This window comes from Streptomyces sp. NPDC002328, from assembly GCF_042890065.1.
Classification (GTDB): domain Bacteria; phylum Actinomycetota; class Actinomycetes; order Streptomycetales; family Streptomycetaceae; genus Streptomyces.
In genome coordinates, this window is the sequence record NZ_JBIARQ010000035.1 from 1 (window position 1) to 48,529 (window position 48,529).

Below are 48,529 nucleotides of genomic sequence, written 5' to 3' on the forward strand. Positions count from 1 at the left end.
CTGGAACGGCTGGCACCACCACGTCACCCTCGTCTCCGCCGCCCACGCCTTCTGCACCCTGCAACGACTGGCACGAGACCCAAAAGACACGGCGCGGGACCGAGCCTCTACCAAGTAATCCGCGAACTACAGACACTCCTCGCCGTCTGGACCGGCGCCTGCCCCACCTGCCACCGCAACATACCCACACCACTACGAACCTGACCAAGCCCTACTAGCACTCGGAACAGCGTGGGGCGGGCGGGCATCTCAGACCTTCCTGGGTGAAGGCAGGGGAGCGTGCATCCGGACTACGTGAGCTGGGTCACCACGCAACTATGCTCGCTACTCTGTGGCGTTGGCAAGCCTCACTCTGCAACCTGCATAGTTCGGGCTGCAGTCTGTTCGCCTCTCGCGTGCCGTGGCACACTTCAGCGAACGACCGCTGCCGGCCGAAGGGGAGAGGGAACCGGCGTGAGTGAACCGAAGTCCGCCCCGACCGTGCTGGCCATTGTCTTGGGCCGGCGCCTGGCCGCCCTGCGTGAGGCGGCCGGCTTCACTGCTGCGCAGGCCGCCAAGCCCCTGCGGATCGCGCCCACGACGGTCACCAGGATGGAGAAGGCCGAGACTTCCCTGAAGTACGCCACCGTCAAGACGCTTCTCGAGATCTACGACGTCTCCCAGGCCGAGATCCAGGAATTCCTCGCCCTCCTTGACCAAGCAAGTACGCCCGGCTGGTGGCAGAGTTTCCGCGATGTACTCCCGGGCTGGTTCGGAGTGCACGTATCGCTGGAGGGGGCCGCGACCAGCCTCCGCGGTTACGAGCCTGGAGTCATCCATGGCCTGCTGCAAACACCCGGATACGCCCGCGCCGTCATGGAGCGAGGACTCCCTCGCATGGCGCCTGATGTTCTTGAACGCAGTGTCGACCTGCGCATCAAGCGCCAGGACATCCTCACGCGCGAGAAACCGGAGCCACCCCAGCTGTGGGTTGTAACGGACGAGACGAGCCTACGGCGCCCCGTCGGAGATGCGGCCGTCATGCGCGAGCAGATCGAGCACCTCTTGGATGTGACCGACCTCCCGAACGTCACACTGCAGGTGTGCCCCTTCGCAGCAGGGCTCCATCCAGGCGCCTTCGGGCCTTTCACCATTTTCCGATTCGAGATCCCCGAACTTCCCGACATCGTCTGCACCGACAGCCTGAGCCGCGCCGGATACAGCGAGGAAAAGGAAGAAGTCGCCCTGTTCCGTGAAGCGCTGGGCGAGATGAGTGTGTACGCATTCTCAAAGCAAGAAACCAAGAAATTCCTTGGTGATATTCGCAAGGAGCTGTACCTATGAGTCACGTCCTCCGCGCCGCCACAGAGCTTGGAGCGGCAGAGTGGGTGAAGCCCTGGAGCGGTAGCAACGCCGGAAACTGCGTGGAGGCGAAGCCCCTCGACGATGGCCGCGTGGCGCTGCGCCAGTCGACCGACCCTGATGGACCCGCGCTGATCTACAAGCAGGGCGAGATCGCGGCCTTCATCCTCGGCGCCAAGGCCGGGGAAGCCGACTTCCTCCTCACCTGAGGCCGGGCGACGCCCGCCCGCCAGATCGAGGAACGCCGGCTGGTGCTGCGCGAGGGCCTCGACCTGGTGCTCACCCCCGAGGGCCGCGAGGTCGCCGCCCGGCTGGCCCAGGCCCGCGAGGAGTCCCTCGCGGAACTGCTCGGCGACTGGTGGGGCCCGGACCGCCCCACCGACCTGACCCACCTGGTGCGCGAGCTCAACGGCGAACTCTGCGGCTCGAACCGCGCCAGGCCGGCGTCGGTGATGGCGTACACCTTGCGGCCGCCCTCGGTGGTGTGGGTGACCAGGCCCTCGGCCTGGAAGCGTTCCTCCAGGAGGCGGATCACCTCGTAGCCGTGGCGCGGGGCCTCGTCCAGGAGCTGCAGCAGGTAGAGGCGGAGGCGGCCGTGGGCGAAGACGGGAGGCATGTCAGAGCACCTTCTTGTTGGTCGTGCTGTCGGCCGGGCCGGCGGAGGGGGACGGGGTGGGGGGCGGGGACGCGTCGTCCGGGCCGGACTGGAATTGTGCCCCGGGCCGGCGGGCGGCCCGTCGGCCGGAGGGGTGTCTTCCGCGGCCCAGGGGCCGTCCTCCTCGGCGGCCGGGCGGCGCAGCAGGGCGATCGAGCCGGAGACCGTGGTCGCCTTCAGCCGTCCGTTGCTCCGACGGGGACTCTGTACATCTTCGCGAAGCTACCTCTGCAGCCTGCAATGCGAGTGCCCGTCCGCGACGGACACGGGATCATGGGTGCATGAACGACCAGGACACCCCGGGTGCAGAAGACGGCGAAGAGAACCTCGATCGAGAAGCGGAGCCATGGCAGGGCGCCGGTGCCAGCATCGACCTGTCCGGTCTCATGAAGTCCGCCCGGCAGACCGCGGCCTGGCTCAACTCCATCGACAAGCAGGTCGAGCCGTTCCGCCGCCAGCTCCGCATGTTCGAGTCCACCCGTCGCTCGATCGTGGGCACCATGGGACCGGTCAACGTGGCCTCTCAGGCTGCCCTGGATGCCCAGCGCCAGTACCAGGCGATCGCGGCGCCCGTCCTAGCCCTCCAAAGCGATCTCGGCGACATCTACGACTGGCACAGCCGGATCAACGATGTCGTGCGCAGCGTGTCGCTCCCGCGCACACTGCTGGACCAACTTGCCGCGGCAGCTGCCCTGTTCCTGCCCGCGAACCTCAGCGGCCTCGCCACCGAGGACCTTTACACGATCCTGGACCTGGGCGAGGAGGACGGCCTGTCTCTCGCGTGGGCGCCCGGGACCGAGATCGTCAAAGCCCTGCTCCCGCTCGGCACCCGCGAGGAGCGCTACGCACTCCTGGCCGAACGCCGCGACGACGTGCTCGACGACATCGACGCCAGCCTCCAGATCGTCACCCACCCCGAGCTCACCGACATGGTCACCATCCTGAGCGTTGCCACCCGCACCGCGCGGGCCGGCTTCAGCGAGGGCGCCCAGGCCCTGGCGGGCAACGTGCTCGAGACCGCGATGAAGAGGCATGGCAAAGCCTGGATCCGACGGTCCTTCCCCCAGGCCACCTACACAAAGGGCGGTAATCACGGCATCATCGGCAGCGCCCTGGACGATGCGGACGACTGGGGCGACCTCACGCTCCTGCAGTTCAAGCACTACCTGGTGCTGGCGGGCATGAGGAGCGCCTTCGGGCCCGGCGCCACCCAGGACACCTTCAACCGCCATCTCGGAGCGCACGAGGCCTCGCCCGACACCTACCGTCCGGAGTTCGTGCTGCCGGCGATCCTCCTCGCTCACGCCCTGCTGCGTGCCCTGAGCCAGGACCTCGAGCGCCCCGACGACGAGGACGACGTGTAGCCGCCGCTCTACCGGCCCACCCGAAGCCGCTCAGGCCGCCTCGGAGTCGATCTCGTCCCGTGCCTGAGCCACCAGACCCCACAGCTTCAACGGAGAGATGAGATCAGCGTCTGCGGTCTCCGTCGCCCCGCCGTAGCGCATGTGGCCGGCGTCGAGAAAAGGAGGAATGCCCATCTCGTTGAGCAGCCGGTACAGCACCGCCTGCTCAACGTCGTAGGCGTCCGAGCCCAACTCGAAGTACTGCGTCCGGATCACCAACCAGCCGTCACGCCGGTGATCGGCAAGCCGTGTGGTCCCCATGTTGGTGTCCCCACCTTCACCGCACCCCAGCGCGGGTGATGCAGGAGGTACACGAGCGCGGGCAGGGCGTGGTTGGTGCCGAAGGGACGGCACCGGCGGCACCCTCCCGCGCCTTGAAGTGCCTTCGTGACCACGGTGTCGCAGGTGATGCACTGCATGCGCCACACGGCCTGCATCCGCCCCGGGTACGGCTCCAAAGGCTTGAAGCCCAGAACGGTCAGCCGCGCCACGGCCTCGTGAGGCTCGACGAGCGGACTCCCCGAACACTGACGGCACACCCCGCGCCCGTGCTTCGCCAGGTGGTGCACCGGGAAGACGACCCGTCCGCATGCGAGATGCCGGCTCTCCCACGGTGCGAGCGTCCCCGGGCACGGCTCCAACGGCTCCAGCCCGACCGCCCGCATCTCCGCCTCGGCCTGGAGCGAGAAGTTGGCCCGGCGGGTCGCCGCCGCCACGACCTTCGAACACGCCAGACACCCGCCGCCCTTGCGCACGGTGGTGAAACGGGGCTTGACCGTGCTGTCGCAGCGCAGGCACTGACACAGCCAGGGAACCTGACTGCCCGGGTACGGCTCCAGCGGCCGCTAAGTGAGCAGACCGCATGAACTCCTCGGCCTCCTCGTCGCTGACGCGGACGGAGCCATTGCACGCCGAGCAGCACACTGCCCCCGCCCGCACCTCAGCGAGCCGCGGATAGCCGGGCTCCGCGCCCTTCTTCTTCACCGCCGCCTGCACCGTGCCGAAGTGCGGTGACACCTCGTGCCCGCGCGCGAGACACCGGCAGCGCCATGGGCTCCGATCGCTCGGGAAGGCCTCCAGCGGCTCCAGCCCGGCCGTCCGCATCACCCCGGCCGCGTAGTCCGCATCGATGCGGCGCTCGGCCGCCGCAGCCTCACGCCCGCAGTACAGGCACCCCCCACCGCCCTTGACCGTGCCGTGTGTCGGCCGGACCTCACGCTCACACCGCTTGCACCGGCACCGCCACGGTGTGCCACGTCCCGGGTACGGCTCCAGCGGCTCAAGGCCGGCCGCCCGCATCAACTCGGATGCGACTTCGGGGCCAACACGACGCGGCAAGACGACTCCCTCGGGCTGGGCAAGGTCAACCGCCTTAGAACTCCTAACAGAGTGCCTTCAGCCGTCGCCAGCAGATGATGCTGCAGGCCAGGCTGAGGAAGGCTTCGTCGATGTCGTCGCGTATCTCCCAGCGGATTCGTAGTCGGCGGAACCAGTGCAGCAGTGCGAAGCTCTGCTCGACGACCCACCGGTGGACGCCCAGCCCCGATCCGTGGTCGGTGCCTCGGCGGGCGATGACCGGGGTGATGCCGACGGCGCGGACCTGCTTGCGGTACTTGTCGTGGTGGTAGCCGCGGTCGGCGTAGAGGCGGTCGGGGCGTCGGCGGGGACGCCCGCGCCGGACGCGGCGGTCGACGGAGGCGCGCGGCTGACCTGGTGGGCCGCGGCGACCCTGATCGAGCTGGCCGGCACCTGGGCGGCCCATCCACTGCCCGGCCGCAGACTGGACTCCCGCGAGGTCGCCTTCGCCGGCGGCCACCTGCTGGAACGCGGCAGACTCTTCATGATCATCGCGTTCGGTGAGACGATCATGACCGCTCGATCGGAGGGGTCGGTGCCACACCGCCACATGTACGCGGCCTCTTCGCATTCCGCGCGGTGAGCGGTGCCGAACGGACGCAACGGGGTTGGCTCCGGGGCGTGACGACCATCCGCCGTTCCTCACGCCCCTGACGGCCCACGCCCGCGCGAACTCGTCTGCCCGGCCGGGCAGAATGAACCGAACAACGACGGGTTCGTGCGCAGGGTGGTCCGGGAATCTGCGAACCTGCGCGCTTCGGCGTGGGACGTCCTTCTCCACCCGTCGCAGGGCGACGTCCGGGGACGGCGGTACGACGACCGCCGTGCCCTACTCGTCGATCTGCTTGAGGCGTACAACGTCAAGCCGCCGATCCAACTGGTCCCGATGACCGACGACCCGGCAGTGGCCATGACCTGGTACCAACAGCTCCCGGAGCAAGGCATCGGGCATCGTGGCGAAGCAAGCCACCTCCGTTTACAGGACAACAGGCCGGGTCTGGAAGAAGATCAGGCATGCCGAGACCGTGGAGGCCGACATCGTCGGCTACACCGGGTCGGCCGCGCGGCCGCGGGCACTCGCGGTCCGGCTCCCCGACGGGCGTGTGGCGCTCACCCAGTCCGTGAAGGTGCCGCTCGCGGCTCAGGTCGCGGTACATCTCACGGCGAGCGGCCCGCCGCGCGGCACGCGCACCCGGGCGGGGGAGCCCTACACCACTGCCGCTCCCGGTCTGGTGGTTGAGGTTTTGGCCGGGACGACCCGGCACGCCGTGGTGACGGTGACCCGGCTCCGCAGTACGTGAACCGAGGTCCCCGGTCAGTCATCCTCGAGTCGGCATCCGTCTACTCACTGCCCGAAGGCTGACGGCGGATCGGGGTCACCACTGGGTGGTGGCCGGCACCTACGTGGATGTCGGCCACCATCGCGTTAGGCGACCAAGGACAGCCAGTTCGTCGCCGGGGGCCAGCGGTGCGGCTTCATGCTCTGCCGGACGCCGAGCAGGTCCGCGCAGCGCCCCTCGACGGTGTCCAGGGCCTCGGTGGGCGTCAGATCGTCCAGGTGCAGGACCCGCACGCAGGCGAAGACGGCCCTCTTGGCCGGATAGCGGTCGTGCCGGTTGAGGCGCCCGGTCAGACCGTCGAGGCGGCTTGCCTGACCGAGCCAGCGCAGCCGTCCGGCGATGTCGGTGACCAGGTAGATCCCGGTGAGGGCCTCCAGATCCTGTCAAGTCTTGGTGTTCAGGTTGAGGGCTTCGTGGTCGGCGGGCTCTGGAGTGGTCAACCCGCCGGGTCGCTTGGGAGGGTGAAGGTCCTGCTTTTCCTTCAGGTTTAGAGGAAAGCTGAGCCGGGCTCCCGGAGAACCGGGAGCCCGGCTCAGCGTCATTCCGCCCGAGGGCGTACCACTGCACCGGGCCCACGCCACCACGCACCTCGCAGTGCCGAGGGACATGGCTCATCCACGGCAGGTCCTCCCACTCACCCCAGCTCACCTCTCGCCCTCGGTGTTCCCGCGGCAGATGGACTGCAGCGGGTCGGCAGGTGCCACTGTTCGCCGAAACGACTGGCCCCGGTCTTGGCCGCGCCTGGGAGGGGCTCGGTCGGGGCCCAGGCGCACCTCTCGTACGGCTACTGGTGCTGAACCCACCACACGATGCCCGCCACGAGTGCTGAGCCCAGTGCCCAGCACGCGCCGCGGACCAGGCTGAAGAGCGCGGCACGGCCCAGTTTGCGGGCGATGGGCATGGTCATTTTCACGTGTTCCTCTCCTCCGTGGTCGCCGGCCGGTGGGGCCGGATATGGATGACCGTGCCGCGTGGGGGTGGTGGCTGTCCGAAAGGGCGGGCACGGCGGGAGAACTGCCTCTACGCTCCTGGTCATCGGCGTGCCCGCCGGCCCCGACGCGGGCAGCGGAGGGCGGCGGGCACAGGGGAAAGGTGGCGCGGGTGGGGGAGTCGTCCAAGGGCCGTGAGCTGTACGACGCGCTGCGGGCCCTGGAGGACAAGGCCCGAGCCGGGTACGGCAGGAAGACCGGGCACGCGTATTCGCGTCGCGCTCTCGCCAAGACGGTCGACGGCCGGGACTCGTCGCTCGACCGGCGCCTGGCCGTGTGGATGCACGCCGACCCGGCGAAGGCGAAGCCCCCGAAGCCGAGCAGCAGCGAGAAGTTGATCGCCGTCGTCCGGCAGTTGAGTGAGTGGGCGGATGAGCAGTTTGACGAGGGCTGGTGGCGCACGCTCCTGGATCAAGCCCAGCCTCCCCGCTCGCCCCTCCCGTCCGCGAGGGCGCGAGAGCGGGGGGACGAGAGCTACTCCGCGTGGATTGAGGACCACATCCTGTCAGCGCAGTTGGTGGACAGGGAGGACGAGCTCCAGGAAATGGCCGAGTTCTGTTCCGGGCCGGATCGCCCCGGCGTGTCCGCGTACCGGTGGTGGCAGGCGCCTCCCTGGGCGGGCAAGTCCGCCTTGGTCGCTGACTTCGCGCTCCGGCACCGGCCGGACACCGTGGAGGTCGTGTCCTGTTTCATCACCGATCGCCTGGGCCGCAACGATCAGTCGGTATTCCTCGAGACGGTGATGCGGCAACTGGCTCTGATCGCCCAGCGGGAGGTCGGAGAAGCGGGAAGCCGTCCCGAGGATTTGCCCGGACTGTGCCGGGCCGCGGCAGAGGCGTGCCAGGACCGGGGACGGCGCCTGGTGCTGATCGTGGACGGCCTGGACGAGGACCAGGGCGCCGCTTTCGGCGGGCCGAGCATTGCCGCCCTGCTGCCGAGGGTCCCGCCGGCCGGGATGCGGGTGGTGGTCACGAGCCGACCCGCTCCGTCCGTTCCGGACGACGTTCCAGACGACCACCCTCTCCGGGCCCTGGACGCCATCCGCACGCTCGCCCCGTGGTCTGACGCCACGGGCCTCAGCGTCCTGGCACGGATAGAGCTGCGGCGGCTGCTCGACGACGAAGCGGTCGGGGTCCCGCTGCTCGGATTGCTGGTTACGGCCCGCGGCGGTCTGACGTCCGCCGACCTGGCCCGTCTCGTCGGGGTACGGCCGTACCGGGTGGACCGGCTCCTGCGGGGGATTACCGGCCGCAGTTTCGTACCGGGAAGCCACGGCCAGGTCCTGCTGCCCGATTCTCACACCACGTCCACGCACTGGGCCATGAGGAGCTTCGTCAGGAAGCCCTGCGCGCCTTGGGCGATGTGACAGGGTTCGAGAGGCAGTTGCACGAGTGGGCGGATAGCTATCGCGATCAGGAGTGGCCCTCGGGCACCCCGTCCTACCTGCTCTACGACTACCCGCGCATGCTGCACAGCGCCGGCGATCTGAAGCGACTGACCGACATTGCCCTCGACCCGCATCGTCAACGGGCCCTGATGGAGCGCGCCTCGCTGGACACCGCGTTCACCCATATCGAGCTGACCGCCCAGCTGGTGCGCCGCCAATGCCCCGATGACTTGGTGGAGTTGACGGCGCTCGCGGCATCCTCGTCCGTCCTCGCCGAGCGGGCCAGAGCTCTGCCGGCCGAAGTCCCGTTGACGTTCGCCCGGCTGGGACATGCTCCGCGTGCCGTGGATCTTGCCCTCGTCGCCCCGTTTCCGGCGGAGAAAGCTGTCCGTCTGGCGAGGGTGGCCCGTGTGCTGGTCGGCGTCGGCGACCGGCTCGCCGCCGGGGCGGCGACCGAGGCCGCCCGATGGGCTGATCAGGCTCGTCGGGAAAGCGCTCCGCCGAGCGGGGACGAGCAGGAGGCGGAGGAGGCCACCGGGGAGGCGGCCGTCGCGCTGATGGCCGTCGGCGACCTGCGCCGGGGCCGCGAACTCCTCGGCTGGCTTGGGGCGTCGGCGGATGCCGGCGACGAGGCGGGGGCCACCGTGGTGGCCCGGGCCGCCTTCGCCGCCCGTTCCCACGAGCCGGCGCTGGCCGAGGAGTTGCTCGACCAGGCCGAACAGTATGCCGAGGAACTGGCCGCCGCCTCTCCGGCCGATCCGAGCGCGCCGGTCGCAGCCTGGGCTGCCGTCGCCGCGGCCACCGAGGGCCCGCGGGTCGACCGGATGTACGAGCGGATCAGTCAGTACGCCCGAGCGTTCCCGTCCCGGCTCACCGCCTGCTTCGTCCACGCCTCCGCGGCCTCGGCCCTGGCGACCGTCCGTCCGGAACAGGCGAACACGCTGGCGGACCAGGCGGCGGAACGCCTGGAGGCCGCGCTGGGCGATCCCGAAGGTCTGCCGGACGACGACGGCGGCGACCTGACCATGCTCCTCAGCCCCATGCTGTCCACCGTCGTACGCGCCCTGGTGGACACCGGCTCGGTGGACCGCGCCCGCGGCCTCGTCGCGTGCGTACCGGAAGAAAGGCACACCGGTCTGATGGGTATCGACACGCTCGCCCGGGCCCGGGCCGTACTCGCCGATGACGTCGACGAACCGGACCAGGAGCCGTCGGCACAGACGCTGGCGCGGCAGGCCTACCGCCTCGCGGACCGCGACGAGCGGGACGCAGCGAGCCAACGGCTGTCCCAGGCTCTGGAGGAACTCGGCTCTCCCCAAGGACAAGGCCCTCGGCGCCTCTTGCCGAGGGAGACCTGGCTCATCTCGTTGTGCTCGGCACTGTCGGCCATCGGCCAGCCCGGGGACGTCGCGCAGTTGGCCCGAAGTCTGCCGGACCCGGTCGAGCAGGCGCAGGCGCTCGCTGCGGCGGCCGTCTCGGCGTCGCGGGCCGGGCATCTCGAGGACGCCCGGCGCCTGGCGTCCGAGGCCGCCGACCGAACCCGGACGCTGGAAGGCGCCGGCAACTTCTCCTTCTTCGACGGCGCTCCGGGCCGCGAGGTGGCCGACGCGAAGGGCGCCGCCGCTCAGGCCCTCGCCCACGTCGGCGACCGTGAGCGTGCCCTGGCGCTGGCCGAGGAGACGGGCCCGGCGGATCACGACAGACGACATCGCGCGCTCGTGGCCATCGCGGCCGGCCTGCGGTCCTATGACCCGGCCACCGCCGTGGACCTCATCGACCGCCAACGAGAACGTCTCCTCACCGCGGACCCTCACCGCGGTTGGAGCGGACGTATCGCCGACCTCAGTGAGCTCCTCGCCGCCATCGCCGACGCCGACGCGGAATGCGCTGACCGCCTTCACCAGGCCGTCGAACATGTGGCGCAACAGCTCAAGGAGTCGGATACCTGGCTGGATCCGGAGGACCTCCTCACGGTGCTCCTCCTGCACGCCCGAGAAGAACGCGACGACGCCCGCAGCACGCTGACGTCGTGGGAGCAGAAGTCGTCCGGCAGCGCCCTGTGGGGGCTGCCGACCGGGGCCATCGCCATCGCCCACGCGGCACTCGGCAACCTTGACGCTGCACGCCTGCGCGCACGCAGCCACAACGTCCCGTACGACCGTGCCGAGGCATTCGTGGCCGTGGCCGCCTACCTCGCCAGGACGCCAGCGGGCCTTCGCACCGTCTCGGCCTCCACCAGCACCGCCTTCACCGAGACGTTTCGGACGTTTGCTCTGACGCACATTCCGCCCGACGCGACAGAAACGGCGCGCGAGGCCCGACAGTTCACGGCCAGTGCCCTCGCGGGCGACGGCTGGCACTGCACCTTGGACGTCCTGGCTCGCATCGAGCCGGCAGCTGTGGAACGTGTGCGGGACATCGTCTTCACTCACCGCCATCTTCCACTGCAGACCGGCTGAACCACGCCCGAGGTACACCGCTATGCCACCCCAGAGGCAGCATGGACGCGAGGGCACCGCACCCCGCGCTCGACCCTGCTATCGCCTGGCCCACGCTCGGCATGTGGGTTCGATGGGAAGGCGAGCGTCTCGACCTCGTGTCGCTGGCACCCGCACGCGGCACCACAGCGGATCAAGTCCTGCTGCCGTGCTCTCCGGAACTCCTGATACAGCTCGGGAGGGAGTGTCTAATCAACGGCTCTGACCCGTAGTCGGTGGTGACGCCGGGTAGCCATTCACGGTCATGATCTTGTGATGGATGTCAACTCCCTTATCAGCACGGTGTTTTCCGGGCTGTCGGTGCTCGTCGTCGAGGACGTGGAGGGCTGTGGTGACGCAGTGGTGGTCACGGCCCGCACGCGGGATGTGGCGGTGCCGTGTCCGGTGTGCCGGACGCCGACGGCGAAGGTGCACGGGTATCACCGCCGGACGGTGACGGACGTGCCGGTCGACGGCCGCCCGGTCGTCGTCCGCCTGCGGGCACGGCGACTGGTCTGTCCGGTCGTGGGCTGCCGGAGGCAGACCTTCCGCGAGCAGATTCCCGGACTGCTGGAACGCCATCAGCGCCGCACGGTGCGCCTTGCCTGGCAGATATCCCAGGTGGCGCGGGAGTTATGCGGTCGGGCGGCCGCACGCCTCGCCGGCCTACTGGCCGTGCCCGTCTCCCGCAGCACCGCACTGCGCCATCTGCGACGCCTGCCGCTGCCACAGCAGGCGGTCCCACGGGTGATCGGCGTGGATGATTTCGCCCTGCGCCGCCGCCACCGTTACGCCACGATCATCACAGATGCCGAAACCGCCCGACGCGTCGCGGTCCTGCCCGACCGCGAAAGAGCCACTCTGGAGTCCTGGCTGCGCGAACATCCTGGTGCCGAGATCGTGTGCCGCGACGGCTCGGCCACCTACGCCGAGGCCATCCGCCGCGCCCTGCCCGACGCGGTGCAGGTCAGCGACCGATGGCACCTCTGGCGCAACCTCTGCGACAAAGTCCGGCTCGAGGTCCGCGCGCACACCGGATGCTGGGCCACCATCAATCCGACCCGCCCTGGTGGAGTACGCGAGCAGACCACCCGCGAACGCTGGAACAAGATCCACGACCTCCTCGGCCAGGGCGTCGGCCTGCTCGACTGCTCCCGCCGCCTCGGAGTGGCCCTGAATACCGTCAAACGCTACGCCCGCATGCCCAAGCCCCAGGCCCTGCGCATCGCCCCCAATAGTCAAGACCTGTGGATTCGGTATGGTTCAGCGGTAGCGCGGCAGTCCGCCGAGGTCTGGGAGCTCGTCCTCGAAGTCGCAGGCGGCAACGGCGTCGAGGCCGCGGTTCCAGAGTGCTTTGAGGACACGTGACACTGCTTCGACGAGGGCCGGGGCGGGGTCGTCGGCTTCCGCTTCGATCGTGAACGGCCACCCGATGAAGTCTTCGGCCAGCCCGTCGTCCGGATTGTCTCGGATCTCGAAGACCATACGGCCTGATCGGACCGTGTAGTGATCGTCGGCAGGGGCTCCGAGGGTTGTCCCGACGAGCGCGGTCACGGACTCGCGATGGCCGCCTCGCACAAAGATCTGGCAGTCTCCGTAGTCCTTCGTCGTGTTCACGCGGCCTGCTCCTGTCGTTCGACCAGGATGCCGTTCTCGAACGTGGCGCCCGCGCGGACCAGGGCGACGAGGTGGGCTCCGGTGACCGCGCGCCAGCGGGCCTGGGCGGACTCGACAAGCTTGAACACCATAGCGAGGGCTGCGGCCGGGCTGCCGGCACCGCGGGTGACCTTGGTGCGGAGCTTGACGGTGGAGAACGTCGACTCGATCGGGTTCGTGGTCCGCAGGTGGATCCAGTGCTCGGCCGGGAAGTCGTAGAACGCCAGCAGCTCGTCGCAATCCTCGGTGATCTTCGCGACGGCCTTGGGGAACTTGGCACCGTAGGTCTTCGCGAACGCCTCGATCGCCTTCTCGGCGTGCGCGCGGTCCTCGGCGTTGTAGATCTCCTGCATCGCCTTCGTCGCGCCCGGCTGTGCGGACTTCGGCAGGGCGTTCGTCACATTCCGAGCCTTGTGGACCCAGCACCGCTGATGACGGGAGGCCGGGAACACCTCCGCCAGTGCCTTCCACAGGCCCATCGCGCCGTCGCCGACGACCAGCTCGGGATCGCGCATGCCCCGGCGGCGGCAGTCGCGCAGCAGGTCGGCCCACGACTCGGTGGACTCCCGCAGCCCCTCGGCCAGCGCGATCAGCTCCTTGGTGCCGTCCAGGCGCACACCCATCAGCACCAGGACGCACGAGTGCGCCTGCCCGAGCCGGACCTTGGGGTGCACCCCGTCGGCCCACACGTACACGTAGTCGGCCTCGGTGAGGTCGCGCTGCTGGAAGGCGGCGTGGTCGTCGCTCCACTGCTTCGTCAGCCGGGTCACGGTGGCCGGCGACAGCCCGGCCGAGCTGCCGAGGAACTGCTCCAGCGCGGGCACGAAGTCCCCCGAGGACAGGCCGTGCAGGTAGAGCAGTGGCAGCACTTCGCTGACCTTGGGCGACTTGCGGCACCACGGCGGCATGATCTTCGAGGAGAACCGCATCCGCTCGCCGGTGGCCGCGTCGACCCGCTTGTCGTTCACGCGCGGGGCCGTGACCTCGACGGGTCCTGCGGCGGTGGTCACGGTGCGGGGCCGATGGTGGCCGTTGCGGACCACCAGGCGTCGCCCGGCCGGGTCCGTCTCGGCCGCCAACTCGGCTATGTACTGGTTGACTTCGGCCTCCAGCGCGGCGGCGAGCATCCGCCGGGCACCCTCGCGGACGATCTCGTCGATCAGGGAGCCGGACTCGGTCGATCCGTCGGCATTCATTACGCTGAGCACGGGCGTGCCTTCCCGACCCGCGCTGCGAACGCGGGCCTACTCGGTGACCATCAGGATCATTCGGGAAGGTACGCCCTCCGCGTCCCATCCCGGGGCTGATCCACAAGTCCTGAGCATTGCCCCTTTCCAGGCCTTGTCCGCGTTCGGAGTGCTGAGCATCGGCCCTCCCGGGCTCAATAGGGTCAGGCAGTGCAGTACACGCAGTACTGCTTCGCCCTCTGTTTTCTCGTGTCCGAGGCGGGAGGCATGAGGCAGGGTCGTTTCAAAGTCCTGTTTGCGGGTGATCGTGCAGGTCAGGCGATGCCGAGTAGGTTGAGCGGCCTGTTGAAGGGGGCGTGGCCGCCGAGGTCCGGGCTCTGGGCCTGAGCTGGGGGTGCTTCATGTCGAGCTGCGGCTGACGGCGAGCGGTCCCCGCGTGATCGAGGTCAACGGCTGGCCGGCGGGTCGCCCGAGACGCTCGCTGACGGCTGGCGAGGGGGAGCAGCCAGCCGGGATGTTCGGACTGGCTGCTCTCAGCTCGGGAGTTTCCCGCTCGGTTCGGTCGTGCTTCATCTGTCCTGCACGATGAAGCAGGCCCGTTCGTAGAGCTCGTCGAACGTGATGACTTCGACGTCCTGGATGGATCGCCTGTACTGCTCGAAGGAAGTCATCTTCTCGGGGTTCGCCGCGCCGCCGTCGGTGAACTCGTTGAGGCTTCCGATCACGAGCACCTGTCGCGGGCGGACGGTGGAGACCTCGATGCCGGTCGGGGCACCGTCGTCCCGGAACTGCCTATGCAGTTGACCGCTGACCAGTTGTTGGGCCTTGTAGGCGGTCTTCTGTACCTGCGCCACGGCGCCGACGACTTCCTTGGAGACCTGATAGACGTCCGGCGCCCGGTACGGTGCGCTGGCCAGCAGGGATGTCAGATGGGTCTTGATCTCGCAGAACAGCAGGCTGCTGATGAAGCCCTTGGAACGCATGACGGCGTCACTGCGCTTTCCTGCCCCCGCGAAGATGTTCGCGCCGGTCGTGATGCGCTCCAGCTTGCCGTCGTCGTAGGGGCCACAGGCGACGAAGGTGAGGCCGTATCCGAAGATCCAGGAATTCTTTTCGAAGAAGCCCTGCCAGACCGCTTCCGGCCCGGCCACCTGAGCGCGCTCCTGCTGGAAGAACTCCGGGTCGTTCAACAACCGGTCGAACCTTTGGAGTTGGGCTTTGCGGTTGCTGATCAGTCGGATGTCCTCTTCCGTGAGGGCGCCGCCGACGGCGGCTCTGACGGCTTCGAGGAGTGTTGTGCGGTTCTGGTCGGCCAGGAGGCGAGCCAACTCTGCTTCGTCGCCGACGACCAGCCGCAGGCTGCTGTCAGGGATGTCCAGCCCGACGCAGCTTTCGAGGAAGCGGATGACCTTCCAGAAGCTCTCGTGGACATCACTCGCATCGACGAGTGCCTTGACGATCTGAGGGGCCTCGGTGCCGGGTATCGCTTCCGTGGCTGCCGTCTTTGCAGCCTTGCTCTTGTCCTTCTTCCAGAGCTTGATCCTGGGTGAAAGGACACCGTCCTTGTTGATGAGGGTCACGTTGCACAACGTGGCCACCCGCTGCCGGTCGTCCAGAAGGAAATCGGTGATCAGGCGGCTTCCGCGAGTGTCGTAGAAGTAGGGGAGCCCTTGGTCGTGGTCGCGAATCTCAAGATCTGAGAAGTCCTGCGCCGTGACATCGAACTCTGTGGTCGGAAGGCCGATGCGGAAGCCCCGCAGGACGGGGAGATCAGGCTCGGAGGTCTGGCTCCTCCAGTCCGGTGAGACGGCCGGCAGCGGGCCCAGGTCGCCTTCGACGACGAGGGACTGGACGTCTGCGCGTTGGAGACGGGTGAGTACGGCTTCCAGCCGTTGCCAGACTGCGTTGATGACGGTCTCCGTGAATGCCGGCAGGAGGACGGAAGGCACGGTGAGGACTGCCTCGTATGTGGCGTCCGTCCATCCGTCACCGGGCATGGGGTGGTAGATGCCGCCGTCACGGCGTAGCGTCAGGACAGTCGGGCGGAGCAGGTCGCGGGCGATTTTCTCGCCGTCGCGATCGAGGAGGCTGTAGGTCTGTCCGAGGACGAGGTCGAGTTTGCCGGGGTCGTCGTCATCGAGCGGCACGGAGACCAGCGGGCCGGTAGACGGTGCGGGGGCTGGAGCGTAGACCGGCCGTTCCGATATGAACTTGAATGGGCGGAGCGTCCAGCCGTCCGGCCCGAGGAGACGGTTCAGCTTCGCGGCCCGTTGGAATGCGTGGTCAGCGTCAGGCTGCACCTCGGGATGCACGAACCGCGCCAAGAAGGCGAGAAGAACCTCGTCAGGGCCGTCGTGGAGTTGGAAGTGGGGGTTTTCGAAGATCCAGTTGTCTTCCCAGTCGTCGTTGGTTACCCGGTGCTTGATGATGTCTTCTCGTGCTGTTGTGTACCGAGAGTCCGTCGATGCCAGCCTGTCGAGGTCGTACAGGGATTCGATGAAGTCGATCTCCTCGAGCCGTCCCCACCAGGGGCCACCCTCACCGGTCAGGTAGTCGACGATGTCGCGTCGCGTGAGAGTCGTGATTCTCTGCGTGCTATTGCTGTGTGATGCCGGCGTGGCGGACTGCGTCATGGCCCCAGGATGAACGCACTCCGCCTCACGTGGTGGGTGATTGAACATCAAATGTCTCTGACCGCAGTGGCAACATCGCGGATGCTGCGGCCGCGTGCAGTGTTACCGCCTGGCCGCGGCAAGGGATCTGTTTGGCCTGGCCCGGGATTTCGTGGCTCTGCTGGCTACCTCGCGGAAGAACCGTGCCGCGATCGTGGGGGCGTATTGCACGGTGCGGTGGGAAACGGTGCGGGTCCGTGCCGACTGCGTTCGGCACGGACCCGCCGGACTATGGCCCCTCAGGAAGGGGCGCGCACACCGCAGTGGGGCCGCCTGGAGCGGCCTGCTCGTGCGGCTGCGCTGCCTCACCCGCACCGACCACGCCCAAGCCCCAGCCCGCACGGGTTGACCGTCACAGCCCGCACGGTGCACACCTGGCTCTGCCCCTGCCGACTACCTCATCCGTGCATTTGAGGCGGCATGTCGGTACTCGTCGATGACTCCGCCGAGGCGGTCTCTGCGGCGTATGTCCAGGCGGGTGATGTGTCCGGGGTTGAGCGGTTCGGGGACGGCGCGCAGGGGTGCCGCCTGGTTCAACTCGTCGTGCAGTACCGGCGAGAGGTCGAGGAAGTGCTGCACCGGCACAGCCCTCTCACCCTGGCGTTCGCGGCCAAACTCGCCTCGCTCCCCGACATGGTCAGGGCCTACGAGCAGATCAAGGTGCAGAACGTACACCGCTACCGGGAGGAACTCACGCGACTGCCCGACGAGTTCCGGGGGAGCCACCGACTTGACCCGCTCGACAGGACGTCGAGCGGGTCGACGGATCGGTGGACCAAGGGCCTGGTGCCGCCGGTTTCCGGCGACGGCATGGCTCACCAGGTCGTGGCAGCTGAGCGGACCACGGACCACGTGTCGCCATCGCGGGCGTAGTCCATGGTCATCTGCAGCGGCCAGTTCGCGCGGGTGCCGTACACCGTCGCATCGGTGATGAAGCGGCCGGAGACGTGGGCTGTGCTGCCCTCGACCTCGACAGTCATGCTCTTCTCCTCGATCCGGTGGTAGAGGAACTGGCGGGCACGCATCTGCGAGAGCCACTCGTCCTTGGGCTGCACGTAACCGGTGACGTGAGTGAGGGTGCAGCCGTCGGCGAGCAGGCTGTCGAGGGCGTCGGTGTCGCCGTCGAGCATTGCCTGCAGGTAGGCGCGAAAGGCCGTGCTGACTTCGTCGTGGGCGCTCTGGGCGGGGGGCGGTTGCACGGTGACTCCCGTTGTTCGGCAGGTCGGTCGGGATCCGTCGGGACGTCGGCCGGATCTTGTTGCTTCGTGTCTCCTGTCGTCAGCAGGCAGACTCAGTGCGTAGGGCCGACAGGCCCGTCAGCAGCCATAAGGCTTTCCGGGACGTCGAGCCGGGCTCGGCGTGATGGACGACGAGGGTCTGGTCTGCGTCGCCCTGCAATCCCATGGCTTCGAAGGAAAGGGTGAGTTCACCCACCACCGGGTGCCGCAGCCGCTGGACGCCGTGGCCCCTGCGACGCACGTCGTGCCGGGCCCACAGTCGTCGGAAGTCGTTGCTCTTCTCCGCCAACTCGCCGATCAGGGCAACGAGTTCCGTGTCCTCGGGATGCGTACACGCGTCCACACGCAGCACGCTGACGACGTCCAGCATCTTGGCTTCCAGGTCGGCGAAACGGTCACGTGCCGCAGGGGAGAGGAAGAACAGCCGGGCCAGGTTGCGCTCCCTGGGCGGGAGCCGGGACCAGTCACCGAACACGGTGATGGCGAGCCTGTTCCAGCCCAGGACGTCCAGGCGTCGGCCGAAGACGTACGCGGGGACCCCGTCGAACGCGTCCAGCAGTAGCTGGATGCCTGGCCGCAGCCTCTGCGTGTGGGGCATGGCGTGGCGATTCGCGTGCAGTTCCGGCCGGGCAAGGCGGAACAGATGGGCGTGCTCGTCTCCACTCAGGCGCAGGGCGCGGGCGACGGCGTCCAGCACCTCGGCCGACATGGTGGTCCCGTGGCCCTGTTCCAGGCGGGTGTAGTACGCGAAGGACACCCCTGCCAGCTGCGCGAGCTCCTCGCGGCGCAGCCCCGGCACCCGGCGTCGTGTGGACGACGGCAACCCCACGTCCTCGGGTCTGAGCCGGGCACGCCGGGATCGGAGGAATTCCCGCAGTTCGGCGCGCCGGTCCAGTCCGGACTCCGAACTGCTTCCTGCCGGTGGACGTGACGGCGGCTGCGCGCTTCTGGGCGTGATGTGAGAAGGCATGAGGGTCCCTGTGGGGGCCGGGTTCCGGGCTGTCAGAAATTCGTGGGCATGCGCGTGACGTACGGCTTTCCCAGGGAGCGGATCTCGTCGTCGGTGAGGACGATGCCGACGGCCATGGCAGCGTCGGTGAGATGGCCGACTCGGGTCGCACCGACAACGGGTGCGGTGACGATCGGATTCTTCAGCACCCAGGCGAGGGCGACCTGTGCCATGGGCACGCCGCGGCTTGTCGCGATGGCCTCGACCGCGTCGACGATGGCTTCGTCGCTGTCGAAGAACAGCGGCCGGCCCCAGGGGTCGGTGTCCGGGTTGGCTCGGGCGCGCGCCGTGTCGCGCTGCTGCCAGGGCCTGGTGACCATGCCCTTGGCGAGGGGGCTCCACGGGATGCTGCCCACGCCCTGGTCGGCGAGCGAGCCGAACATCTCCCGCTCCTCCTCACGGTGGACCAGGTTGTACTGGTCCTGCATGGACACGAACCGGATCCAGCCGCCAACGTCCGCGGCGTGCTGCATCTTGGCGGACTGCCACGCCCACATCGACGAGGCATCCGATGTAGCGGGTTTTGCCCGCCTTGACGACGTCGTGCAGCGCTTCCATCGTCTCCTCGACCGGAGTCGCGGGATCGAAGCGATGGATCTGGTACAGGTCGACGTAGTCGGTGCCCAGGCGCCGCAGCGAGGCGTCGATCTGCTCCATGATCCCTTTGCGGGACAGGCCGGAACCGCCCGGCCCGCCGTGCATGCGTGAGAAAACCTTGGTCGCCAGAACGATGTCGTCGCGCCGCGTGTACTTGGCGATGGCTCGGCCGACGATCTCCTCGGATGTGCCGTTGCCGTAAGCGTTCGCGGTGTCCCAGAACGTGATGCCGAGTCCGACTGCCTGCTGGAACAATGGGTGGGCGGCATCCTCGTCGAGCGTCCACGGGGTCTGTGGCCGGGGAGCGCCGAAGCTCATGCACTCGAGGGCGATACGGCTGACCTCGAGACCTGAAGTGCCCAGGCGGGTGCAGTCCATGTGGGGGCTCCCTCCGTCACGCGCTCTCGATGGTCTGGCTGTCGGGCGAGAGTCTCGGGGCGTGCTCGGACTCGATGGCGGCCAGGTCGAGCAGGGTCAGCGCGTCGTGTTCGGGTGTGCCGGCCTCGGCGTAGTACACGACCATGCACTGGCCCGGGGTGCCCTGCAGTTGCATGGTCTGGTAGCCCAAGGTCAGGTCGCCGACCTCGGGATGGTGGAAGGTCTTGCGCCCATAGGAGTGGCCCTTGACGTCGTAGCGCTCCCACATGCGCGCGAACTCGGGGCTCTTGAGCAGGAGTTCGCCGACCAGTTGCGTCAGGTCGGGTGCGTCCGGCTCCATGCCGGCCAGGGCGCGCAGTCCGTTGACACAGGTGCGGACCTGGCCCGACCAGTCGTCGAACAGGCCTCGGGCGGCGGGGTGCAGGAAGACGTAGCGGGCGATGTTGCGCTGCTTGGCCGGCCAGTCGTCCAGGCCGGGAAGCAGTCGAAGTCCGCCCGGGGTGTGGGCCAGCACGTCGCCGGTGCGGCTGAACACGTGCGCGGGGTAGGGGCGCAGGCTTTCCAGCAGCAGCTTGACACCGGGCCGCACGGTGCGGTTGGGCGCGGATGGCGGTTCGGGTGTCGAGCGGGCGGCGAGGGTTGCGAGAGCGCGCAGGTGATCGCGTTCGTCCTCTTCCATCTTCAGCGCGCGGGCGAGAGAGTCGATCACGGACGGGCTGGGCCGGGTCTCCGTGCCGCGCTCCAGCCGGGCGTAGTAGTCGATGCTGATGCCGGCGAGCGTGGCCAGCTCCTCCCGGCGCAGTCCGGGGGTGCGGCGCCGCCCACCGCCGGCCGGCAGGCCGACCTCTTCGGGCGTCAGGCGGGTACGGCAGGCGCGCAGGAAGCGCCCCATCTCCGTACCTCGGGTGTCGCCGCTGTGCTGCTCACGATCCATGTGTTCAAAGTGTGGGGATGCCGCGATCTGGGCGGAAGGCGTGTGGGGTGCCCTGCCACAGCACCGAACGCGGCTCCAGGGCTTAGCCCGGCCTGCCACATCTCGCCGTCGGCCCGCACTCTTGATGAGCGTGGAAGAGGGCCTTGCCCGCGCGGCCGACAGTGTGGTCCCCGCTCTGAGGTGTCCGGCGCTTCCCTTCGTTCCATCCGTCACAGAAACCGAGCCATTCCCATGTCAGCAAGTCACATTCCCGCCGGTGCGCCGGCGCCCGATCCGCAGCGCTGGAAGGCGCTGACGGTCATCGCGATAGCCCAGCTGATGGTCGTGCTGGACGCGACGGTCGTGAACATCGCGCTGCCGCACGCCCAGGCGGACCTGAACATCTCCGACGGCAACAGGCAGTGGGTGATCACCGCCTACAGCCTCGCCTTCGGCGGTCTGCTGCTGTTGGGCGGACGGATCGGCGACCTGTGGGGCCGCAAGCGCGCCTTCGTGGTGGGCCTGGTCGGCTTCGCCCTGGCCTCCGCGCTCGGCGGCGCCGCCGTCAACCTCGGCATGCTGCTCGCCTCCCGCGCCCTGCAGGGCGTGTTCGGCGCCCTGCTCGCCCCCGCCGCTCTGTCCCTGCTCACCGTGGCGTTCACCGAGGCCAAGGAGCGCGCCAAAGCGTTCGGAATCTTCGGCGCCATCGCGGCGGCAGGCGGTGCGGTCGGCCTGCTCCTGGGCGGTGTGCTCACTGAGTACATCAACTGGCGCTGGTGCATGTACGTCAACATCGTCTTCGCCGTCGTGGCCGCGGCCGGTGCCGTCGTCTACATCAGCGACCGGGGGGACCAGCGCAACCGCGACCGGCTCGACGTCGTGGGCACCCTGCTGGCCACCGTCGGACTCGTCGCCCTGGTCTACGGCTTCGCCCGGGCGGAGCAGGACGGCTGGGGCTCCGGCCTCACCATCGGCATGTTCGTAGCCGCGGTCGTGCTGCTCGCCGCGTTCGCCCTGGTCGAGACCCGGGTCAAGGCACCCCTCCTGCCGCTTCGCGTGATCACGGACCGCAACCGTGGTGGCGCCTACCTCTCCATCGGTCTGGCCATGATCGGCATGTTCGGTCAGTTCCTGTTCCTGACCTACTTCCTGCAGCTGAACAAGGGCTACTCGCCGGTCCTGTGCGGCGTAGCGTTCCTGCCGCTGGTCGTCTGCCTGGTCATCGGGTCCACTCAGATCGGCACCCGCCTGGTCAACCGCGTCCCGGCCCGTTTCCTGATGGGTCCCGGCTTCCTGCTGGCCGCCATCGGCATGCTGCTGCTGACCCAGCTGGAGGTGGACAGTTCCTTCGCCACCCACGTCCTGCCCTCCGAGATCCTGATCGGTCTGGGCATGGGTACGGCCTCGATGCCCGGTATGAGCCTGGCCACCTCCCGCGTCCGGCCGCAGGACGCGGGTGTCGCCTCCGCCATGGTCAACGTCTCGCAGCAGGTCGGCGGCTCCATCGGCACCGCACTGCTGAACACCATCGCCGCCAGCGCCACCACCAGCTGGATCGCCGCACGCGAGTTCTCCGGTTCCGTCCCCGAGGCCGCCGCACAGCAGGCCGCCGTCCACGGCTATGCCGTGGCCTTCGGCTGGGCCACTGCGATCATGGCGCTGGCCGCGCTGATCGCCTTCGTCCTCGTCAACGGCGGGGGCCGCAGCAGGGCCGACTCCTCCGGTGAGGCCGCGCAGCAGGCCGAGGTTCCGGTCGTCGCGCACTGACGGCCGAAGGAGGCAGGGCCGTCCCGCCACGGACCCGGGACGGCCTCCCACCCAGCCACCTTCTTTTCCGCACGATTGCACTCCGACCCCCAAGGGAGAACGCACGATGGAGTACCGACGACTTGGCCACACGGGCACGGTCGTGTCGAACCTCGCGCTCGGCACGATGACCTTCGGGGACGAGACCCCGGAGGACGAGGCGTTCGCCCAGCTGGACGCATTCCTGGAAGCGGGCGGAAACCTCGTGGACACCGCCGATCTTTACAACCGCGGCGTGACCGAGGAGATCATCGGCCGGTGGCTGGCCAGCCGTCCGAGCGAAGTCACCGACCGGGTGGTGCTCGCCACCAAAGGCCGATTCCCGTTCACCGACGACGTCAACGACATCGGCCTGTCCCGGCGCCATCTCTCCCGGGCGCTGGACGCCTCGCTCCGCCGCCTGGGCGTGGACAGCGTCGACCTGTACCAGGTGCACGCCTGGGACCCGCTGACCCCGATCGAGGAAACCCTGTCCTTCTTCGACTCCGCCGTCCGGGCGGGCAAGATCCGCTATGCGGGTCTGTCGAACTTCACCGGCTGGCAGCTCCAGCTCGCGGTCTCCACCGCTCGCGCGAACGGCTGGCCGGTCCCGGTGACCCTGCAGGAGCAGTACAACCTCGCTGTCCGCGAGGTCGAGTGGGAGGTCCTGCCGGCCGCTGCGCACAACGGACTCGGCGTGCTGCCCTGGTCACCCCTGGCCAGCGGCTTCCTTACAGGGAAGTACGCCCGCGGCGCCCAGCCCGAGCCCGACACCCGGGCCGGATCGGCCAACCCCCTCTACCAGTACACCTCGGCGAACTACGCCAACGCGGACCGGACCTGGGCCGCGGCCGACGCGGTCGTCCAGGTCGCCAAGGAGACCGGTGCCTCGCCCGCCCAGGTGGCGCTCAGCTGGGTCGCCGACCGTGCCGGTGTCACCTCGGTCATCCTCGGCGCCCGTGACATGAAGCAGCTCACCGACAACCTCGGCGCGGCCGACCTGCATCTGGACACGGACGCCACGGCCCTCCTCGACAAGGCGAGCGACCCGAGCCCGACGCCCTACCCTTACGGTCCGTTCGGCCTCGCCCAGAGCGCTCGGACCGTCAACGGCGGTGCCCAGCTGGGCTGACGCCAACCCGGGGGCAGGCCGAAGCGGCCCCCCACAGCAGCTTGCTGCCTCGGCGGGCTGTCCGGGCGCTCACCTCGCCCGGACAGCCCGCCGAGGCCCCGCTCACTGGCAGCAGTCGCCCACCGAACCGTACGGAGCGGCAACCGTGCACCACCACGTCACGCGGCACCTGGACAGCGTCTCCAGGCCGACAGCCCCCGGCGAACCCGAAGGAAAAGGCAGCCGGTTCACCTTCGAAGCGATCGGCACCGGCTGGCAGATCGACACCGACGAGCCGTTGAGCGGGAGTGCGCGGCGCCGGATCCTGGACCGCATCCGGCGGTTCGACGACACGTACTCGCGCTTCCGTCCCGACTCGTTGGTGGCCGCGATCGCGGCCGCTCCGGCCGGAGGCCGGTTCGAATTCCCGGCGGACTCACTCGTCCTGTTCGACCTCTACGACCGCCTGGTCGCCGTGACCGGCGGTGCCGTCGACCCGCTCGTCGGCCGTGATCTCGAACTCCTCGGATACGACGCCTCGTACACCCTCACACCCGCCCCGAAAACGGTCCTGGCTGAGGAGCGCGCCCGGGGCCGGGCGACCTGGGCGGCGGACATCATGCGGGACGGCAGGGAGCTCCTCACCCGACGGCCGGTCGTGATCGACGTGGGAGCGGTCGGCAAGGGCTACCTGGTGGACATCGTCTCCGCGCTCCTCTGGGAGGACGGCATCGCCCGGTTCGTCATCGACGCGAGCGGTGATCTGCGACATGCCGGGGAAAGCACCATTCAGGTCGGCCTTGAGCATCCGTTCGATCCCCAACTCGTGATCGGCGTGGCGAACCTCCGGGGCCGCGCGCTGTGCGCGTCCGGCGTCAGTGCCCGCGCCTGGGGCGACGGGCTGCACCACCTGCTCGACGGCCGCACCGGTCGCCCGACGCGCAAGGTCGTCGCCACATGGGTCGTCGCCGACGAAGCCGCTCTCGCCGACGGGCTGGCGACAGCGCTGTTCTTCACCGACGCGCATCTGCTCGCGCAGACCTTCGACTTCGGCTACGTGCGCATGTACGCCAGCGGCCACGCGGAGATCTCGCAGAACTTCGACGGCGAGCTGTTCAGTTGAGCAGCGCCACTGGAATTCGTACCGAAGACCCAAGACAAGAAGACCACTCCGAGGAGCAACATGACGGCCCTGAGTAAGAAGATCACGGCCGCCGTCGGGATCTCCCTGACGGCGGCCGTCACGGGATGCGCCTCGACGGAGGCGGACAGCGCGAATTCACCGTCCGCGTCGTCGTCCGCGTCGAACAGCGGGGCGGAGCGCGGTGCCTCGACCTACGCGGACGGCGAGTTCGAGGCCGAGGGCTGGTACGGGAACCTTCCCTCCAGCATCGGGGTGACCGTCACCCTCGCAGACGACAGGATCACCGCCGTCAAGGTCACGCCGCATGCGACGGACGAGACCTCGCTCGCCCTACAGAAACGCTTCGCCGCCGCGGTCCCACGACTCGTCGTGGGCAAGGACATCGACAGCGTGCGCCTGGACCGCGTAGCCGGGAACAGCGGTACCCCGAAGGGCTTCAACGAAGCCCTGGCACGGATCAAGGCCGAAGCTTCCGGCTGACCGCCGGCCGCAGGCCGTGCGGCAGGTCCCGGCACAGACAGCCGGGGACGCGTCCGTCCCCGGGACACCACAAGGAAAGGACTGCGCAGAGTCGTGGTCATCGTCTTCGTCCTCGTCAGCGGCGCCGTCCTGGCGGCGTTCGGCGCGCTTCACTGGTACGCCTGGCGCCGCCTCGTACGGGATACCACCCACAAGGGCTCGGTCCTCCGGCGAGCCGGCAGCGTCGTCTTCGTGGCCGGGCCAGTGCTGTCGATGGTGGCCATGACGGCGGAGGGCGAAGAAGGTGTCCCCTTCCTCCTGCAGCGGATCCTCGCCTGGCCCGGGTACCTGTGGCTGGCGCTGTTCCTGTACCTGCTGCTCGCGCTGCTGGTGGGTGAGGCCGCCCGGCCTGTGATGCGGCGCTGGATCGCGCGCCGGAACACTGGTGCGGAGGCGCGGCAGCGCGTCGGGCCGACGGCGCGGTCCAATGAAGTGCAAGCCGCTGACTCCGGCGCCGAGGAACTCGTTGCGGCCGGCGAGCCGCTGCCCGCGACAACGCCTCGCGGCGATCTCGATGCCGCACGAGGCGCCATCGGACCCGTCGTCACGGTGCTGGACCCTTCGAACGCACCCGAGCCCACGCCGTCGACCGGCACCGACCCCACAGGCGGCCCGTCACGTCGCCTCTTCGTGTCCCGCGTCGTGGGCGGAGCCGCAGCGGCGATCGCCGTCGGAACCGTGGGACACGGCACGTACGGTGTGCTGCGTGGGCCGGAAGTGAGGCGCCTGACCGTTCCGCTGGCCAAACTGCCCCGCAGCGCGCACGGTTTCCGCATCGCCGTCGTCAGCGACATCCACGTCGGTCCCATCCTGGGCCGCGGCTTCTCCCAGCGGGTCGTCGACACCATCAACGCGACCCAGCCCGACCTGATCGCGGTCGTCGGCGACCTGGTGGACGGCAGCGTCGAGAACCTCACCCCGGCCGTCGAACCACTCGCCCAGCTCCGGGCACGGCATGGCACGTACTTCGTCACGGGCAACCACGAGTACATCTCCGGCGCCGAGCCGTGGATCGAGAAGGTACGGGAGCTGGGGCTGCGCCCGCTGGAGAACGCCCGTACGGAACTGCCAGGCTTCGACCTGGCGGGCGTCAACGACGTCCGGGGCGAGGAGGAGGGCCAGGGCCCCGACTTCGGCAAGGCGCTCGGCGACCGCGACCGTTCCCGCGCCGCCGTCCTCCTCGCCCACCAGCCCGTCGTCATCGACGACGCCGTCCGCCACGGCGTCGACCTCCAGCTCTCCGGCCACACCCACGGTGGTCAGCTCTGGCCCGGCAGCCTCCTCGCGGAGTTGGCCAACCCCACCGTCGCCGGACTCGAACGCTACGGCGACACCCAGCTGTACGTGAGCCGCGGCGCCGGCGCCTGGGGCCCACCGGTGCGCGTGGGCGCGCCGTCCGACATCACCGTCGTCGAACTCGCCTCGACGCAGGCGTAGTTGTGTGGGCCGAGGCGTCACCGGAGTGCGTATTGCGGCAAGCCGGTGGCTCCCTGGATCCCACGACTGCGTCGAACCGCGATACGGCCGCCCGTTCGTCGACAGTGAGCCGGACCCTGTCCACCCCGGGGCGGCACGACATGGTGGCCCAGGGCACGCGGGCGTTCAGGCCAGGTTCGCGACCATCCTCGGCAGGTCGAAGGTGGTCCGGATACCGGGCGGAGCCGCGCACACCACGGGCACGGTGTTGACGGCGATGTGGGCCGTGTAGCCGGGTGAGAAGGCGGCGTAGTTCTCGGTGGCGACGCGGATGTCGATGTCGAGCGGGGCGTCACCCTCGACGACGACGTGCCAGCCGGTGTCGCGCACCTCCCAGGCAGGTTCGAGGTCCCTGGTCACGTACCAGGTGGGCCGGATCACCATGAACGGCCTGCCGTCCCGCAGCCCGGTGACCTCGAACCGCCACGCGGCGACCGTGCCCGCCTCGATCGCGCCCGGGCCGATCTTCGCCGGCTTCGCCGCGACGGCCACCGACGCCGTCGCGGTGATGGCGTCGAGGGGCGTCTCGAGTCCGTCGGCGAGCTGGCGCAGTGAGGAGCCGAAGCCCTCCTGCAGACGGGCGGTCAGGTGCGTGAGGTCCATCGCCGCAGGATCGCCGCCGAACATCTGGGAGAACAGTTCCGGCGAGTCGCGCGTAGACATGTCGGCGAACTCCTCGATCGTCAGGCGATCGAGCCGACGTTGGAGGGCGGTCACTGCGAGAGGGAGGACTTCGGTGATCCATCCCGGGCTCGACCCTGTGGCGTAGAACGATGTCCGGCCGAGCTCGCACGCCGCCTCGATCCGCCGCCGTACGCCAGGCGTCAGGTCGGACGCGGTCAGGACCGTGACGATGTTGGCACCCGACGCCAGGAGCCGGCACAACTCGTCGATCCTGATGCCTTCAGGCGCCGGCATGTAGAGCACACAGTCCGGTTCGGCGGCGAGGATGCTCTCGATGTCCCCGGTGGCGCGGACGCCGGTCGGTCCGGTGCCGCACAGGTCACCGGCATCGCGTCCGACCTTCGCGTCGGAGTGCACATGCACGCCGACCAGGTCGTACTGCGGGTGCTCGATGACGCATCGAAGAGCTCGCGTCCCGATGTTGCCGGTTGCCCATTGCGCGACTCGGTAACGACTGCTGGGTTCCGCTGATCGGTCGGAGCGGCCGCCAGGGTTCGCGGACCGTGCTTCCTCGGGGGACTGCTGATCAGACACTTCTCTCCCTCTTGTTGGTGAGTCGTGCGGTGGCGGGCATGAGCCCGGAGGCTTTCCGACGTGCTGTCCGACGGGGCGAGGCCGGGCCACGGGCGGCTGTGTCCGCCACGCCCGTGGGCGGGCCTCGACGAGGTGGATACGGCCCTCGTCAGCCGAGTTCGGCCAGCCGTCGCGCCGCCGGCGCGGCGCGCTCCTCGATCCAGCGGGCGGCTCCGGCGAGCGGTACGGAGGCGATGACGGTCTCGACGCCGAGCCGGGCGTAGCCGCTCATCGCCTCGGCGAAGCGGTCGAAGTCGCCATCGCGGAGGGCGTCACCGGAGTACATGGCCGTCTTGCGGATCCGCCCGTAGTCCCGCCCCAGGTCGTCGCAGTGGCGGCGCAGCACATCAAGCTTGTGCACGACCTCGTCGCGGGTGGGAGCTGTGAGGTTGCAGGCGTCGGCGTACTGGGCCACCAGCCTCAGGGTCTTCTTCTCGCCGCTACCGCCGATCATGATCTCCGGGTGCGGGGCGCTCACCGGCGGTGGCACGCACACCGTCTCGGCCAGCTGGTAGTGCCCGCCCTCGAACGGCCGTTGTCCTGCGGGTCCCACATCTGGCAGACAGATCCGCAGGGTCTCCTCCAGCCGTTCGAAACGCTCGGCCGTCGGCGGGAACGGCACGCCAAGGCCGAGGTGTTCCCGTTCCTACCAGGCAGCGCCGATGCCGAGGGTGGCGCGGCCACCGGAAAGCTGGTCGAGCGTGGTGACGATCTTGACCAGCAGACCGGGGTGACGGTAGGTCACCCCGGTCACCAGCGCACCGAGTCGCACGGTGGAGGTGTGTGCGGCGAGGTCGCCGAGTGTGGTGTAGCACTCGAGCATGGCGCTCTCGGCTCCGCCCATCACCTCCATCTGGAAGTAGTGGTCCATCACCGACAGCCGGCCCAGCCCCGCCGCCTCGGCGGCGGCCCCGACGGCGGCCAGTTCCGGCCCCGGCCCACCCTGCCTCTTCAGGTCACCGGCGGGATCGTCGAATCCCACATGTTGATGCCCAGTCGCATGTCGGCCGCCTCGCCGCAGGTCCAGGTCCGTGGCTCGCGCGTCAGTCCTGGCTGAGGGTCCCGCGGGTGTCGCCCGCGGTTCGCCGGACGGTGGTGGCGGTCAGTTCCCTCACCTTGGCGGCCGGCACAGGGACGACCGGGGTTTCGAGGAACCAGTGCCACTTCTCCTCGTCGCTCAGATCCTCCGGCTGCGCCGGCAGGTACGGCTGGACGTAGACGGGAGTGCCCGGCTCGCTGCGCCAGCTGTCGGCGAGGGTGCCGGTGTCCACGGCGTCGTAGCCGAGCGCGTCCAGTAGCTCGGCGACGTGCGCCTTGGCGGCCGTGTCGTCACCGGCGATGGGCAGGGCACTGCGGTCGCCGGCGTCGGTGGGCCGGGCGGCGGTGAACAGGCGTACGTAGTCGATGTTGTTGAACGCCTTGACCACCCGGGAGTCGGCCAGGTGCCGCTGCACCAGGGTGCTGGAGGTCAGTCCGCCGGCGTCCAGCTCGGCGATGTGGCCGACGAGGTCGGGGTAGTAGTTCATGGTGTCGATGACGGTCTTCCCGGCCAGGGCGGCAGCCGGAAGCTTGTCGTAGCTGCTCAGCGGGATGGTCGCCACCACCAGGTCGCCGGCCTGCGCGGCCTCGGCGGGGGTGGCCGCGCGGGCTTGCTCGCCCAGTTCGGTGACGAGGTCGGCGAGGGTCTCGGGGCTGCGGGAGTTGCTCAGGACGACATTCAGGCCGGCTGCTACGGCCAAGCGAGCCAGCGCACTGCCGATGTTGCCGGCGCCGATGAGTCCGAGGGTCTTGGTCATGGGGTCAGGTCTCCGGTCGGTGGTCATAGGTGAATGAGAATGGGAAGGGTGCCTGGGGTCCCGGAGGGGACCGGGCGTGGCGGAGCCGGAGCACCTGCTGTCAGCCGCGCAGGCTCATACCGCCGTCGATCGACCAGGCCTGGCCGCTGATCCAGGTCGCGTCGTCGGAGAAGAGGAAGGCGACGGCGCCGGCCAGGTCGGAGGGCTCGCCCAGCCGCGGGCTGCGGGCGTACTGCAACGCCATGGCCTGCAACTGCTGATCGTTCTGCCCCTGTTGGGTCTCGCCCATGACCAGACCGGGTGCGACGACATTGCAGCGGATGCCCTCCTTTCCCCAGCGGGAGGCGATGTGGCGGGTCAGCGCGTTGATCCCGGCCTTGGAGGCGGCGTACGCGGGCCGCGTGGGCTCGCCGCCCCAGGCCGCGCCGGAGGAGGTGTTGACGATGACGCCGCCGCCCTGGCCCAGCAGGTGCGGCAGGACCGCCCGGCAGGTCAGGGCGTAGCCGAGCAGGTTCACGTCGTGGGTGCGGCGCCACACGGCCGGGTCCATCTCCAGCAGGTCGACGTCACCGCCCAGCGTGGCCGGCGAAAGGTCGGCGCCGACGTTGAAGAGACCGTCGACCCCGCCGAACTCGGCGACGGTCCGGTCGACCAGCGCCTGGATCGAGGCCTCCTCGGCGAGGTCGAACTCGACGGCGATCGCGGTGCCACCCGCCTCGGTGATGCCCTTGGCGGTGCTTTCGGCTCCAGCCGCGTTGATGTCACCGACGACGACCAAGGCTCCCTCCTCGGCGAGCCGCTCGGCCGTGGCCGCGCCGATGCCGGTCGCACCCCCGGCGATGACGATCCTCTTGCCATGCAGACCCCTCATGCCTGTCTCCCCTGCTGAGCTGAAGTGCCACTCTTGTGCCATTCGGCGTTGTGTGAAACTCGGTGTCAGAAAAGAAACAGTAGCTCACCGCTGCGAGTCGAGGTCAAGTGGGAGGTAGGATCGAGAAGTGAATGGAGCCGTACGAACGAACACGAGAGACATCGCGCGGGCCGCCATCCGGTCCGAGCTGGCCCAGGTGGCCTTCGACCTGTTCCGCCGCGAGGGCTTCGACAACGTCACCGTCAACGACCTGGCCGCGGCTGCGGGAGTGTCCCGCAGCACCTTCCTGCGCTACTTCGGCACCAAGGAGGACGCCGTCCTCGGCGCCGTCGACATCCAGGGCGAGCAGGTCGCCGAAGCGCTACGCGCCCGGCCTGCCGACGAGGGCGACTGGACGGCCCTGCGGCGCGCGCTGGATGCCGTCACCGAACTCCATCGCCGGGACCCCGACGGCGCACTCGCGATGTCCCAGCTGATCATGCGCACGCCCGCGCTGGGCGCCCGCACACTGGAGAAGCAGAACGGCTGGCGCCCGGCCATCGCCCAGGCGCTCGCCGAGCGCGCGGATCCCCCGTGGCCCACGCTCCTGGTTCCGTCGGTACGTGCCGCCGCCGCGGTGGACTGCCTGAATGTCGCCGTCGACGGCTGGACCGCCTCTGATGGCCGCCTCGACCTCGACGCTCTGCTCGACGAGGCCTTCGCCGCATTCGCGCCGGGGTAGTCACGTTCACTTCGTGAAACCGGGTGTCATACTGGCAGCTTGCGGACAGTGTTGGGATCGAGGTCGGAGTACGGGATGGGGGCGCGGGTGGACGTGGTAGCCGGGCGCGCGAAAACCCGTGACATCGCCCGGGCCGCCGTACGGGCCGAACTGGCCGAGGTGGCGTTGGACCTGTTCCTGCGCGAGGGGTTCGACAAGGTCACGCTGGATGACCTGGCTGCGGCGGCAGGGGTGTCCCGCAGCACCTTTCTGCGGTACTTCGGCAGCAAGGAAGAAGCGGTTCTCAGCGTCTTCGACGCGCACGGCAGGCAGGTAGCCGACGCGGTACGTGCCCGCCCGGCCGACGAGGACGACTGGACGGCGCTGCGTCACGGGTTGGACGTCGCCATCGAGCACTACCGTCAGGACCCGGCCCGGGCCCTGACGATGACCCGACTCGTCCTCGGCACGCCGGCCCTCTGTGCCCGGCAGTTGGAGAAGCAGCGCGGCTGGTGGCCTGCCCTGGCCAGTGCCCTTGTCGAGCGCGCCGATTCCCCACAGCCCCTGACGCCGGCCATCTCAGTGAAGGCCGCTGCCGCGCTGGACTGTCTCAGCATCGCTCTCGACCACTGGACCGCCTCCGACGGCCGTCTCGACCTCGTCGACCTTCTGGACCAGGCGTTCGACGCGCTCGGCCCCAGCTGACGCGCTGACGTCCGCGCCGACCGGCCCCTTGGGGAGAGCGGTCGCACGGCAGCGGCCCGACCCCTTCCGCACAGCGGTTTCCACGACCGACCTCTCCCGTGGCGCCCGCCCTCAAGGTGTGGTTCAACGGGTGCGAATTCTCGTGGGCGCTGTGGGCTGCTACCGCCCAACCAGCCGCCGGTTCGGCCTGGGGGACTCCAGAAGCCTGCCACCGCGTCGGATAACTGGCGTCCAGGCCCTTACTGGACTCTCACTTACACGGGTGCACTCGAGTTGCTAGCATGATACTCAGTTCCAAATTTGGAGCGTGAGCTGGTCCCCCCCAACGCAAGCTGGAGTTGTGATGACCACCCCCCTGAACGGCAAGACCGCACTTGTCACCGGATCCACCAGCGGCATCGGCCGCGCCATCGCCGACGTACTGGCCGACCGTGGCGTCCATGTCATCGTCTCCGGGCGCAGCGCCGAGCGCGGCGCCCAAGCCGTCGCCGAGATCCGGGAGGCGGGCGGCAAGGCCGACTTCGTACAGGCCGATCTTTCGTCCGCGGACAGCACGCGGGCCCTGGCCCAGCATGCGCGATCAGTTACCGGCCGGATCGACATCCTCGTCAACAACGCGGGTGTGTTCCCCGAGGGCGCCACCACCGAAACGACGGAAGAGGTCTTCGACGCGGTGTACAACACCAACGTCAAGGCGCCGCTCTTCCTGGTCGCCGAACTCGTTCCGGGCATGGTCGAGCGCGGTGGCGGAGCGATCGTGAACGTCAGCTCGTTCGTCGCGGACAAGGCGGCCCCGGACCGTATCGCCTACTCCTCCAGCAAGGCCGCTCTGGACAACCTCACCAAGGCGTGGGCCAAGCAGTACGGCCCGTCGGGCGTGCGCGTGAACTCGGTCGCCCCCGGCCCTGTCCTGTCCGAAGAGATCCAGGCCGCGGCCGCCGGTGATCCCCGGACCGCCGCTGCCGTGGCCCACCTTCCCGCCCGCCGTTTCGGCCTGCCGCGCGAGATCGCCGAAGCCGTCGCATACCTCGCCTCCGAGGATGCCGCCTTCGTTCATGGCGCATTCCTGAGTGTCGACGGAGGCGCAAGCCTCGTCTGAATCGGCGCCGGGCGACCTGCGGCGCCGCTCGCATCTGGGTGCCGGCATCCGCAGCAGGTAATGCTGCGGATGCCGGCTTCGCCAGTTCAGGAGGTCCGGCCGCAGTTCAGCGCGGCGGGGTCGATCGTTCCCCGCTGCACCTTCGCGTCGTGGGGCTCGGCGAGGCCGGCGTTGGTGATGTAGAGCCGGTTTCCGCGTATCGCGGTGGAGGTGGGGGAAGCGAGGCCGTCCTTGGACGTCAGGACGGTCTCGGTGGTCCCGTCGGGGTGGACGAGCGTGACCTGGTTGAGGCCGTTCTGCGCGGCGAACACCACGTCGGAGCGGTCATTGAGGAAGTTGAAGTCGTCAACGCCGGTGAGGCTGCTGGTGACGGTGTGGATCCGGCCGGGGGCGCCGGCGGCGGTGACCGGGATCCGCAGCAGGGTGCTCTTCGCGAGGTTGGAGACCCAGACGGCGCCCTTGTGGAAGCGGAGCCCGTTCGCGCCGAAGGGTGCGGACGGGGTTGCCGCGAGGGCGGGGTCGGTCAGCCAGGCGGTCGCCGTTCCGCCGGAGGCCGGGACGGTCCATACGGTGGCCTTGTTGCTGTCGGCCGCGTACAGGGTGCGTCCGGTCGGGTCGATGGCCAGGCCGTTGGGGAGTCCGTCGGTGGGCAGGGCGGCGATGCGGCGAGGGCTGCCGCCGGGGGGCAGCTTCCATATGCCGGCCCGGGCGGAGTCGGAGGAGGCCACGTTGTAGTAGATGTTGCCGTCGCGGTCGCGCGTGTTGCCGGTGAAGGTGTCGCCCGGCTGCCCGGTGACGATCACTCTGCTGCGCCCGGACGGGTCGATGCGCACCAGCGCCGGACGCTTGCCCGCCACGCTGCCCAGCATGGAGACGGTCAGTGAGTTGTCCGGGTTGACGGTGAGGTTCTCCGGGGAGTCGCCGGCGGTGAAGTCGAAGGACGCGAGGGTCTTCACATCGGTGACGACCGGCTTCGCGGACGTCGCGGACGCGTACGGTGCCGAGACGAGGACGGTCGCCGTCGCGGCGATCGCCGCCGCGACTCTGAACCGCTTCCTCGGAGGGATCGTTGTGGGGACTGCTGTGGAGAATTCCATGTGGTTCATCGCACTTTTCTTGGAGGGGTGCAGTTGTGGTTGCACGTGGGGCGGAGCATGGAGGGATAGGAGGTTGGGGGGCCGGTCAGTCGCTCAACTCGGCTCCCGACAGGCGTACTTCCTCGATGTCGAGGTAGGCCTGCACTTGGCGCAGCACGGTGTCGTCGATGTGGTTCTCATCGCGGAGTCTGACGACGGTGGCGCGTTTGCGGGCCAGGAGGGCGAGGCGCAGTGCGGTGTAGTCCTCCTTGTGGCTCAGGACCACGTCCTCGGAGTCGTCGCCTGCGCGTACGACGCGGAGGTGGGTCTCGTATTCGTGGCGGGTCCATTCGGTGACCTCCGGGGCGGTGCCGAGGTCGGCGGCGACGTCGGGCAGTGCCTTGAGGGCTTCCTCGGCGGCGGTGGTCTCGGCGAGGGAGCGTTCCTCCTCGGCAGAGGTGTCGTGGGGCAGCCGGGCCCAGCGGACGACGCGAGGCAGAAGCAGGCCCTGCACCACGAGGGTCAGCATGATGACCCCGGAGGTCACGAAGACGATCACGTCGCGGTCGGGGAAGGGCGCGCCCGAGTTCAACGTCTCCGGTACCGACAGCGCCACGGCCAGTGATACCGCCCCCCGGAATCCGGTGACCCCGCCGACCACCCGGGCCCGGTGGCTCATCCGGCGCAGCCGCTGCTGCGGGCGGCGGTCCAGCAGGCGGATCAGGTACACGGCGCCGAACTGGAAGGCGAAGCGCACGGCCACGAGCACCACCGACACGACCACGACGGTGATCAGGGCGTGGGTGAGGTCGTCGCTGGTCAGTTCGCGGGCGGCGGACTGTGCCTCCAGGCCGACGAGGACGAACAGGGAGGCGTTGAGCAGGAACGTGGACAGCGACCAGAACGCCTGCCCCTGCCGCCGCGTCGCCGCCCCGATCAGGCGTGGGCCGACCTGGCTCATGATCAGCCCGGCCACCACGACGGCCAGGACACCGGAGGCCTCGATCTCCTCGGCGAGCAGGAACGCGGTGAAGGGCGTACCGATCGTGACCACGTTCCCCAGCAGAGGGTCGTCCAGGCGGCGGCGCAGCTGGATGCCGACCCAGGCGGTGACGGCTCCGGCTGCGGCTCCGCCGACGTAGGCGAGGAGGAAGAGCCATCCGACGTGCGGCACGCTGAAGTGTTCCTCGCCGACGGTGATGCCGACGGCGAGTCCGTAGACGACGAGGGCCGTGCCGTCGTTGATCAGGCTTTCGGCGCGCAGCAGGGTGATGCTGCGGCGGGGCAGCATGCGGGCGAGGACGCCGACCGTCGTCGCGTCGGTGGGTGCGACGGCCGCACCGAGTACCCAGGCCGGCCCCCAGGGAAGCCCCAGGGCGTGCGCGACCGCTGCTACGGCCCAGGCGGTGAGGATGACCAGCGCGGTGCTCATCAGCATGATGCCGCGCAGGTCCTGCCGGATCCCGCGCAGGGAGGTGGTCAGGCTCTCCCAGTACAGGAGGGCCGGGAGGAACAGCAGCAGCATCGCCTCCGGTGGCAGATGCACTTCGCGCAGTGCCGGGACGAATCCCAGCAGCGCCCCCGCGGCCAGCAGCAGGATGGGCGGGGCGATACGGAGCCGGTCTCCCGCGACCTGGCACACGAGCATGGTCGCGCACAGGATCACGACGAGTTCGAGACCGAGCACGTTTCATCTCCTGGACAATTGGTGGTGCGCGGCGGGACGCCGCGGGGGGCCCGGCGGCGGGCGCGGGACGGTTCTCAAGTCGGGGCTTGATTCGGAAACCGGGCTCAGCGCGGCACGAGCCGCATCGTCGTGGTGGACGCCTTGGCGCTCGTGATGGCCTCGATGATCTCCGCGGCGTAGTGCCCGTACTTGCTGCGGTAGGCGGCGTCCACCTGACCATTGATGTCGTGGTCGGCGTCGAGGAAAGAGACGTCCTTGTCCACGCCGCCTGCCCGGATGTGACCCTCCTGACGCGAACGCGTGGCGCGGAACCAGTCGGAGGTGGGGCCGTACACCGAACGGACGTAGATCCCGTCACCCACGCGGACGACCCAGATGGTCCGCGGCTTGCTCAGCACACCGTCCTGGCGCACGGACGCGATCACCAGTTCCTCCGCCGACCCGACCCTGTCGAGTTCGTCGTTCGTCCATGCCGTCGTCATCGGGGTCTCCTTCGTACGTGCGGATGTGGTCCTCGCCGCAGGTGGGCGGCTGCCGAGGTCACGATGAGCAGCGCCGTCACGATCGGCAAGCGGGCGCGCAGCTCCTCGGGGATCGTCACTCCGTTCGCCGCCGGCCACGCCCGCACGCCGCGGACCTGGGAACATCCGCGTGCCCTCAGCGTGCCGCCCGCACGCGCCGGATGGCAGGCCGGGTTGTGCCAGGCAGCCGTGTTCAGTGCTGTGACAGGGCACCCTTCGACGTCGTGTGCATCGCCACACGGGTCACGGGGCTGCCACACTGGAAGACATGGCACGTGAGCAGCACAGTGGCGGTAGCGGCGGCACCGAGCTGGGACGCTTCCTGCGAGCCCGTCGCACCCGGGTGAAGCCCGGCGACGTCGGCTTGTCGGCCGCCTCCGGCTTGCGCCGCACCCCGGGGCTGCGCCGCGAGGAACTGGCCACCCTCGCCGGCATCAGCATCGACTACTACGCACGCCTGGAACGCGGGACCGAGACCCGTCCCAGCCCGTCCGTGATCGACTCCCTCGCACGCGCGCTGCGCCTGGGGGAGGTCGAGCACAAGCACCTGCGAGAGCTCGCCGCGAGCGCCGACGGGAACGCGGCCGCGCCGACGACGATGCCCAGCCGGTCCGTACCTCCGGGCACCGAATTGATTCTGGAGAGCCTGCGGCCCAATCCCGCGTACGTCGTCGGCCGCACCTTCGAACTGCTCGCCGCCAATCCCGGCGGACTGCACCTGTTCACGGGGATCGAGGATTGGCAGGGGGAGCAGCGCAACCTCGCGCGCTACGTCTTCCTCCACCCCGCCGCCCGCAACCTGTTCGACGACTGGGATGACGCGGTCCGCAGCGTCGTCGCATGGCTGCGTGGGCTGGCCGGCATCGAGCCGGACGCCCCCGACCTCGCGCTCATCGTCGACGAACTCCTGCGCAAAAGCCCTGAGTTCGCACGCATGTGGGACCGCTACGACGTCCAGGGAAACACCAGCGGTCGCCACACGTACCACCACCCCGTCGTTGGTGAACTCGCCCTGGGCTACCAGGGAATGACGCTGAACGGCACCAACAGCCAGCACCTGGTCGTCTTCTACGCCGAGCCCGATACCCCTGAGTACGACGCGATGGTCCTCCTCGACAAGTCCGCGCAGGACCGGGCCTCGAAATCGTCGACCTCGCCTAAGCAGTAGCGCACCGGCGGCCGTCCACCTCTCAGGCGGCATGAGCTCGGTCTCGGCACCGACAGTTGCGGCAAGCATCAGGCACACCAACGCGCCAGGCGCTGGCTTGAACTGGCTGCTACTGCCAGACGTAGGCACGGGAGTCGTACGTAAATTACACCCTGGCGGCTCACCGTCAGTCGGCACAGGCTGGACCTTGCGTCGAGATCACAGCCGTAACAGCGGCCGTGTCCCACAGCACGGTTCACAACCGGAACGCAGCGGGCCCACCCCACAACGGGCCTTCATGGAGAGCCTCGGGCGATGACCCACGTCCGCCAGGTGCCGACCCACGGGTGCCTCAGTGCATACCGCAAAGCGTCGCCGGACGGCCGTGGCGTACCAGTCCGTGACGGCCGATCTTCCGCTGAATCCCCCTAAGCGAGAGAGCGCGTATGACCACCGAACTTCCGGACTCCCCCCTCGAACCTTCCGCCGAAGGCCCCGTGGCGGTGCCCACACGGCGCACCTTCATCGCGACGACAGCCGCCGTCGGTGGTGTGATCGCGGCGGGTGGCCTGGCCGCGGGATCGGTCCTGGCCGGCCAGGACGCGTCGGCCGCCGAGGCTCCGCCCAGCGGCCGGCTCTCGCTGACCGTCAACGGCGAGAGGCGCACGGTCACGATCGACAACCGGACCTCGCTTCTTGACCTGCTGCGGGAGCACTTCGGGCTGACCGGTACCAAGAAGGGCTGCAATGCGGGCGCCTGCGGGGCTTGCACGGTCCTGATCGACGGGCAGCGGGTCAACTCCTGTCTGACGCTGGCGGTACGCCTGGAGGGCGCCGAGGTCACCACGATCGAGGGACTCGCCGATGGCGACCGACTGCACCCGCTGCAGGCGGCGTTCGTTGAGCAGGACGCGTTCCAGTGCGGCTTCTGCACTCCCGGCCAGATCATGTCCGGCGTCGGCTGCATCGAGGAGGGCCACACGGACTCCGCCGAAGAGATCCGGGAGTGGATGAGCGGCAACATCTGCCGATGCGGCTGTTACGTCAAGATCGTCAAGGCGGTCGACCAGGCCGCCCACGGGAAATGAGGCCCGGCCCCCATGTACCCCTTCTCCTTCACCAAGGTCTCCGACACCCGTGAGGCACTCAACGCCGGGCAGCGCGGCGGGCGTTACATCGCCGGCGGCACCACCCTGGTCGACCTGATGCGCGAGACCGTCGAACGCCCCGACACGCTGGTCGACATCAGCGACCTGCCGCTGCGGGAGGTGACCGTCACCGAGCGCGGAGGCCTGCGGATCGGCGCTCTCGTGCGGATGACGGAGGCCGCCGCCCACCCCAAGGTCCGCGCCCTCTACCCGGTGATCTCGCAGGCGCTGGAGCTGAGCGCCTCCGCCCAACTGCGGAACATGGCCACCATCGGCGGCAACATCATGCAGCGCACCCGCTGCACGTACTTCCGTGACGTGAGCGCCGCCTGCAACAAGCGAGAGCCGGGCTCGGGTTGCGCGGCTCGGGACGGTTTCAACCGTACTCACGCGATCCTCGGCACGTCTGGCGACTGCGTGGCCACGCATCCCTCCGACGTCGCCGTCGCCTTCTCGGCGCTGGAGGCGAGCGTGCACCTCCTGGGCCCGGAAGGGACCGAGCGCACCGTCGCCTTCGCCGACTTCCTTCTTCGGCCGGGCAGCACCCCGGACCGCGAACAAGCCCTGCGAAGGGGCGAGTTGATCACCTCCGTCGAGATACCGGCCCTCCCGCGTCCGCTCAGGTCCGGCTACCTGAAGGTGCGGGACCGGCAGTCGTACGAGTTCGCGCTGACCTCGGCCGCCGTTGCTCTGCACGTCCGAGGTGGCGTGATCCGCGGGGCGAAGGTAGCCGCCGGTGGCGTGGGCACCGTGCCGTGGAAGCTGCCCGCCGTCGAGCGCCGTCTCATCGGCGAGCGTCCTTCGCACACCCTGTGGGCCGAGGCGTCCAAGGAGTCGGCGGACGGGGCCCGTCCCCTTCAGCACAACGGTTTCAAGGTCGAGTTGCTCAAGCGGACCGTCGAACGCCAGCTGCGCATCGTAGGAGGTACTAAGTGAGCCCGCAGCCGCAGGCAGCCGTCGGCGCACCGCTCTCCCGCGTGGACGGACGGCTGAAGGTGACCGGTCAGGCGAAGTACGCCGCCGATCACGAACCCGACGGGACCGTGCACGCGGTCGTCGTCGACAGCACCGTCGCCCTGGGACGGATCACCGGCGTCGACACCCGTGCCGCCCTCGCGCAGCCGGGCGTACTGACGGTGATCAGCCACCTCAACGCCCCCGAGCTGGCGTACCGCGACAACCCGGGCGGCTACAACCCGCCGGGCAGGCGGCTGCGCGCCTTCCAGGATGACCAGGTGCTCTTTCACGGGCAGCCGGTGGCCGTCGTGGTCGCCACCACCCTGGAGGTCGCGCAGCACGCCGCGGACCTCGTGGAGATCGAGTACGACTCGCGGCGGCCCACGACCGACATGAGCGGCAGCCCGGCCGGCGGCACGCCCCAGAACTACGCCCGGGGCGACGCGGAGGCGGCGCTGGACTCCGCGGCCGTACGCATGGAGGCGACCTACCGGCTCGCCCGCAACCACCACAACGCGATGGAGCCGCACGCCACCGTCGCCCGCTGGGACGGTGACCGGCTCACCGTCTGGGACAAGACCCAGTGGGTGCAGGGCACTCGGAACGAACTCGCGGCCGTGTTCGGCATCCCGCAGGACTCGGTGCGCGTCATTTCACCGTTCGTCGGCGGAGCGTTCGGCAACGCCTCGCGGGTCTGGCCGCAGACCACCATCGCGGCCGTGGCCGCGCGTGAGACGGGCCGTCCGGTGAAGCTCGCGCTGACCCGTGAGCAGCTCTACTTCCACGTGGGCTACCGGCCCACGTACGAGTACCGGGTACGCGTGGGAAGTGACCGGCGCGGACGCGTGACCGGCATGATCCACGACCTGAGGTCGGAGACCTCCCGCTATGAGACGCACGGAGAGCCGATCCTGAGTCTCGGGCAGATGCTCTACAACACGCCCAACGTTCGCATGACGCAGCAGTCGGTGCCCCTGGACGTGAACACCCCGACCTGGATGCGTGGCCCCGGCTACTCCACCGCCGCCTACGCCCTCGAGTCGGCGATGGACGAACTCGCCCACAAGCTGGGCGTCGACCCGATCGAGCTGCGCCTGCGCAACGAACCGGAGGAGGACCCGTCCGACGGGCTGCCGTTCTCCACCCGGCGGCTGCGCGAGTGCCTCGCCACCGGCGCGCGCGAGTTCGGCTGGAACCGCCGTACCCCCCGGCCGCGCTCCACCCGCGACGGCGACTGGCTGATCGGCATGGGCATGGCCGCCGGTGCCTACCACACGCGGCGAGACCCGGCCGAGGTCTCGGTCCGGCTGGACGCCGACGGCACCGCACTGGTGCAGTCCGCGGCCAGTGACATGGGACCGGGTACGTACACCTCCATGACCCAGGTCGCCGCCGACGCCCTCGGCCTGACCATGCGCAACGTGACCTTCCAGCTCGGTGACTCCCTCATGCCGCCGGCCCCGCTGCAGGGCGGCTCGAAGACCATGGCCAGTGTCGGATCCGCCGTTCAGGACGGCTGCGACAAGCTGCGGCAGCAGGCGATCAAGCTGGCCGTCGAGGACGAGGACTCTCCGCTGTACGGCGTCGACCCGGCCGATGTCGTCGTACGGGGCGGTCGGCTGCACGTGAGGGACAACCCGGCGCGCGGGGAGACCTACCGGCAGCTCCTGGCACGCAACAACCGGCCCCGCCTCGAAGCGAGCGGGACCTACGCGCCTGGCGAGGAAGTGGAACGGTTCTCCACCCATGCCTATTGCGCGACGTTCGCCGAGGTCGCCGTCGACCGGCGGCTGGGGCTGGTGCGGGTACGGCGGATGCTCGGCGTGTACGACGTGGGGCGGATCATCAGCCCCAAGCTCGCCGACAGCCAGGCCATCGGCGCGATGACCGGCGGTATCGGCACGGCCCTGCTGGAGCACACGGTCACTGACCACCGCGACGGTCGGATCGTGAACGCCAACCTTGCCGACTACCTCGTCCCCGTCAACGCCGACGTCCCTGACCTGCGTGCGATCTACCTCGAAGGGGAGGACGCCGAAGCCGATCCCCTGGGCGTCAAAGGTCTCGGGGAGGTCGTGCAGGTCGGCGTCGCGCCCGCCGTGGGCAACGCCGTGTTCCACGCCACCGGGCGCCGGATCCGCGAACTGCCCATCACCGCCGAGGCGATGCTCTGAGCCGAGGCCCCGGGCGGCCGGTTTCATGGTGGGGCGCCGCCGCTCGGGGGCTCACCGGACGTTCGGTGGGCAGCCACGCACTGCAGCCGGACACCAGGGCCGCTGCCGCGACCAACCGTTCCCCCGACGGCGCGCGGCGGCGACCCGCCCAATCTGTCGTCCCTTACGGAGACCCGGCGCATAAGGGGCATCCCGTGCGTGACCGCCGGTCTTCCGCCGAATCCCCCGAAGCGAGAGAGTGCGTATGGCCACCGAACTCCCGGTCTTACCCTGTGATCCGTTCAAAGGACTCGCGCCGGTGCCCTCCCGGCCCACCACGATTGCGACGACAGCCGCCGTCGGTCGAACAAGCCCTGTGATGGGGCCAGTTGATCACCTCGGTGGAGATTCCGGCCCTTCCGCGCCCTCTCGGGTCCGGCTACCTGAAGGTGCGTACCCGCAGTCGTTCGAGTTCGCGCTGAGCCAACACAACGGTTTCGAGGTCGAGTTCCTCCGGCGGACCGCCGAACGCCGGCTGCGCATCGTAGGAGGTACTAAGTGAGCCCGCAGCCGCAGGCAGCCGTCGGCGCTCCGCTCTCCCGCGTGGACGGACGGCTGAAGGTGACCGGTCAGGCGAAGTACGCCGCCGATCACGAACCCGACGGGACCGTGCACGCGGTCGTCGTCGACAGCACCGTCGCCCTGGGACGGATCACCGGAATCGACACCCGTGCCGCCCTCGCGCAGCCGGGCGTACTGACGGTGATCAGCCACCTCAACGCGCCCAAGCTGCCGAACCTCGACACCCCGTTCGAACGGCTGCTCGCCTTCCAGGACGACCGGACCCTCTTCCACGGTCAGCCGGTCGCCGTCGTGGTGGCCACCACCCTGGAGTCGGCGCAGCACGCCGCGAGCCTGGTCGAGGTCACCTACAACGCCGAGCAGCCCTACACCGACCTGACCGAGGCTCCTCCGGCCGACGACCCCGAGACCTATGCGCGCGGCAACGCGGACGAGGCGTTGCGTTCCGCCGTCGTACGGCTGGAGACGACCTACCGGCTGGCCCGCAATCACCACAACGCCATGGAGCCCCATGCCACCGTCGCCCGCTGGGACGGCGACAAGCTCACGGTGTGGGACAAGACCCAGTTCGTGGTCGGCACCCAGAACCAACTCGCAGGCGCCTTCGGCATCCCGCGGGAGTCGGTGCGGGTCATCTCGCCGTTCGTCGGCGGCGCGTTCGGCAGTGCGTTGCGGACCTGGCCGCACGTCACCATCGCGGCTCTCGCCGCCCGTATGACGGGCCGCCGGGTCAAACTCGTCCTGACCCGCAGGCAGCAGTACTTCGGCACGGGGTACCGGCCCGCGTACGAGTACTCGGTACGTCTGGGCAGTGATCGCCGCGGACACCTGACCGCCGTGATCCACGAACTGCGGTCGGAGACCTCCCGCTACGAAACGCACAGGGAGCCCGTCCTGGGCATCGGGCAGATGCTCTACACGACGCCCAACGTCCGTCAGGAGCACCGCTCGGTCCCGCTGGACGTGAACGCGGCAACCTGGATGCGCGGTCCCGGCTACGCCACCGCCGCCTTTCCCATGGAGTCGGCGCTGGACGAACTCGCTTACGAACTGGGCGTCGACCCGATCGAGCTGCGCCTGCGCAATGAACCGGAGGAGGACCCGTCCAGCGGGCTGCCGTTCTCCACCCGACGCCTGCGCGACTGCTACCGCGTCGGCGTCCGCGAGTTCGGCTGGAACCGCCGCAACCCCCGGCCGCGCTCCACCCGCGACGGCGACTGGCTGATCGGCACCGGTGTGGCCACCGGCGTCTACGACGTCGTACGCAGCGCCGCCCAGGCTTCGGTCCGGCTCGACGCGAACGGCACCGCACTGGTTGAGAGCTCGGCCAGCGACATGGGCCCCGGCACGTACACCTCAATGACCCAGGTCGCTGCGGACGCCCTCGGCCTGACAATGCGCAACGTGACCTTCCGGCTCGGCGACTCCGTCATGCCGCCTGCCCCGGCACAGGGCGGCTCGCGAACCATGGCCAGCGTCGGCTCCGCCGTCCAGGACGGCTGCGACAGACTGCGGCAGCAGGCGATCCGACTCGCCGTCGAGGACCAGGACTCTCCGCTGTACGGCGTCGACGCCGCCGCTGTCGTCGTACGAGGCGGCCGGCTGCACGTCAAGGGCAACCCGGCGCAGGGGGAGACTTACCGGCAACTCCTGACCCGCAACGACCGCGACCACCTGGAGACACTCGGGACCTTCACTCCGCCGTCGGGACCGGCACGGTTCTCCATGTACGCCTACGGCGCGATGTTCGCCGAGGTCGCTGTCGACGACCGGCTGGGGCTGGTTCGCGTGCGGCGGATGCTCGGCGTGTACGACGCGGGCCGGATCATCAGCCCCAAGCTTGCCGACAGCCAGGCCCTCGGCGCGATGGTCGGCGGCATTGGCGCTGCCCTGCTTGAGCAGACGGTGACCGACCACCGCGATGGCCGGATCGTGAATGCCAACCTGGCCGACTACCTCGTCCCCGTCAACGCCGACATCCCCGACCTGCGCGCGATCTACCTCGACGGCGAGGACCCCGAAGCCGACCCCATCGGCGTCAAGGGCCTCGGTGAGATCGTGCAGGTCGGCGTGGCACCCGCCGTGGCCAACGCCGTTTTCCACGCCACCGGGCGCCGGATGCGTGAACTGCCCATTACGGCGGAGGCGTTGCTCTGAGCCGAAACTCTCAGACACGAGCCCCGGGCGGCCGGACTCGCCAAGTGGTGAGCCGGGTCCCCGTCGTGCTTTCTGATCCGCCCGGTGGCTGCCACGCACAGCCGCCGGACACCAGGGCCGCCGCTGTGACAATCGTCCCCCACGGCGCGTGGCGGCGGCCTCCCGATCCGTCGTCCCTCACGGAGACCCCCATGTTGAACATCGCGGACACGCTGTATGACTGGTGCCGCGAGGCGCGTCCCTTCGCCCTCGCCACCATCGTCCAGGTCAGCGGCAGCGCACCCCTGCCGCCCGGCACCGCGCTCGCCGTGGACGCGGACGGCAATGCGGTCGGCAGCGTCTCCGGAGGCTGTGTGGAAGGAGCAGCCTACGAACTGTGCCGTCAGGTCCTGGCCGACTCCGGCGCCCCCGCACGGGCCCGTTTCGGCTACTCCGACGACGATGCCTTCGCCGTCGGCCTGACCTGCGGCGGCGAGATCGACGTGCTGGTGCAGCGGGTGGACCCGGACGACCAGTCCCACCTCGCCATTGCCCTCGACGAGGTACGGCGAGGCCGGCCCGCGGCCTTGGCGCAGGTGGTGGACGGGCCGGAGCGGCTCCTCGGCCGCAGCCTGTGCGTTCTCGGCGACGGCAGCGCGTACGACGGAACCCTGGGCGGCGCGCGAGAGGACAGAGCGGTCGCGGAGCAGGCCCGCGCCCTGCTCCGGGCGGGACGCACCGGACTGGTCGAGGTCGGCGGGGACGCCGGCACCTGTCCTGACCGGCTACGCCTGCTCGTCCACACCAACGCGCCCCGGCCCCGCATGCTGATCTTCGGCGCCGTCGACTTCGCGGGTGCGCTCAGCCAGGCTGGACGCTTCCTCGGCTACCGGGTCACCGTCTGCGACGCCCGTCCAGTCTTCACCACGGCGGCCCGCTTCCCGTACGCCGACGAGGTCGTAGTGGACTGGCCCCACCGCTACCTGGCAGGCACAGAGGTGGACGCCCGTACCGCCGTATGCGTGCTCACCCACGACGCCAAGTTCGACGTCCCACTCCTGCGCCTGGCCTTGAGCCTGCCCGTGGGTTACGTGGGCGCGATGGGCTCCCGGCGCACCCACGACCATCGCCTGGGCCTGCTGCGGGAGGCGGGCGTACTCGAGAGCCACCTGGCCCGTCTCCACTCACCGATCGGTCTGGACCTCGGTGCCCGCACCCCCGAGGAGACGGCCGTCTCCATCACCGCGGAAATCATCGCCCATGCCCACCACGGCACCGGGCTTCCTCTCTCCCACGGCACCGGGGCCATTCACGAGTCCATTGCCGCGAGGGGTGCCCTGGCAGGTCACTGAACACCGCTACAGGGCACAGCCCGGTCTGCCACATCGCGGCGCCGCCGAGCAGGCTGAATGCTCATAGGAGATCTATTCCTGGGCAAAGCCCCCCTTTTTTCAATCACAGGAGACAGACGATGGACAAGGACGTAGCGGTCATCATCGGGGCGGGCGGCATCGGCCTGGCGATCGCCCGTCGAGTGGGCATCGGCCGCATCGTGCTGCTGGCCGACTACAACGAGAAGGCACTGGGCGTTGCCGCCGAGCAGCTTCGCGGCGCGGGCCACGACGTGACCACGCACATCGTCGACGTGTCCGAACCCGACGCGGTGGCCGGGCTCGCCGACGCGGCCGCGGAGCTGGGCCCCGTCACGCAGGTCGTGCACAGCGCCGGGGTCTCGCCCGTACAGGGCACCACGGAGCAGGTCCTGCACGTCGACCTGCTCGGCACCGCGCTGGTCCTCGACGAGTTCGCCCGCGTCATCGCGCCCGGCGGCGCCGGTGTCGTCATCTCCAGCATGGCCGGCCACATGGCGGGTGCCTACCCGTACGACACCGAGCACGCGCTGGCGAGCACCCCCGTCTCCGAGCTGCTCGCCCTGCCGTTCCTGGCCCCCGAGAAGGTGGGCAACTCCGGTGCCGCCTATGCCCTGTCCAAGCGGGGCAACGCGTTGCGCGTACAGGCCGCCGCCGTCGAGTGGGGCAAGCACGGCGCCCGCATCAACTGCATCAGCCCAGGCATCATCTCCACCCCCCTGGCCCAGGACGAGATGTCTGGCCCCGGCGCCGAGGGATACCGCCAGATGATCGAGACGTCGGCCGCCGGACGCATCGGCACCCCCGACGACGTCGCCGAGGCGGCGGCCTTCCTGCTCGGGCAGCAGGCCGGCTTCATCACCGGGTCCGACCTCCTGGCCGACGGCGGTGTGATCGCGGCGCTGCGGGCCGCGCAGGCGTGGCCCGTGGGCCGAGCGCAGAGCTGACGCACCATCTCCGGGGGCGCGCGGCAACGCGGGCCCGCCCGGATCAGCAACCAACGGTGGCACCTGCTGGGCCGGCGCACGTCGCGCCCGCCTCGTCCCGTTCCATCACACCCTGAACCGCACCACCATCAGCGTCATCGAGAGGAACCCGCCGTGCCCCGTCCCACTCCGAAAACGCCCTGGGCCGCGGCCTGCGCCGCCGCCGTACTGATGCTCGCGGGCTGCACATCGGGGAGTTCGGGCGGCGAGCAGGAGCCCGCGTCGTCCGCCGCAACGGACAACGCGGGCTCGGGCTCCTCGCGCGTGCGAGTCCTGCGGACCGTGACGCAGGAACTGAACACCCCGTGGGGCATGGCCCCTTTGCCGGACGGCGACCTGCTGGTCTCCTCCCGGGACGACGGCACGATCACCCGTGTCGACGCGGACAACGGCCGGAAGACCGAGGCCGGCACCGTGCAGGGAGCGCAGGACCTGCCCGGCGAGGGCGGTCTGCTCGGGCTCGTCGTCTCCCCGGACTTCGCCTCAGACCGCCTGGTGTACGCCTACCTCACGACCACCTCGGACAACCGCATCGTCCGCATGCGGTACGACCCCTCGCGCCCACAAGGCGAGCAACTGGGCAGCCCGGAAACGGTGCTGGAGGGAATCCCCACCGGGACGTACCACAACGGCGGTCGGATCACCTTCGGCCCGGACGGCATGCTCTACGCCGGCACCGGCGAGACGTGGGACAAGCCGATCGCCCAGGACCGGGACTCGCTCGGGGGCAAGATCCTGCGCATGACCCCCGAGGGCCGGCCCGCCCGCGGAAACCCCGAGCCCGACTCGCCGGGTGTACTCCTCCGGCCACCGCAACCCGCAGGGCCTGGCCTTCGACGACGACGGGCAGCTGTGGGCGTCGGAGTTCGGCCAGGACACCTGGGACGAGCTGAACCTGATCCGGCCCGGCCGCAACTACGGCTGGCCGGAGGTCGAGGGCACGAGCGACCGGGCGGGCTTCACCAATCCAGTGGCGCAGTGGACTCCCGCCGAGGCCTCACCCAGCGGCATTGCCTACGCCGAGGGCGCCATCTGGATGGCGAGCCTGCGGGGCGAGCGCCTGTGGCGCATCCCGTTGGACGGCTCCAAGGTCGCGGGCGAGCCGTCGGCCGCGCTGGAGGGCTCGTACGGCAGGCTGCGCACGGTCGTGGCGGCGGGCGGTGACAGGCTGTGGCTGGTCACCAGCAACACGGACGGCAAGGGTTCACCGGAGGACAGCGACGACCGGATCCTGCTGCTCCGGGTTTCCTGAAGGCACACCGGGGCGGGCCCATCCGGTCCGCTCCGCGGCCGGCCAACATCGCGGGGCCTCATCCGTAGGAGCCCGGTTCGGCCCGAAAGGCGATAGGCGTTTGGTGGGCCTGGCGCTCAGTGCCATGGCCTGTTGGACGGCCATCTGGCGCCCGCAGTCGCCGTCATACTGGCACGGCACAGCCCCGTCCGTGCGCCCTTAAGCCGTCCCGCCGTCGGAAGGTAGATTTCCACAGGCCCGTTGGAGGCGCCCCGAATCCGATTTCTCGTTCGACCCGTCCACGCCGACGGAGAAACTGTGGTAGTGCCCGAACCATCCCGCCACGAGGACTTATATCCAAGGAGAGAGGACTCCAGCACTAGTAGGGCTTGGTCAGGTTCGTAGTGGTGTGGGTATGTCGCGATGGCAGGTGGGGCAGGCGCCGGTCCAGACGGCGAGGAGTGTCTGTAGTTC

At 69.5% G+C, this 48,529-nt stretch carries 38 protein-coding genes and 6 pseudogenes; 26 read left to right on the top strand and 18 right to left on the bottom strand.

Going from position 1 to position 48,529, the window contains the following annotated elements; translation table 11 throughout:
* Window positions 1-453: 453 nt before the first annotated feature.
* The 4 genes and pseudogenes from ACFYX4_RS39750 to ACFYX4_RS39765 all read left to right on the top strand — a co-directional run bounded on the left by ACFYX4_RS39750 (window position 454) and on the right by ACFYX4_RS39765 (window position 3,360).
* On the top strand, window positions 454-1,323 hold the full coding sequence (locus ACFYX4_RS39750; protein WP_389344634.1) for a helix-turn-helix domain-containing protein: 870 nt from the start codon (window positions 454-456) through the stop codon (window positions 1,321-1,323).
* The gene (locus ACFYX4_RS39755) at window positions 1,320-1,550 is read left to right on the top strand and encodes a DUF397 domain-containing protein (protein WP_389344636.1); all 231 of its coding nucleotides are present in this window, start codon (window positions 1,320-1,322) and stop codon (window positions 1,548-1,550) included. Before ACFYX4_RS39750 ends, ACFYX4_RS39755 begins: the two co-directional genes overlap by 4 nt.
* Before the next feature lie 15 nt (window positions 1,551-1,565).
* Window positions 1,566-1,883 (top strand): annotated as a pseudogene (locus ACFYX4_RS39760) (EmrB/QacA family drug resistance transporter); the annotation flags it as partial.
* A 394-nt stretch (window positions 1,884-2,277) separates the two neighbouring features.
* Window positions 2,278-3,360: a hypothetical protein gene (locus tag ACFYX4_RS39765; RefSeq protein WP_389344638.1), complete on the top strand. Its 1,083-nt coding sequence runs from the start codon at window positions 2,278-2,280 to the stop codon at window positions 3,358-3,360.
* Window positions 3,361-3,390: 30 nt separating this feature from the next.
* Here ACFYX4_RS39765 and ACFYX4_RS39770 read toward each other — a convergent pair whose 3' ends face one another.
* The 3 genes and pseudogenes from ACFYX4_RS39770 to ACFYX4_RS39780 form a co-directional block, all read right to left on the bottom strand.
* Window positions 3,391-3,615, bottom strand: coding sequence for a hypothetical protein (locus ACFYX4_RS39770; protein ID WP_389344640.1), 225 nt, complete (start codon window positions 3,613-3,615; stop codon window positions 3,391-3,393).
* The gene (locus ACFYX4_RS39775; RefSeq protein WP_389344642.1) at window positions 3,612-4,115 is read right to left on the bottom strand and encodes a hypothetical protein; all 504 of its coding nucleotides are present in this window, start codon (window positions 4,113-4,115) and stop codon (window positions 3,612-3,614) included. The genes ACFYX4_RS39770 and ACFYX4_RS39775 overlap by 4 nt, the downstream gene beginning before the upstream one ends.
* Before the next feature lie 665 nt (window positions 4,116-4,780).
* Window positions 4,781-5,074 (bottom strand): annotated as a pseudogene (locus ACFYX4_RS39780) (transposase); the annotation flags it as partial.
* Here ACFYX4_RS39780 and ACFYX4_RS39785 point away from each other — a divergent pair.
* Window positions 5,021-5,338 carry a low temperature requirement protein A gene (locus tag ACFYX4_RS39785; RefSeq protein ID WP_389344708.1) on the top strand — a complete coding sequence of 106 codons (318 nt, stop codon included), beginning with the start codon at window positions 5,021-5,023 and terminating at the stop codon, window positions 5,336-5,338. The pseudogene ACFYX4_RS39780 and the gene ACFYX4_RS39785 sit on opposite strands and share 54 nt — an antisense overlap.
* 370 nt (window positions 5,339-5,708) lie before the next feature.
* Window positions 5,709-6,056 carry a hypothetical protein gene (locus tag ACFYX4_RS39790; RefSeq protein WP_389344644.1) on the top strand — a complete coding sequence of 116 codons (348 nt, stop codon included), beginning with the start codon at window positions 5,709-5,711 and terminating at the stop codon, window positions 6,054-6,056.
* Window positions 6,057-6,181: 125 nt separating this feature from the next.
* Here the strand turns inward: ACFYX4_RS39790 and ACFYX4_RS39795 are convergent, their stop codons facing one another.
* Together ACFYX4_RS39795 and ACFYX4_RS39800 are read right to left on the bottom strand one after the other, a co-directional pair.
* Window positions 6,182-6,328 (bottom strand): hypothetical protein, encoded by a 147-nt coding sequence (locus tag ACFYX4_RS39795; RefSeq protein ID WP_389344646.1) that lies wholly within the window; start codon window positions 6,326-6,328, stop codon window positions 6,182-6,184.
* 551 nt (window positions 6,329-6,879) lie between these two features.
* Window positions 6,880-7,002 carry a hypothetical protein gene (locus ACFYX4_RS39800; protein ID WP_389344648.1) on the bottom strand — a complete coding sequence of 41 codons (123 nt, stop codon included), beginning with the start codon at window positions 7,000-7,002 and terminating at the stop codon, window positions 6,880-6,882.
* A 194-nt stretch (window positions 7,003-7,196) separates the two neighbouring features.
* Here ACFYX4_RS39800 and ACFYX4_RS39805 point away from each other — a divergent pair, with 194 nt between their 5' ends.
* From ACFYX4_RS39805 to ACFYX4_RS39815, 3 genes and pseudogenes are all read left to right on the top strand, one after another.
* Window positions 7,197-8,450 (top strand): hypothetical protein, encoded by a 1,254-nt coding sequence (locus tag ACFYX4_RS39805; RefSeq protein ID WP_389344650.1) that lies wholly within the window; start codon window positions 7,197-7,199, stop codon window positions 8,448-8,450.
* Entirely contained in the window at window positions 8,438-10,930 is a 2,493-nt protein-coding gene (locus tag ACFYX4_RS39810) for a hypothetical protein (protein WP_389344652.1), read from the top strand. Before ACFYX4_RS39805 ends, ACFYX4_RS39810 begins: the two co-directional genes overlap by 13 nt.
* 321 nt (window positions 10,931-11,251) lie before the next feature.
* Window positions 11,252-12,181: pseudogene (locus ACFYX4_RS39815) on the top strand (ISL3 family transposase); the annotation flags it as partial.
* Window positions 12,182-12,561: 380 nt separating this feature from the next.
* On the opposite strand, the gene ACFYX4_RS39820 reads toward ACFYX4_RS39815, so the two are convergent.
* Window positions 12,562-13,800, bottom strand: coding sequence for an IS256 family transposase (locus tag ACFYX4_RS39820; protein ID WP_389344654.1), 1,239 nt, complete (start codon window positions 13,798-13,800; stop codon window positions 12,562-12,564).
* A gap of 560 nt (window positions 13,801-14,360) precedes the next feature.
* Window positions 14,361-16,424, bottom strand: a complete 2,064-nt coding sequence (locus tag ACFYX4_RS39825; protein WP_389344656.1) for a Shedu anti-phage system protein SduA domain-containing protein — start codon at window positions 16,422-16,424, stop codon at window positions 14,361-14,363.
* A gap of 459 nt (window positions 16,425-16,883) precedes the next feature.
* Here ACFYX4_RS39825 and ACFYX4_RS39830 point away from each other — a divergent pair, with 459 nt between their 5' ends.
* Complete coding sequence (locus ACFYX4_RS39830) at window positions 16,884-17,336, top strand: DUF6537 domain-containing protein (protein ID WP_389344658.1); 453 nt, start codon at window positions 16,884-16,886, stop codon at window positions 17,334-17,336.
* Here the strand turns inward: ACFYX4_RS39830 and ACFYX4_RS39835 are convergent.
* The 4 genes and pseudogenes from ACFYX4_RS39835 to ACFYX4_RS39850 all read right to left on the bottom strand — a co-directional run bounded on the left by ACFYX4_RS39835 (window position 17,279) and on the right by ACFYX4_RS39850 (window position 20,619).
* Window positions 17,279-17,662, bottom strand: coding sequence for a nuclear transport factor 2 family protein (locus ACFYX4_RS39835; protein ID WP_389344660.1), 384 nt, complete (start codon window positions 17,660-17,662; stop codon window positions 17,279-17,281). The two genes, ACFYX4_RS39830 and ACFYX4_RS39835, sit on opposite strands and share 58 nt — an antisense overlap.
* 79 nt (window positions 17,663-17,741) lie before the next feature.
* Window positions 17,742-18,671 carry a helix-turn-helix domain-containing protein gene (locus ACFYX4_RS39840; protein WP_389344662.1) on the bottom strand — a complete coding sequence of 310 codons (930 nt, stop codon included), beginning with the start codon at window positions 18,669-18,671 and terminating at the stop codon, window positions 17,742-17,744.
* A 32-nt stretch (window positions 18,672-18,703) separates the two neighbouring features.
* Window positions 18,704-19,685, bottom strand: a pseudogene (locus tag ACFYX4_RS39845) (aldo/keto reductase).
* A 16-nt stretch (window positions 19,686-19,701) separates the two neighbouring features.
* A complete protein-coding gene (locus tag ACFYX4_RS39850) occupies window positions 19,702-20,619 on the bottom strand; it encodes a helix-turn-helix transcriptional regulator (RefSeq protein WP_389344664.1) in 918 nt (305 codons plus the stop codon).
* A 231-nt stretch (window positions 20,620-20,850) separates the two neighbouring features.
* On the opposite strand from ACFYX4_RS39850, the gene ACFYX4_RS39855 reads away from it, so the two are divergent.
* The 5 genes from ACFYX4_RS39855 to ACFYX4_RS39875 all read left to right on the top strand — a co-directional run bounded on the left by ACFYX4_RS39855 (window position 20,851) and on the right by ACFYX4_RS39875 (window position 26,594).
* Window positions 20,851-22,365, top strand: coding sequence for an MFS transporter (locus ACFYX4_RS39855; RefSeq protein WP_389344666.1), 1,515 nt, complete (start codon window positions 20,851-20,853; stop codon window positions 22,363-22,365).
* 106 nt (window positions 22,366-22,471) lie between these two features.
* Complete coding sequence (locus ACFYX4_RS39860; RefSeq protein WP_389344668.1) at window positions 22,472-23,515, top strand: aldo/keto reductase; 1,044 nt, start codon at window positions 22,472-22,474, stop codon at window positions 23,513-23,515.
* Between the two features lie 145 nt (window positions 23,516-23,660).
* Window positions 23,661-24,617: an FAD:protein FMN transferase gene (locus tag ACFYX4_RS39865; RefSeq protein WP_389344670.1), complete on the top strand. Its 957-nt coding sequence runs from the start codon at window positions 23,661-23,663 to the stop codon at window positions 24,615-24,617.
* A 60-nt stretch (window positions 24,618-24,677) separates the two neighbouring features.
* Window positions 24,678-25,118 carry a hypothetical protein gene (locus tag ACFYX4_RS39870; RefSeq protein ID WP_389344672.1) on the top strand — a complete coding sequence of 147 codons (441 nt, stop codon included), beginning with the start codon at window positions 24,678-24,680 and terminating at the stop codon, window positions 25,116-25,118.
* Between the two features lie 93 nt (window positions 25,119-25,211).
* Window positions 25,212-26,594: a metallophosphoesterase gene (locus ACFYX4_RS39875; RefSeq protein ID WP_389344674.1), complete on the top strand. Its 1,383-nt coding sequence runs from the start codon at window positions 25,212-25,214 to the stop codon at window positions 26,592-26,594.
* Window positions 26,595-26,759: 165 nt separating this feature from the next.
* Here ACFYX4_RS39875 and ACFYX4_RS39880 read toward each other — a convergent pair whose 3' ends face one another.
* From ACFYX4_RS39880 to ACFYX4_RS39895, 4 genes and pseudogenes are all read right to left on the bottom strand, one after another.
* Window positions 26,760-27,941, bottom strand: coding sequence for a dihydrodipicolinate reductase (locus tag ACFYX4_RS39880; protein WP_389344676.1), 1,182 nt, complete (start codon window positions 27,939-27,941; stop codon window positions 26,760-26,762).
* A gap of 58 nt (window positions 27,942-27,999) precedes the next feature.
* Window positions 28,000-28,872, bottom strand: a pseudogene (locus ACFYX4_RS39885) (LLM class F420-dependent oxidoreductase).
* A 61-nt stretch (window positions 28,873-28,933) separates the two neighbouring features.
* Window positions 28,934-29,686 (bottom strand): NADPH-dependent F420 reductase, encoded by a 753-nt coding sequence (locus ACFYX4_RS39890; RefSeq protein WP_389344678.1) that lies wholly within the window; start codon window positions 29,684-29,686, stop codon window positions 28,934-28,936.
* Between the two features lie 100 nt (window positions 29,687-29,786).
* Window positions 29,787-30,557, bottom strand: coding sequence for an SDR family NAD(P)-dependent oxidoreductase (locus tag ACFYX4_RS39895; RefSeq protein WP_389344680.1), 771 nt, complete (start codon window positions 30,555-30,557; stop codon window positions 29,787-29,789).
* Between the two features lie 127 nt (window positions 30,558-30,684).
* Here ACFYX4_RS39895 and ACFYX4_RS39900 point away from each other — a divergent pair, with 127 nt between their 5' ends.
* The 3 genes from ACFYX4_RS39900 to ACFYX4_RS39910 all read left to right on the top strand — a co-directional run bounded on the left by ACFYX4_RS39900 (window position 30,685) and on the right by ACFYX4_RS39910 (window position 33,061).
* Window positions 30,685-31,278, top strand: a complete 594-nt coding sequence (locus tag ACFYX4_RS39900; protein WP_389344682.1) for a TetR family transcriptional regulator — start codon at window positions 30,685-30,687, stop codon at window positions 31,276-31,278.
* A gap of 87 nt (window positions 31,279-31,365) precedes the next feature.
* The gene (locus ACFYX4_RS39905; protein WP_389344684.1) at window positions 31,366-31,962 is read left to right on the top strand and encodes a TetR family transcriptional regulator; all 597 of its coding nucleotides are present in this window, start codon (window positions 31,366-31,368) and stop codon (window positions 31,960-31,962) included.
* Between the two features lie 343 nt (window positions 31,963-32,305).
* Complete coding sequence (locus ACFYX4_RS39910) at window positions 32,306-33,061, top strand: SDR family NAD(P)-dependent oxidoreductase (RefSeq protein ID WP_389344686.1); 756 nt, start codon at window positions 32,306-32,308, stop codon at window positions 33,059-33,061.
* 86 nt (window positions 33,062-33,147) lie between these two features.
* Here ACFYX4_RS39910 and ACFYX4_RS39915 read toward each other — a convergent pair whose 3' ends face one another.
* From ACFYX4_RS39915 to ACFYX4_RS39925, 3 genes are all read right to left on the bottom strand, one after another.
* The gene (locus ACFYX4_RS39915; RefSeq protein ID WP_389344688.1) at window positions 33,148-34,167 is read right to left on the bottom strand and encodes an SMP-30/gluconolactonase/LRE family protein; all 1,020 of its coding nucleotides are present in this window, start codon (window positions 34,165-34,167) and stop codon (window positions 33,148-33,150) included.
* A gap of 76 nt (window positions 34,168-34,243) precedes the next feature.
* Entirely contained in the window at window positions 34,244-35,824 is a 1,581-nt protein-coding gene (locus ACFYX4_RS39920) for a Na+/H+ antiporter (protein WP_389344690.1), read from the bottom strand.
* A gap of 104 nt (window positions 35,825-35,928) precedes the next feature.
* Window positions 35,929-36,306, bottom strand: coding sequence for a DUF2255 family protein (locus ACFYX4_RS39925; RefSeq protein ID WP_389344692.1), 378 nt, complete (start codon window positions 36,304-36,306; stop codon window positions 35,929-35,931).
* 307 nt (window positions 36,307-36,613) lie between these two features.
* Here ACFYX4_RS39925 and ACFYX4_RS39930 point away from each other — a divergent pair, with 307 nt between their 5' ends.
* The 8 genes and pseudogenes from ACFYX4_RS39930 to ACFYX4_RS39965 all read left to right on the top strand — a co-directional run bounded on the left by ACFYX4_RS39930 (window position 36,614) and on the right by ACFYX4_RS39965 (window position 48,076).
* Window positions 36,614-37,513 (top strand): helix-turn-helix transcriptional regulator, encoded by a 900-nt coding sequence (locus ACFYX4_RS39930; protein WP_389344694.1) that lies wholly within the window; start codon window positions 36,614-36,616, stop codon window positions 37,511-37,513.
* 425 nt (window positions 37,514-37,938) lie between these two features.
* Entirely contained in the window at window positions 37,939-38,580 is a 642-nt protein-coding gene (locus tag ACFYX4_RS39935) for a 2Fe-2S iron-sulfur cluster-binding protein (protein WP_389344696.1), read from the top strand.
* Window positions 38,581-38,592: 12 nt separating this feature from the next.
* The gene (locus ACFYX4_RS39940) at window positions 38,593-39,576 is read left to right on the top strand and encodes an FAD binding domain-containing protein (protein ID WP_389344698.1); all 984 of its coding nucleotides are present in this window, start codon (window positions 38,593-38,595) and stop codon (window positions 39,574-39,576) included.
* A complete protein-coding gene (locus ACFYX4_RS39945; RefSeq protein WP_389344700.1) occupies window positions 39,573-41,771 on the top strand; it encodes a xanthine dehydrogenase family protein molybdopterin-binding subunit in 2,199 nt (732 codons plus the stop codon). The genes ACFYX4_RS39940 and ACFYX4_RS39945 overlap by 4 nt, the downstream gene beginning before the upstream one ends.
* A 537-nt stretch (window positions 41,772-42,308) precedes the next feature.
* Entirely contained in the window at window positions 42,309-44,489 is a 2,181-nt protein-coding gene (locus ACFYX4_RS39950; RefSeq protein ID WP_389344702.1) for a xanthine dehydrogenase family protein molybdopterin-binding subunit, read from the top strand.
* A gap of 191 nt (window positions 44,490-44,680) precedes the next feature.
* Window positions 44,681-45,820, top strand: coding sequence for an XdhC family protein (locus ACFYX4_RS39955; RefSeq protein WP_389344704.1), 1,140 nt, complete (start codon window positions 44,681-44,683; stop codon window positions 45,818-45,820).
* Window positions 45,821-45,939: 119 nt separating this feature from the next.
* On the top strand, window positions 45,940-46,785 hold the full coding sequence (locus ACFYX4_RS39960; protein WP_389344706.1) for an SDR family oxidoreductase: 846 nt from the start codon (window positions 45,940-45,942) through the stop codon (window positions 46,783-46,785).
* 351 nt (window positions 46,786-47,136) lie between these two features.
* Window positions 47,137-48,076, top strand: a pseudogene (locus ACFYX4_RS39965) (PQQ-dependent sugar dehydrogenase).
* Window positions 48,077-48,529 lie beyond the last annotated feature (453 nt).

What these genes read in the sequence shown, in the direction of transcription:
- ACFYX4_RS39755 (WP_389344636.1), top strand. Translation starts at nt 1,320, where the DNA reads ATGAGTCACGTCCTCCGCGCCGCCACAGAGCTTGGAGCGGCAGAGTGG.
- ACFYX4_RS39765 (WP_389344638.1), top strand. Translation starts at nt 2,278, where the DNA reads ATGAACGACCAGGACACCCCGGGTGCAGAAGACGGCGAAGAGAACCTC.
- ACFYX4_RS39800 (WP_389344648.1), bottom strand. Translation starts at nt 7,002, where the DNA reads ATGACCATGCCCATCGCCCGCAAACTGGGCCGTGCCGCGCTCTTCAGC.
- ACFYX4_RS39820 (WP_389344654.1), bottom strand. Translation starts at nt 13,800, where the DNA reads ATGAATGCCGACGGATCGACCGAGTCCGGCTCCCTGATCGACGAGATC.
- ACFYX4_RS39825 (WP_389344656.1), bottom strand. Translation starts at nt 16,424, where the DNA reads ATGACGCAGTCCGCCACGCCGGCATCACACAGCAATAGCACGCAGAGA.
- ACFYX4_RS39830 (WP_389344658.1), top strand. Translation starts at nt 16,884, where the DNA reads ATGTCGGTACTCGTCGATGACTCCGCCGAGGCGGTCTCTGCGGCGTAT.
- ACFYX4_RS39840 (WP_389344662.1), bottom strand. Translation starts at nt 18,671, where the DNA reads ATGCCTTCTCACATCACGCCCAGAAGCGCGCAGCCGCCGTCACGTCCA.
- ACFYX4_RS39850 (WP_389344664.1), bottom strand. Translation starts at nt 20,619, where the DNA reads ATGGATCGTGAGCAGCACAGCGGCGACACCCGAGGTACGGAGATGGGG.
- ACFYX4_RS39855 (WP_389344666.1), top strand. Translation starts at nt 20,851, where the DNA reads ATGTCAGCAAGTCACATTCCCGCCGGTGCGCCGGCGCCCGATCCGCAG.
- ACFYX4_RS39860 (WP_389344668.1), top strand. Translation starts at nt 22,472, where the DNA reads ATGGAGTACCGACGACTTGGCCACACGGGCACGGTCGTGTCGAACCTC.
- ACFYX4_RS39870 (WP_389344672.1), top strand. Translation starts at nt 24,678, where the DNA reads ATGACGGCCCTGAGTAAGAAGATCACGGCCGCCGTCGGGATCTCCCTG.
- ACFYX4_RS39890 (WP_389344678.1), bottom strand. Translation starts at nt 29,686, where the DNA reads ATGACCAAGACCCTCGGACTCATCGGCGCCGGCAACATCGGCAGTGCG.
- ACFYX4_RS39895 (WP_389344680.1), bottom strand. Translation starts at nt 30,557, where the DNA reads ATGAGGGGTCTGCATGGCAAGAGGATCGTCATCGCCGGGGGTGCGACC.
- ACFYX4_RS39910 (WP_389344686.1), top strand. Translation starts at nt 32,306, where the DNA reads ATGACCACCCCCCTGAACGGCAAGACCGCACTTGTCACCGGATCCACC.
- ACFYX4_RS39915 (WP_389344688.1), bottom strand. Translation starts at nt 34,167, where the DNA reads ATGAACCACATGGAATTCTCCACAGCAGTCCCCACAACGATCCCTCCG.
- ACFYX4_RS39925 (WP_389344692.1), bottom strand. Translation starts at nt 36,306, where the DNA reads ATGACGACGGCATGGACGAACGACGAACTCGACAGGGTCGGGTCGGCG.
- ACFYX4_RS39930 (WP_389344694.1), top strand. Translation starts at nt 36,614, where the DNA reads ATGGCACGTGAGCAGCACAGTGGCGGTAGCGGCGGCACCGAGCTGGGA.
- ACFYX4_RS39935 (WP_389344696.1), top strand. Translation starts at nt 37,939, where the DNA reads ATGACCACCGAACTTCCGGACTCCCCCCTCGAACCTTCCGCCGAAGGC.
- ACFYX4_RS39940 (WP_389344698.1), top strand. Translation starts at nt 38,593, where the DNA reads ATGTACCCCTTCTCCTTCACCAAGGTCTCCGACACCCGTGAGGCACTC.
- ACFYX4_RS39955 (WP_389344704.1), top strand. Translation starts at nt 44,681, where the DNA reads ATGTTGAACATCGCGGACACGCTGTATGACTGGTGCCGCGAGGCGCGT.
- ACFYX4_RS39960 (WP_389344706.1), top strand. Translation starts at nt 45,940, where the DNA reads ATGGACAAGGACGTAGCGGTCATCATCGGGGCGGGCGGCATCGGCCTG.